This window comes from Thermus sp., assembly GCF_040290245.1.
Taxonomy (GTDB): Bacteria; Deinococcota; Deinococci; order Deinococcales; family Thermaceae; genus Thermus_A.
In genome coordinates, this window is record NZ_PSMQ01000003.1 from 1 (window position 1) to 51,045 (window position 51,045).

Annotated in this window: 48 protein-coding genes, 2 tRNA genes and 1 riboswitch; of the genes, 27 read left to right on the top strand and 23 right to left on the bottom strand. The window is 64.6% G+C overall.

Going from position 1 to position 51,045, the window contains the following annotated elements; translation table 11 throughout:
• Nucleotides 1-26: 26 nt before the first annotated feature.
• The 4 genes from C4301_RS00865 to C4301_RS00880 are packed head-to-tail and all read left to right on the top strand — an operon-like array spanning nt 27 to nt 4,167.
• Nucleotides 27-635 (top strand): riboflavin synthase, encoded by a 609-nt coding sequence (locus C4301_RS00865; RefSeq protein ID WP_352413278.1) that lies wholly within the window; start codon nt 27-29, stop codon nt 633-635.
• Entirely contained in the window at nt 628-1,827 is a 1,200-nt protein-coding gene (locus C4301_RS00870; RefSeq protein ID WP_352413233.1) for a bifunctional 3,4-dihydroxy-2-butanone-4-phosphate synthase/GTP cyclohydrolase II, read from the top strand. The genes C4301_RS00865 and C4301_RS00870 overlap by 8 nt, the downstream gene beginning before the upstream one ends.
• Nucleotides 1,775-3,868: a VWA domain-containing protein gene (locus C4301_RS00875; protein WP_352413234.1), complete on the top strand. Its 2,094-nt coding sequence runs from the start codon at nt 1,775-1,777 to the stop codon at nt 3,866-3,868. The genes C4301_RS00870 and C4301_RS00875 overlap by 53 nt, the downstream gene beginning before the upstream one ends.
• Nucleotides 3,865-4,167: a DCC1-like thiol-disulfide oxidoreductase family protein gene (locus C4301_RS00880; protein WP_352413235.1), complete on the top strand. Its 303-nt coding sequence runs from the start codon at nt 3,865-3,867 to the stop codon at nt 4,165-4,167. The genes C4301_RS00875 and C4301_RS00880 overlap by 4 nt, the downstream gene beginning before the upstream one ends.
• Before the next feature lie 11 nt (nt 4,168-4,178).
• Here C4301_RS00880 and C4301_RS00885 read toward each other — a convergent pair.
• Nucleotides 4,179-4,272: transfer RNA gene (locus C4301_RS00885), tRNA-Ser, on the bottom strand.
• A gap of 74 nt (nt 4,273-4,346) precedes the next feature.
• Between C4301_RS00885 and C4301_RS00890 the strand changes: the two genes are divergently transcribed.
• From C4301_RS00890 to C4301_RS00905, 4 genes are read left to right on the top strand one after another with little or no spacing between them, the layout of a single operon-like run.
• Entirely contained in the window at nt 4,347-6,821 is a 2,475-nt protein-coding gene (locus tag C4301_RS00890) for a CBS domain-containing protein (protein ID WP_352413236.1), read from the top strand.
• A complete protein-coding gene (locus C4301_RS00895; protein ID WP_352413237.1) occupies nt 6,796-7,401 on the top strand; it encodes a zinc metalloprotease in 606 nt (201 codons plus the stop codon). The genes C4301_RS00890 and C4301_RS00895 overlap by 26 nt, the downstream gene beginning before the upstream one ends.
• 2 nt (nt 7,402-7,403) lie before the next feature.
• Entirely contained in the window at nt 7,404-8,063 is a 660-nt protein-coding gene (locus tag C4301_RS00900) for a site-2 protease family protein (protein ID WP_352413238.1), read from the top strand.
• Nucleotides 8,064-8,088: 25 nt separating this feature from the next.
• Complete coding sequence (locus C4301_RS00905; protein WP_352413239.1) at nt 8,089-8,439, top strand: DUF4870 domain-containing protein; 351 nt, start codon at nt 8,089-8,091, stop codon at nt 8,437-8,439.
• Here the strand turns inward: C4301_RS00905 and C4301_RS00910 are convergent.
• From C4301_RS00910 to ileS, 4 genes are read right to left on the bottom strand one after another with little or no spacing between them, the layout of a single operon-like run.
• Nucleotides 8,436-9,248, bottom strand: coding sequence for a deoxyribonuclease IV (locus C4301_RS00910; RefSeq protein ID WP_352413240.1), 813 nt, complete (start codon nt 9,246-9,248; stop codon nt 8,436-8,438). The genes C4301_RS00905 and C4301_RS00910 overlap by 4 nt on opposite strands.
• Nucleotides 9,245-9,745 carry a septal ring lytic transglycosylase RlpA family protein gene (locus tag C4301_RS00915; protein WP_352413241.1) on the bottom strand — a complete coding sequence of 167 codons (501 nt, stop codon included), beginning with the start codon at nt 9,743-9,745 and terminating at the stop codon, nt 9,245-9,247. The genes C4301_RS00910 and C4301_RS00915 overlap by 4 nt, the downstream gene beginning before the upstream one ends.
• Nucleotides 9,742-10,782, bottom strand: coding sequence for a M24 family metallopeptidase (locus C4301_RS00920; RefSeq protein WP_352413242.1), 1,041 nt, complete (start codon nt 10,780-10,782; stop codon nt 9,742-9,744). Before C4301_RS00920 ends, C4301_RS00915 begins: the two co-directional genes overlap by 4 nt.
• Nucleotides 10,783-10,795: 13 nt before the next feature.
• Nucleotides 10,796-13,927, bottom strand: a complete 3,132-nt coding sequence (gene ileS, locus C4301_RS00925) for an isoleucine--tRNA ligase (RefSeq protein ID WP_352413243.1) — start codon at nt 13,925-13,927, stop codon at nt 10,796-10,798.
• A 409-nt stretch (nt 13,928-14,336) separates the two neighbouring features.
• Here ileS and fsa point away from each other — a divergent pair, with 409 nt between their 5' ends.
• The 7 genes from fsa (at nt 14,337) to pdxT (ending at nt 21,674) form a co-directional block, all read left to right on the top strand.
• Complete coding sequence (gene fsa, locus C4301_RS00930) at nt 14,337-14,981, top strand: fructose-6-phosphate aldolase (RefSeq protein ID WP_352413244.1); 645 nt, start codon at nt 14,337-14,339, stop codon at nt 14,979-14,981.
• Nucleotides 14,978-16,258 (top strand): transcription termination factor Rho, encoded by a 1,281-nt coding sequence (gene rho, locus C4301_RS00935; RefSeq protein WP_352413245.1) that lies wholly within the window; start codon nt 14,978-14,980, stop codon nt 16,256-16,258. Before fsa ends, rho begins: the two co-directional genes overlap by 4 nt.
• Nucleotides 16,259-16,522: 264 nt before the next feature.
• Nucleotides 16,523-17,659 carry a peptidoglycan DD-metalloendopeptidase family protein gene (locus C4301_RS00940; protein WP_503012371.1) on the top strand — a complete coding sequence of 379 codons (1,137 nt, stop codon included), beginning with the start codon at nt 16,523-16,525 and terminating at the stop codon, nt 17,657-17,659.
• 79 nt (nt 17,660-17,738) lie between these two features.
• Nucleotides 17,739-18,620, top strand: coding sequence for a pyridoxal 5'-phosphate synthase lyase subunit PdxS (pdxS, locus tag C4301_RS00945; protein WP_352413246.1), 882 nt, complete (start codon nt 17,739-17,741; stop codon nt 18,618-18,620).
• The gene (locus C4301_RS00950) at nt 18,621-18,980 is read left to right on the top strand and encodes an ArsR/SmtB family transcription factor (RefSeq protein ID WP_352413247.1); all 360 of its coding nucleotides are present in this window, start codon (nt 18,621-18,623) and stop codon (nt 18,978-18,980) included.
• Nucleotides 18,981-19,011: 31 nt separating this feature from the next.
• A complete protein-coding gene (locus tag C4301_RS00955; RefSeq protein WP_352413248.1) occupies nt 19,012-21,069 on the top strand; it encodes a heavy metal translocating P-type ATPase in 2,058 nt (685 codons plus the stop codon).
• A 23-nt stretch (nt 21,070-21,092) separates the two neighbouring features.
• Entirely contained in the window at nt 21,093-21,674 is a 582-nt protein-coding gene (gene pdxT / locus C4301_RS00960; protein ID WP_352413249.1) for a pyridoxal 5'-phosphate synthase glutaminase subunit PdxT, read from the top strand.
• Here the strand turns inward: pdxT and asnS are convergent.
• From asnS to hisS, 5 genes are read right to left on the bottom strand one after another with little or no spacing between them, the layout of a single operon-like run.
• On the bottom strand, nt 21,671-22,987 hold the full coding sequence (gene asnS, locus C4301_RS00965) for an asparagine--tRNA ligase (protein WP_352413250.1): 1,317 nt from the start codon (nt 22,985-22,987) through the stop codon (nt 21,671-21,673). The two genes, pdxT and asnS, sit on opposite strands and share 4 nt — an antisense overlap.
• 9 nt (nt 22,988-22,996) lie before the next feature.
• Complete coding sequence (locus tag C4301_RS00970) at nt 22,997-23,827, bottom strand: HAD family hydrolase (RefSeq protein ID WP_352413251.1); 831 nt, start codon at nt 23,825-23,827, stop codon at nt 22,997-22,999.
• Nucleotides 23,824-24,717 carry a PhzF family phenazine biosynthesis protein gene (locus C4301_RS00975; protein WP_352413252.1) on the bottom strand — a complete coding sequence of 298 codons (894 nt, stop codon included), beginning with the start codon at nt 24,715-24,717 and terminating at the stop codon, nt 23,824-23,826. Before C4301_RS00975 ends, C4301_RS00970 begins: the two co-directional genes overlap by 4 nt.
• A complete protein-coding gene (aspS, locus tag C4301_RS00980; protein WP_352413253.1) occupies nt 24,710-26,455 on the bottom strand; it encodes an aspartate--tRNA ligase in 1,746 nt (581 codons plus the stop codon). The genes C4301_RS00975 and aspS overlap by 8 nt, the downstream gene beginning before the upstream one ends.
• The gene (gene hisS, locus C4301_RS00985; protein ID WP_352413254.1) at nt 26,452-27,705 is read right to left on the bottom strand and encodes a histidine--tRNA ligase; all 1,254 of its coding nucleotides are present in this window, start codon (nt 27,703-27,705) and stop codon (nt 26,452-26,454) included. The genes aspS and hisS overlap by 4 nt, the downstream gene beginning before the upstream one ends.
• Nucleotides 27,706-27,790: 85 nt before the next feature.
• On the opposite strand from hisS, the gene C4301_RS00990 reads away from it, so the two are divergent.
• Genes C4301_RS00990 through C4301_RS01000 form a run of 3 tightly spaced genes read left to right on the top strand, consistent with a single transcriptional unit; the run spans nt 27,791 to nt 31,568 of the window.
• Nucleotides 27,791-29,497 carry an ABC transporter substrate-binding protein gene (locus tag C4301_RS00990; RefSeq protein ID WP_352413255.1) on the top strand — a complete coding sequence of 569 codons (1,707 nt, stop codon included), beginning with the start codon at nt 27,791-27,793 and terminating at the stop codon, nt 29,495-29,497.
• 53 nt (nt 29,498-29,550) lie between these two features.
• Nucleotides 29,551-30,579 carry an ABC transporter permease gene (locus tag C4301_RS00995; protein WP_352413256.1) on the top strand — a complete coding sequence of 343 codons (1,029 nt, stop codon included), beginning with the start codon at nt 29,551-29,553 and terminating at the stop codon, nt 30,577-30,579.
• Nucleotides 30,579-31,568, top strand: coding sequence for an ABC transporter permease (locus tag C4301_RS01000; protein WP_352413257.1), 990 nt, complete (start codon nt 30,579-30,581; stop codon nt 31,566-31,568). Before C4301_RS00995 ends, C4301_RS01000 begins: the two co-directional genes overlap by 1 nt.
• A gap of 210 nt (nt 31,569-31,778) precedes the next feature.
• Here the strand turns inward: C4301_RS01000 and C4301_RS01005 are convergent, their stop codons facing one another.
• The 5 genes from C4301_RS01005 to C4301_RS01025 all read right to left on the bottom strand — a co-directional run bounded on the left by C4301_RS01005 (nt 31,779) and on the right by C4301_RS01025 (nt 35,403).
• A complete protein-coding gene (locus C4301_RS01005; RefSeq protein ID WP_352413258.1) occupies nt 31,779-32,783 on the bottom strand; it encodes an ABC transporter ATP-binding protein in 1,005 nt (334 codons plus the stop codon).
• Nucleotides 32,759-33,424 (bottom strand): molybdate ABC transporter permease subunit, encoded by a 666-nt coding sequence (gene modB, locus C4301_RS01010; protein ID WP_352413259.1) that lies wholly within the window; start codon nt 33,422-33,424, stop codon nt 32,759-32,761. Before modB ends, C4301_RS01005 begins: the two co-directional genes overlap by 25 nt.
• The gene (gene modA / locus C4301_RS01015) at nt 33,421-34,086 is read right to left on the bottom strand and encodes a molybdate ABC transporter substrate-binding protein (RefSeq protein ID WP_352413260.1); all 666 of its coding nucleotides are present in this window, start codon (nt 34,084-34,086) and stop codon (nt 33,421-33,423) included. The genes modB and modA overlap by 4 nt, the downstream gene beginning before the upstream one ends.
• A 71-nt stretch (nt 34,087-34,157) precedes the next feature.
• Nucleotides 34,158-34,279: riboswitch (molybdenum cofactor riboswitch) on the bottom strand.
• Between the two features lie 141 nt (nt 34,280-34,420).
• The gene (locus C4301_RS01020; RefSeq protein ID WP_352413261.1) at nt 34,421-35,038 is read right to left on the bottom strand and encodes a uracil-DNA glycosylase; all 618 of its coding nucleotides are present in this window, start codon (nt 35,036-35,038) and stop codon (nt 34,421-34,423) included.
• Nucleotides 35,035-35,403, bottom strand: a complete 369-nt coding sequence (locus C4301_RS01025) for a hypothetical protein (protein ID WP_352413280.1) — start codon at nt 35,401-35,403, stop codon at nt 35,035-35,037. Before C4301_RS01025 ends, C4301_RS01020 begins: the two co-directional genes overlap by 4 nt.
• A 55-nt stretch (nt 35,404-35,458) precedes the next feature.
• Here C4301_RS01025 and C4301_RS01030 point away from each other — a divergent pair, with 55 nt between their 5' ends.
• The 7 genes from C4301_RS01030 to C4301_RS01060 all read left to right on the top strand — a co-directional run bounded on the left by C4301_RS01030 (nt 35,459) and on the right by C4301_RS01060 (nt 41,777).
• Nucleotides 35,459-36,451: a hypothetical protein gene (locus C4301_RS01030; RefSeq protein ID WP_352413262.1), complete on the top strand. Its 993-nt coding sequence runs from the start codon at nt 35,459-35,461 to the stop codon at nt 36,449-36,451.
• Between the two features lies 1 nt (nt 36,452).
• On the top strand, nt 36,453-37,037 hold the full coding sequence (locus C4301_RS01035; protein ID WP_352413263.1) for a DUF3108 domain-containing protein: 585 nt from the start codon (nt 36,453-36,455) through the stop codon (nt 37,035-37,037).
• Nucleotides 37,038-37,050: 13 nt separating this feature from the next.
• Nucleotides 37,051-38,289 (top strand): histidinol dehydrogenase, encoded by a 1,239-nt coding sequence (gene hisD, locus C4301_RS01040; RefSeq protein WP_352413264.1) that lies wholly within the window; start codon nt 37,051-37,053, stop codon nt 38,287-38,289.
• Entirely contained in the window at nt 38,286-39,083 is a 798-nt protein-coding gene (locus C4301_RS01045; protein WP_352413265.1) for a helical backbone metal receptor, read from the top strand. Before hisD ends, C4301_RS01045 begins: the two co-directional genes overlap by 4 nt.
• A gap of 35 nt (nt 39,084-39,118) precedes the next feature.
• Nucleotides 39,119-40,495, top strand: a complete 1,377-nt coding sequence (locus tag C4301_RS01050) for a S8 family serine peptidase (protein ID WP_352413266.1) — start codon at nt 39,119-39,121, stop codon at nt 40,493-40,495.
• 33 nt (nt 40,496-40,528) lie between these two features.
• Entirely contained in the window at nt 40,529-41,674 is a 1,146-nt protein-coding gene (locus C4301_RS01055; RefSeq protein WP_352413267.1) for an LCP family protein, read from the top strand.
• 14 nt (nt 41,675-41,688) lie between these two features.
• A tRNA-Leu gene (locus C4301_RS01060) sits at nt 41,689-41,777 on the top strand.
• 58 nt (nt 41,778-41,835) lie between these two features.
• On the opposite strand, the gene C4301_RS01065 is transcribed toward C4301_RS01060, so the two are convergent.
• A complete protein-coding gene (locus C4301_RS01065; RefSeq protein ID WP_352413268.1) occupies nt 41,836-43,347 on the bottom strand; it encodes a Ppx/GppA phosphatase family protein in 1,512 nt (503 codons plus the stop codon).
• Between C4301_RS01065 and C4301_RS01070 the strand changes: the two genes are divergently transcribed.
• Together C4301_RS01070 and C4301_RS01075 are read left to right on the top strand one after the other, a co-directional pair.
• Nucleotides 43,339-45,174, top strand: coding sequence for a polyphosphate kinase (locus C4301_RS01070; RefSeq protein ID WP_352413269.1), 1,836 nt, complete (start codon nt 43,339-43,341; stop codon nt 45,172-45,174). The genes C4301_RS01065 and C4301_RS01070 overlap by 9 nt on opposite strands.
• 13 nt (nt 45,175-45,187) lie before the next feature.
• Nucleotides 45,188-45,670 (top strand): SixA phosphatase family protein, encoded by a 483-nt coding sequence (locus C4301_RS01075; RefSeq protein ID WP_352413270.1) that lies wholly within the window; start codon nt 45,188-45,190, stop codon nt 45,668-45,670.
• Here C4301_RS01075 and C4301_RS01080 read toward each other — a convergent pair.
• The 7 genes from C4301_RS01080 to mglB all read right to left on the bottom strand — a co-directional run bounded on the left by C4301_RS01080 (nt 45,611) and on the right by mglB (nt 50,931).
• Nucleotides 45,611-46,756, bottom strand: coding sequence for an MFS transporter (locus tag C4301_RS01080; RefSeq protein ID WP_352413271.1), 1,146 nt, complete (start codon nt 46,754-46,756; stop codon nt 45,611-45,613). The genes C4301_RS01075 and C4301_RS01080 overlap by 60 nt on opposite strands.
• Entirely contained in the window at nt 46,753-47,238 is a 486-nt protein-coding gene (locus tag C4301_RS01085) for a hypothetical protein (RefSeq protein WP_352413272.1), read from the bottom strand. Before C4301_RS01085 ends, C4301_RS01080 begins: the two co-directional genes overlap by 4 nt.
• Before the next feature lie 55 nt (nt 47,239-47,293).
• Entirely contained in the window at nt 47,294-48,982 is a 1,689-nt protein-coding gene (locus C4301_RS01090; protein ID WP_352413273.1) for a b(o/a)3-type cytochrome-c oxidase subunit 1, read from the bottom strand.
• Nucleotides 48,983-48,986: 4 nt separating this feature from the next.
• Nucleotides 48,987-49,484: a cupredoxin domain-containing protein gene (locus C4301_RS01095; RefSeq protein ID WP_352413274.1), complete on the bottom strand. Its 498-nt coding sequence runs from the start codon at nt 49,482-49,484 to the stop codon at nt 48,987-48,989.
• 3 nt (nt 49,485-49,487) lie between these two features.
• Nucleotides 49,488-49,592, bottom strand: coding sequence for a cytochrome c oxidase subunit 2A (locus C4301_RS01100; protein WP_352413275.1), 105 nt, complete (start codon nt 49,590-49,592; stop codon nt 49,488-49,490).
• A gap of 253 nt (nt 49,593-49,845) precedes the next feature.
• Nucleotides 49,846-50,436, bottom strand: a complete 591-nt coding sequence (mglA, locus tag C4301_RS01105; protein WP_352413276.1) for a GTPase MglA — start codon at nt 50,434-50,436, stop codon at nt 49,846-49,848.
• Between the two features lie 3 nt (nt 50,437-50,439).
• Nucleotides 50,440-50,931, bottom strand: coding sequence for a GTPase-activating protein MglB (mglB, locus tag C4301_RS01110; protein ID WP_352413277.1), 492 nt, complete (start codon nt 50,929-50,931; stop codon nt 50,440-50,442).
• Nucleotides 50,932-51,045 lie beyond the last annotated feature (114 nt).

Below are 51,045 nucleotides of genomic sequence, written 5' to 3' on the forward strand. Positions count from 1 at the left end.
TGGCTCGAGGCCTATCCGGAGGGGTGATGTTCACAGGGCTGGTGGAGGAAACGGGGGTGATCCTGGGCCGCGAGGAGGGAAGCCTCCTCCGGCTTAAGATCGGGGCGAGGCGGGTTCTAGAGGGGACGCGGGTGGGCGATTCCATCGCGGTGAATGGCGCCTGCCTCACCGTGGTGGACCTGGATGGGGAGGGGTTTTTCGTGGAGCTCGCACAGGAGACCCTGAAGAAGACGGCGGGGCCCTGGCGGGTGGGGCAGCGGGTCAACCTGGAAAGGGCCTTAAGGCTGGGGGACCGGCTTGGGGGCCACTTCGTCACCGGGCATGTGGATGGGGTGGCCCGGGTGGTCTCGGTGCGGCGGGAGGTGGGGGCCTGGGACGTCTGGCTCGAGGCCCCACTACCCTTGGCCCGGTACATCGCCCCCAAGGGCTCGGTGGCCCTAGATGGGGTCTCCCTCACCGTGGCCGGCGTGGAGAGCTGCCGGTTTTTCGTCACCCTCATCCCCCATACCCTCGAGGCGACCACCCTGGCTGAGTGGACGGAAGGGCAAGGGGTGAACCTGGAGGTGGACCTCATCGCGCGCTACTTGGAAAGGCTGATGGCCTTTGGGTCGGTTCCGGAGGAGAGGCATGGCTGAGCTTGCCCGGACGGAGGAGCTTATTGGGGAACTTAGGATGGGCCGCCCCGTGGTTTTGGTGGACGACGAGGACCGGGAAAACGAGGGCGACCTCATCCTCGCGGCGGAGCATGTGAGCCCGGAATGGGTGAACTTCATGCTCAAGGAGTGCCGGGGGCTTCTGTGCGTGGCTTTGACGGAGGAGCGGGCCAGGGCGTTGGACCTCAGGCCCATGGTGGAGCAAAACCAGGACCCCCAGGGGACGCTGTTCACCGTGAGTGTGGACGCCAAGGGGGCCACCACGGGGATCTCCGCCTTTGAGCGGGCGGCGACCATCCGCCTCCTCGCCGACCCCGAGGCCACGGCCCAGGACTTCCGCCGCCCGGGGCATGTCTTCCCCCTCATCGCCCGAAAAGGCGGGGTGCTCCGCCGGGCGGGGCACACCGAGGCCACGGTGGACCTTTTGCGCCTGGCGGGGCTTGTCCCGGTGGGCAGCCTCATCGAGATCCTCAAGGAGGACGGGACCATGGCCCGCCTCCCGGACCTTTTGGCCTTTGCCGAGCGGTATGGGTTCAAGGTGGGTACGATTGCCGACCTCATCCGGTACCGCTTGGAAAAGGGAGACCTCTATGTCAAGCGGCTGGCGGAGGCGACGCTGCCCACCCGGTTTGGCGAGTTTCGCATCCTCGCCTACCGGGACACCCTCACCGGGGAGGAGCACGCGGCCTTGGTCATGGGGGAGTGGACTCCGGATGAGCCCGTGTTGGTGCGCATGCACTCCGAGTGCCTCACTGGGGACGCCCTTCACTCCTTAAGGTGCGACTGCGGCTTCCAGCGGGACCTGGCCATGCAGCGGATCGCAGGGGAGGGAAGAGGGGTTCTGGTCTACCTGCGCCAGGAGGGCCGTGGGATCGGCCTGGTGAACAAGATCCGGGCTTACGCCCTCCAGGACGAGGGCTTGGACACGGTGGAGGCGAACCTGGCCTTGGGCTTCCCCCCGGACCTCCGGGACTACGGGGTGGGGGCGCAGATCCTCTACGACCTCGGGGTCAGAAAGATGCGGCTTCTCACCAACAACCCCCGAAAGATCCGGGCCCTTTCCGGATACGGGATCGAGGTGGTGGAGCGAATCCCCCTGAGGGCGGGGGACAACCCGCACAATGAGCGATACTTGGCCGCCAAAAAGGAAAAGCTCGGCCACTGGATGGATTAGGGCGCTTCTCCTTTTGGTCCTCCTGGGGGCCCTGGTGGACCCCAAGCTTCCCTCTGGGGGCCGGACGGTCTACCTTTTGGACCTCTCCCCCTCCGCCCGGGAGGAGGCCTTGAGGCTTGCCTCGAGGCTCTCCGGGGTGGTCCTGGGCTTTGCCGAGGAGGTCCGGCGGCTTTCCCCTGGGGAGAGGCCCTTTTTGGGAGAGCGGACCCGGGTGGACCGGGCCTTCCAGGAAGCGCTCCCCTACCGCCCGGACCGGGTGGTTCTGATCTCCGATGGGCTTTTTGAACCGGTCGTTCCCCCGTTTCCCCTGTTTGCCCTTTACGTTCAGCCCAGGCCCTTCCTCGAGGTCCGCCTCGTCCCCCCGGCCTTCCCCCTTTTAGGGGAGACGGTGGGGGTGGGGGTGCGGCTCTTCGCACCGGTGGAGGTGGAAGGCCGGGTTCTTTTGGAAGGGCCCGCGGGGACCAGAGCCTACCGGCTGAGGGTGGAGGGGGAGAGGCGGCTTTTGTACACCTTTCCCCTCACCGAAGCCGCCCAGGTCAAGGCGGTGGCGGAAGGGGGGTGGGGTCGGAGCGAGGACCGGGTGGAACTCAGGCCCCAGGACCAGGTCCGGGCTCTGGTTCTAGGGGACGAGGCCTTGGCCGCCCTTTTGCGGGCCCAGGGGTTTTCGGTGGAGGAGGGGCCCTTCCGTCTTCCCTTGGAGGCCGATCTGGTGGTGGTGGGCTTGGGGGTCTTGGACCTCCCGGAGGGGGCGGCCCGGGCCCTGAAGGATTACCTCGAGGCCGGGGGCGGGGTGCTTTTCACCGCCCAGGCGGTTTTCGGGGGATGGGACCGGGCCTTGCCTGAGCATCTGCCCCTGAAGCCTAAAAAGGCCGAAGGGGCAGCCGTGGTCCTTATCTTGGACACCTCGGGGAGCATGCGTGGGGAAAAGCTGGCCTTGGCCGTGGAGGGAGCGCTCCGCCTGGTGGAGGCGGCCTCGGCGGAGGACCGCCTCGGGGTCATCGCCTTCAGCAGCGAGGCCCGCTGGGTCTTCCGCCCTCGGCCCATGACCCCACAGGGCAAAAAGGAGGCGGAAAGCCTTCTCCGCTCCTTGGGAGCGGGGGGCGGGACGGTTCTAGGCCCTGCCTACCGGGAGGCGGTCTTGGCCCTTTCGGAGCTTCCCGGCCGGCGGGCCATTCTCGTCCTTTCGGATGGGGAGGTCTCCGATCCCAAGGAGCCCATTTTGGAAGAGGCCCGGCGGGCGGGGTTCCCCACCAGCACCCTGGCTTTGGGCCAGGACGCGGACAAGGCCTTTCTCAAGGCCCTGGCGGAGGCGGGGGGTGGGGCCTACCTGGAGGTTCTCGAGGCCCGCCTCCTGCCCAGGCTTCTTCTGGCCGAGGGGGAACGGGTCTTCAGGGAGGAGGGTAAACGGGGCCGGTTTCCCGTCCGGCCCCTTTCCCATCCCTTGACGGAGGGGTTTTCCTTTCCCCCGGTGGGGGTGCGGTTTCCCGCCCGGGCCGAGCCCTGGGCGGAGGTCCTCCTCCTTTCCCAGGGCGATCCCCTTCTCGCCTTGGGGGAACGGGGGGAGGGGCGGGTGGCTGCGTTGGCCACGGAGCTCTCCCTTTGGAGGTTTGAGGAGGTCGGGGGGTTTGTGGGGGGGCTCGCCAGGTATCTTTCCGCCCGGAGGACCCTGCGGGTGGAGGTGCAAGGGAATCGGGTCCTGGTCCAGGGAAGGCTTGAGGCCCCCAGGCTCTTGGCAGCGGGGGTAGAGCAGCCCCTCCTTCCCGTAGGCCAGGACCGGTACGAGGGGGTCTTGGAAGGGGAAGGGGTGATTCTGGATGGGAAGCGCCGGATTCCCGTAAGGACCCTTGCCTCAGAGTATCCCCCCCTGGACGGCCGGAAGGTTCTGGCCCAGATGGCGGAAGAAAGCGGGGGGCGGCTTCTTGCGCCTTCAGAGCTCGGCGCTCTGCCCAAAGTCCAAAGCTCCCTTCGGGAACCCCTCCTTTGGCTTGCCCTTTTCCTCTTCCTCCTGGAGCGCTTCGTGCACTATAGACTAGGGGTGTGAGGGCCTACGTGGATGGGGACTGCCCCCTTTGTCGGGCTTTGGGCCGGCTGGTTCCTTCCGTGCCCTACCAGGTGGAACTTCCCCCCGGGGTGAGCCGAAAGGAGGCGGAGGAGGCGCTCCACCTCTGGGACGAAAACCGGCTGTACAAGGGCTTTGACGCCCTGGTCCGTCTAGGCTGGGCGTACCCCCTCTTCTGGCCCCTCTATCCTCTCCTCCGCCTTCTTGGCTGGATGGGGCTTGGGGAGAGGATTTACCGGGCCTTGGCCCTTAGGCGGCCCAAGCGGAAAGGCCGGGGTTAACCCCGGCCCCTTGGCGGAGAGGGCGGGATTCGAACCCGCGAGGGAGGTTTAAGCCCCCCTACACGCTCTCCAGGCGTGCCCCTTCAACCACTCGGGCACCTCTCCAGCGCCCTTGAGTTTAGCAAGGGGCTTTTCCGGCGTCAAGGTAGCCCTTCCGGCTGTCCCAGTAGACTGGATGCGTGCGGATTCTCGCCGCGCACGAGAACCTGGACTTTGATGCTTTGGGCGCCATTCTCCTTGCCCGGAGGCTCTTCCCGGGGGTGGCCGTGCTCCTGGGGGGCCTCGAGGGCCATATGAAGGAGGTGGTGGCCCTTTTCTCCGACCACCTGGACCTGGTGCCCGTGGGCGAGTTGGACCTAGCTCGGGTTTCAGAGGTCGTCCTTCTGGACAACGCCAGGCCCGAGCGGATCGGCCTCCTAAGAAGGCTCGTCGGCCGGGCGCCCTTCCACGTCTTTGACCACCACCCCCCTTCCCCGGGGGATGTGCCCGCGGTGGGCGGGGTGGTGCGGCCCGTGGGGGCCACGGTCAGCCTCCTCGTGCCCCTCCTCGAGGCCCGGGGGGTGCGCCTCACCCCCTTGGAGGCCACTTTGGCCTACGCGGGGCTCTGGGAGGATACCGGAGGCTTTAGCTTCCCCTCCACCAGGGAGGAAGACCTTAGGGCCGGGGCTTTCTTCCTCGCCCAGGGGGCGAACCCCGCCCAGGTCCGGGACTGGGTGCGGGAGCGCTACCCGCAGGAGGCCCGCGCCCTCTTGACCCAGCTTTTGAAGAAGGGGCGGGTGGTGGAGGTGGAGGGGTTCCGCCTTCTCGTGGCCCAGGCCCAGGAAGAAGGGTATGTCCCCGCCCTCGCCCCTCTGGCTCATACCCTGCTGGAGCTGTTTGATGCCCAAGGGGTTTTGATGGTCTTGAAGCTGGGCCGGGATACCCTCTTCATCGCCCGGAGCAAGGTGCGCCTGGACGTGGGCCGGTGGCTTTCCGAGGTGGGGGGCGGGGGGCATCCCCGGGCGGCCTTCGCCCGGGTCCGAGGGGTGAAAAACGCCTTGCGAAAGCTTTTGGATGCCCTTCCACGCCACCTGGAACGGGAGCCTACCCTGGCGGAGCGGATGACCAGGCGGGTGGAGACCCTTTCCCCGACCACGGTCCGGGAGGCCCTTAACCTCCTTCTCGAGCGAGGGTACGGGGGGATGCCGGTGGTGGAGCAGGGCCGCAGGGGGGTGCGGGTCTTGGGCATCGCCCGGCGGCGAGACCTGGAAAAAGCTGTCCGCCACGGCCTCGGCCACCTGAGCGTGACCGCCTTTTTGTCCCGGGCGGTGGTCCTTCCCCCCGGGGCACCCTTGAGCAAAGGGGAGGAGGCCCTGAAGATGGGGGTGGGCCGGGTTCTGGTGGGCGAGGAGGTGGGGGAGGGGGAGCACCGGCTTTTGGGGATCTTCACGCGCACCGATCTCTACCGGACCGAGCCCCCCCGGACCCCCTCTCCTGGGGAGGAGGTCCTGAACCGGCTTCCCGAAGGAGCCAGGCGGGTTTTAAAGGCCCTGAAGGAGGCGTTTCCCAAGGGGGTTTACCTGGTGGGGGGGGCGGTGCGGGATGCCCTGGGGGGGTTTGCCCCGGGACCGGATGTGGACCTGGTTCTGGAGGGGCTTAAGGTGGAGGAGGCGGCCCGGTTTCTCGTGGGCCGCTTCGGCGGGAGTTACGGTCTGCACGTGGCCTTTGGCACCGCGCAGGTGCGGCTTCCGTTCGGCTTGGCGGTGGACCTGGCGGAAGCCCGGGAGGAGTACTACCCCTACCCGGGGGCCCTCCCCAAGGTGCGGCCCAGCTCCATTGCCAAGGACCTGGAGAGGCGGGACTATACGGTCAACGCCATGGCCTTGGCCCTGGAGGACTTCCGCCTTTTGGACCCTTACGGGGGGCTTTCAGACTTAAAGGCCCGCCTTCTTAGGCCTTTACACCCCCTTTCGTTTGTGGAGGACCCCACCCGGATCGCCCGTGGGGCCCGGCTGGCCGCCCGGTTGGGCTTCCGTTTGGCAGAGGAGGCCTTCCCCCAGGTTAAGCCGGCCCTCTTGCCTGAGGTTTTGGACAAGGTCTCGGGAAGCCGCCTCCGAGACGAGCTATACCTCATCCTGAAGGAGCCCGAGCCCACGCGGGCTTTGGAGGTCCTCGAGGACTGGGGAGCCCTTCGTCCCCTTTTTGGTCTCACCCCCCCCCGCAAAGGGCTTCTGGAGCGGGTCCCGGAGCCGGCCGCGAGGCCTGCCGAAAAGCTACGTTCTAGCGAACCTCTAGAAGCCCGCCTTCTCCTTCTCCTTTACGAGCAGGAGGAGCCGGAAGAGGTGGCCAGGAGGCTGGCCCTTCCCAGACGGCTCCTCGAGGGGGTTCGGCTTCTCAGGAACCCCCCTGAGGACCCTGCTCCTTTAAAGGAGGAACCCCTCCGCTCTGCCTTCCTGGCCCTTTTCCCGGAGAAGGAGGCCTGGCTTTACCAGGAGCGGCGCAAGCTCAAAGGGCGAGACCTTCTGGCGCTCGGGCTCTCCCCAGGGCCTAAGGTGGGGGAGATTCTGCGGAAGGTCGAGGAGGCGCGCGCCCGGGGAGAGGTGGCGAGCTTTGAGGAGGAACTCGAGCTTGCCCGTAAACTGATAAGCGATGGGACTTCTTGCGTACCTCAATGACCCGGCGGTTTTCCTGGTCGCCCTTCTTCTTGCCGGTTTGGGCCTTATGGCCCATAACCTAGCCCAGGCCTGGCTTGCCGACCGCTACGGCGATTCCGGGCCTAGGCGGTACGGGTTTTTAACCTTGGACCTTAGGGTCCACCTCGAGCCCTTAGGCCTTCTGCTCCTTCTCCTTTTGGGCTTCGGTTGGCCAAGGCCCGTGCCCTATAGGCTTTTCGGAAGCAGGGAGGCTCGGGTGGCCTTGATGGGGCCTTTGGGCTTTCTTCTCGCCGCATTCCTCTATGGCCTTCTGGCCCGCCTTTTGCCCTATCCCTTTGCGGAAGGGGCTTTTGTGGCCCAGAACCTCATGCTCCTCCACGCGGCCATCTACCTCTTTCCGGTGCCGCCTTTGGATGGTGCCCGGGTGGTCTATGCCCTGGGGGGCCGGGAGGCACGGCTTTTCATGGACCGGCTCGCGGCCTACGGTCCCTTGGGGTTTATCGTGATCTTCTTGGTCCTCTCCTATACCGGGGTGACGGGTGCGGTGGTGCAGGGGCTTGCAGGGCTTTTGGGCTACCTCTACCGGGCCATGGGGCTCTGATTATGATAGACCTTCTTCAGACCCATCCCATGGCCTTTTTTCTGGCCTTTTCGGCCCTTGTTTTTTCCTTGGTCCTTCACGAACTCGGCCATGCCTATGCCGCCTATGCCTTTGGGGATGACACCGCCAAGCGCCAGGGCCGCCTGACCCTGAACCCCTTGGCCCACCTGGACCCCATCGGGACCCTTCTCCTTCTCCTGGTGGGGTTTGGCTGGGCCAGGCCCGTGCCCATCTACCCCCCTCATTTCCGGAACTACCGCCTGGGGCTTTTTGTGGTCTCCATCGCGGGCATTGTGGTCAACCTGGGCCTGGCCGTTTTCCTTGCCCTTTTGGTCAAGCTCCTCTACGCCCTAGACCCCGAGGGGGTGGTCCAGACCTTTCGGGGCCTTGGGGGCTCGACCTATGGCCTACTCGCCTTAGGCTTTTACCTCACCGCTAGCATCAACCTGGTCCTCGCCGCCTTCAACCTGCTGCCCATCCCCCCTTTGGATGGGTCCAAGATCCTCCAAAGCCTCCTGCCCCTTTCCTGGCACCCCTTTTTGTGGCGCCTCGAGCAGTACGCCTGGCTCTCCTTCCTCCTCATCCTCACCGTCTTGAGAGAGCCCATCCAGGCCGTTCTCTCCTGGACCAGAAGCGCATTTTTTCAGCTGATTTTGGGTTAGTATAGCGGTGAGGAGGTGATTGGGTTTGGAACCTGTTCCCGCCAAGGACTCGGAGAAAAACTGGGCCATTGCGGCCCACCTGGCACCCATTCTGGGCTACTTCATTCTGATCGGGCAGATTCTCCTGCCCCTGGGCATCCTTCTTTTTGGCCCCAAGAGCGCCTTTGTTCAGGCCCACGCCAAGGAGTCCTTGAACGCCCAGATCAGCTACACAATCTACGGGCTCGTCCTTATTCTTCTCGCGATGACCATCGTGGGGATTGTCTTCGTTATCCCTCTCTTCGTCTTGGTGCTTTGGAACATGGTGGCGGCGGCGTTGGCCGCAGGCCGGGGGGAGGTGTACGCTTACCGGTTTATCCTCCGGCTTATCCCTTAAGAGGCCTCGAGCCAGGCTTTAAGGATCTGCAGGTTGCGGGCGTCCTCCTCGGGCCCCCGGGGGGTTTCCAGGATGAAGACCTTTCCCTGAAGCCTCGCGTCCCGCACCACCGCCTTCAGGGCCTCCCCCATCTGGCCCTGGAGAAGGTGGGCGTGGTGGTCGATGTGGCTTCCGAATCCCCCCACCGAGTCATTCAGGTGGATCACCGGCACCCGCTCAAGCCCCACCACCCGGTCCAGCTCCCCGATGACCCCTTTTGGGTCGTGGTGCAATGGGTAGCCGGCGCTAAAGGCATGGCAGGTGTCAAAGCAGGCCCCGAAGGGGGTGTCCTCCAGGAGGAAGGCCAGCTCCTCCAGCCTCGAGCCCACCTTCTCCCCACCCCCTGCGGTGTTCTCCAGAAGGAGCCTGGGCTTTTTCCTAACCCCCGCCAGGCGGAAGGCCTTAAGCGCTCCCTCCTTCACCCGTTCCAAAGGGCCTGAGCCCGGATGGACGACCACGTACTCGAGGCCCAGGATCTGGGCCTTTTCCAGATCGTCGGCCAGGCTCATCACGCTTTTTTCCCAGAGCTCCCCCGCTGCCCCCAGGTTGACCAGGTACGAGGCGTGGACCACCCCGGGAAGCCCTCCGGCGTTCTCCCTCAGGGCGCGGAACTCCTCGACCTCCCGGGGGGAAAGGGGCCTTGTCCTCCAGCTTCTCGGGCTTTTGGCGAAGATCTGGAAGGCGGAAAGCTCCAAGCTCAGGGCCTCCTCCACCGCACCGGCCACCCCCTTTTTCCCGGCGATGGAAAGGTGGAATCCGTACCGAATCACTCGAGGACCTCCAGGCGAACCGGGGTGGCGGAAAGGGCCCCAATGGCCTTGGCCGCGGCGTAGGAGAGGTCTATGATGTACCGCCCTCCGAAGGGGCCCCGGTCGTTGATCCGGACCACCACGCTTTTCCCGGTTTTTAGGTTGGTGACCCGGACCCGGGTGCCGAAGGGGAGGCTGGGGTGGGCGGCGGTGAGGGCATGCATATCGTACACCTCCCCACTGGCCGTCTTTCGGCCGTGGAAGCCGGGGCCGTACCAGACGGCGAGGCCCTCCTCCGGGTGTTTTCCCCCAGAAGCCACCGGGGGGCGCCCTTGGCGAAGCCGAAGCACCTGGCCTGGCTGGATCAGGTCCGAGGTGAGGCCGTTTAGCCGTTTGAGTTCCTCCACGCTCAGGCTGTGGGCCCGGGCGATGCGGAAGAGGGTGTCTCCCTTTTGCACCGTATAGGTCTGGGCGAGGGCGGGAAGGGCCAGGAAGAGGGCGAGGAGGGGGGCCTTCATACCTCGAGCCACCCCCTATCCAAGCGGGAAAGGAGCTCAAAGCCCGTCTCCGTCACCAGGACCAGCTCCTCCACCCGCACCCCCGCAAAGCCCGGGAGGTAAACCCCGGGCTCCACCGTGACCACCATTCCAGGCTCCAGGACCTCCTCCGTATAAGCGTTCAGCCCCGGGGCCTCGTGCACGGCAAGCCCCACCCCGTGCCCCAAGGAGTGGGTGAAGTACGCCTTAAGCCCTTCCTTTTCCAGAACGCGCCGGGCCAGGGCGTCCAGCTCCTTCGCGGGCTTTCCCGGGGCGAGCTGGGCCAAGACCTCCTCCAAGACCAAAAGGACCGCGTCGAAAAGCCGCTTTTTTTCGGGGTCCACCCGGCCCACGCCAAAGGTGCGGGTCAGGTCGGAGTGGTACCCCTTATACCGAGCCCCGAAGTCCACCGTCACCATCTCCCCTTCCTGGATGGCTTTTTCCGAGGCCACACCGTGCGGCATCGCCCCTCGAGGCCCCGAGGCGACGATGATGGGGAAGGCGGTGGCCTCGGCCCCGTGGCGGCGCAGGTAGAACTCCAGCTCCAGGGCCAGCTCCACCTCCTTGACCCCGGGGCTGACCAGAGGGAGGATCCGCCGGAAGGCCTCGTCCGCCAGGGCCTGGGCCTTTTGGATCAGGCGGACCTCCTCAGGGGTCTTTTTGATCCGCAGGCGCTCCACAAGCCCACGGGTGGGTACCCACTCCACAGGGGCGAGCTCCCGAAGCTCCTCGAGCCGGGCGTAGGGGAGGTGTTCGGCCTCGAATCCGATGCGGCCCTCCAAGCCCTCGAAGAAGGCTTTTCGCTCCTCACGGGTGAGGATTTTGAAGGGGATGCGGCTTTCCTCCTCCGCCTGGACCGTGTACCGGCCGTCTGTGAGAAGCAAAGCCCCTTCCCGGCTCACGTAGACCTGGGCGTCTTCGGGCGAGGAAAAGCCCGAGAGGTAGCGGACGTTTTCCGGCCTGGTGAGGTATAGGCCGTCCAGGCCTTCCTGTTCCAGTAGGCGAATGAGTTCCTGCACGCCCTAGAGCTTATCACGCCTTCTTTAAGAAAAACCGCACCCGGCCTTCCTCGTCCTCCAGGGCGCTTTCGTATCCCGCCCCTTCCCCCTGGGTGAAGGCCACCGCCAGGACCTCCTCAGCGATGCGGTCCTTGAACCGGGCCAAGGCCTCCTGGTAGGCCCCTTCCGCCTGATAGGCCACCCGGATACGGTCAGCGACCCGAAGCCCCATCCGCTTCCGGGCCTCCTGGAGGTGGCGGATGAGGTCGCGGGCCAGGCCCTCCAGGCGGAGGTCCTCCGTTACCTCCACCTTAAGCGCGGCCACATACCCCTTCTCCTCCAAGGCCAGGTAGCCTTCTGGGCTTTGCGCTTCCAAAAGGATCTCCTCGGGAAGAAGGCGGATAGGGCCAGCTTCCGTGGCCACCTCCACCTCCTCGCCCCGGAGCACGGTTTGGGCCACCGCCTTGGGGTCCAGGTCCTCGAGGCCCTTCCGGATGGACGGAAGGAGTTTTCCATACTTCTTCCCAAGGAGTTTCAGGTTAGGCAAAACCCGGTAGGAGAGGATCCTTTCGCCGGGTTCCAAAACCCTTGCCTCCTTCACGTTGAGCTCGTCTTTGATCTCCTCCAGGAAGTGCCTGAGCCCCTGGCGTTCCTCTTCGCTGGGGGCGGTGAGGAGGAGGAGGGGAAGGGGGGTGCGGGTCTTGACCCCGCTTTTCGCCCGGGCCGAGCGGGCGAGCTCCACCCCTTTGAGCACCGCCCGCATCCAGAGGAGAAGCCGCTCGTCCTTGAGACGGTCTTCGGGCTTTGGCCAGTCCGCAAGGTGCACGGAAAGGGGGGCGGCCTCGTCCACGTTCCGCACAAGGTTTTGCCAAAGCACCTCCGCCAAAAAAGGGGTAAAGGGGGCGGAGAGGAGGGCCACCCGGACGAGCGCCTCCCAAAGCGTGGCGTAGGCCCCTTCCCGGTCTAGGGCGTCCTCGTTTTTCCAGAAGCGGCGGCGGTTCCTACGGATGTACCACTGGGAGAGGTCCTCCACCACAAAGTCCCGGATGGCGCGGGAACCGGTGGTGGGGTCGTAGGCCTCGAGGCTTTCCGTGACCCGTTCCGTGAGGTCCTGGAGCCGGGCGAGGAGCCAGCGGTCCACCTCCGGCCTTTCCTCCGGCCTCGGGCGGTTCTTGAGGTCAGGCCGGTCCAGGTTGGCGTAGGTTACGAAAAAGCTGTAAATGTTCCAAAGAGTTAGGAAGTAGTCCCGCACCACCTCCCGGACCAGGGTGGGCCCGAAACGCCGGTCCGCCTCCGGAGGGGCGGAAACGTAGATGTACCATCTTAGGGCGTCTGCCCCGAACTCCCGAAGGATGTCCCAGGGGTCCACCACGTTCCCCTTGGACTTGGACATCTTCTGCCCCTTCTCGTCCAGGATGAGGCCGTGGCAGATCACGTTCTTAAAGGCGATGGAGTCGAAGAGGAGGACCCCAAGCTGGTGAAGGGAGTTGAACCAGCCTCGAGTCTGGTCGATCCCCTCGGAGATGAAGTCGGCGGGGAAGCTTTTCTGGAAGACTTCCTGGTTCTCAAAGGGGTAGTGCAGGGAGGCGAAGGGCATGGCCCCGGAGTCGTACCAGACATCTATGACATAGGGCACCCGGCGCATCGTCCCGCCGCAGGTGCACTTTAGCTCCACCTGGTCCACGTAGGGGCGGTGGGGATCGAAGGGTTCGGGAAGGGGCGCCGTGGCCCTTTCCCTAAGCTCCTGGAAGCTTCCGATGGCCTCCTCCTTGCCGCAGGCCTCGCAGACCCAGATGGGCAGAGGGGTCCCCCAGTACCGGTTCCGACTTAGGGCCCAATCCACCAGGTTCCTGAGCCACTCCCCGTACCGCCCCTCTTTGATATGGGGGGGAACCCAGTCGATCTCCTGGTTTTTCTCCAGAAGCCTTTCCTTAAAGGCGGTGTTTCGGATGAACCAGGTCTCGGTGGCGTAGTACATGAGGGGGGTGGAGCAGCGCCAGCAGTGCGGGTAGCTGTGGAGAGTCTGCTCCTCCTTGAAGAGGAGGCCCCGGGTGCGGAGGTCCCTTAGGATAGCCCGGTTCGCCTCCCGGAAGAAGAGACCCTTAAAGGGCTCCACCAAAAGCTTCCCCTCCTCGTCCACCGTCTTCAGGAGGGGAAGGCGGTAGGAGCGGGCCGTCTCGAGGTCCTCGGCGCCGAAGGCGGGGGCCTGGTGAACGATGCCCGTGCCGTCTTCCCGGCTCACATACCCGGCCAGGACCACGAAGTAGCCCTTCTCTAAGGGCTGAGGGTAGGGGGGTTCATAGGGGAGGCCTTCCAGCTCCTTTCCAGAAAAAGTCTTTAAAACCCGGGCTTCCTCCCCTAGAAGCCTCCTTCCCAGGGATTCCTCCAGGATCAAGGCCTCATCCCCCACCTGGAAGGCGGCGTAGACGTACTCGGGGTGGACCGCTGCGGCCACGTTCCCGGGGAGGGTCCAGGGGGTGGTGGTCCAGATGAGGAGGCTTGCCCCCTTTAGGCCCAGCCTTTCCGGCTCCTTTAGGGGAAGGCGCACGTAGACCGAAGGGTCGTGGATCTCCTTGTAGCCCAAGGCGAGCTCATGGGAGGAGAGGGGCGTGCCACAGCGGGGGCAGTAGGGGACCACCTTGTGGTCCCGGTAGAGGAGGCCCCGGTCAAAAAGGGTTTTCAGGCTCCACCAGATGCTTTCGATGTAGGAGGGCTGGAGGGTGGCGTAGGCGTTTTCCAGATCCACCCAGTACCCGAGGCGCTCGGTGAAGACCTCCCACTCCTTTTCATAGACGAAGACCGATTCCCGACAGGCCTGGTTGAAGCGCTCGATGCCGTAAGCCTCGATCTCCTTTTTGTTTTTGAGGCCCAGCTTCTTCTCCACCTCGAGCTCCACGGGAAGCCCGTGGGTGTCCCAGCCCGCCCGCCTGGGAACATAGTAGCCCTGCATGGCCTTGAACCGGGGGAAAAGGTCCTTGTAGCTCCGGGCCTGGGCATGGCCCACATGGGGCAGGCCGTTGGCCGTGGGCGGACCCTCATAGATCGTGTACTGGGACCTACCCTCCCGGTTCTTAACGCTTTGCTCAAAGACCCGGTTCTCCTTCCAGAAGCGCAGGACCTCCTCTTCCAGCTCGGGAAAGTTCGGCTCGCCAACCTCCTTGAACATCCGCCACCTCCAATAAAAACGCCCGCGCAGGGCGCGCGGACGAGGCAAGACCCCGCGGTACCACCGCGCTTCGTGGGGGGTTCCCACGCCCTCATTTAGCGCTATCACGGGCGCACCCGGCGGGCATTACTCGGGGTTTTCCCTTTCCTCCCGCGGCTTCCGGGGCGATCTTCCGCCTCTCCGTTGCCGCCGGGCTCGCACCCTCCCCGGCTCGCTGCATGGGCGGACAGGCGTACTCCTCCCCGGTCAGGCGCCTTTACATCCCAAGGCCCCAGGGGGTATAATTCGCCCTTGGCGGCCCTGAGGGCATTTTACGCCGAAGGCGTTCTAGGCCGCAAGTGCGCTTGACACCCCTTAGGGTCCTCTTTTAAGCTGAAGAAAAATCTCCCTTGCGAAAAGGAGCCCAGGCATGGAGCTTTACCTCGATACCGCAAATCTGGCCGAAATCCAGGAGATTGCCTCCTGGGGCGTGCTTTCCGGAGTGACCACTAACCCCAGCCTGATCGCCAAAGAGGGGCGACCCTTTGAGGAGACGATCCGGGAGATATGCCGCCTGGTCCAAGCCCCGGTCTCCGCGGAGGTGACCGCCCTCGAGGCCGAAGGGATGATCGCCCAGGGCAGGCGGCTTGCCGCTTTGGACGGGCGGGTGGTGGTCAAGCTTCCCACCACTTCCGAAGGGCTTAAGGCCTGTAAGGCCCTTTCTTCCGAGGGCATCCCGGTGAACATGACCCTCATCTTTTCGGCCAACCAGGCCCTTTTGGCCGCTCGGGCGGGAGCCAGGTACCTTTCCCCCTTCCTCGGCCGGGTGGACGACATCTCCTGGGACGGTACGGAACTCCTGCGGGAGATTGTGGAGATCGTGGAAATCCACGATCTACCTGCCAAGGTCATCGCCGCCTCCATCCGCCACCCGCGGCACGTCACGGAGGCGGCCCTTTTAGGGGCGGACATCGCCACCATGCCCTACGGGGTCTTCAAACAGCTTCTGCAACACCCCCTTACGGAGATCGGCCTAAGGCGCTTCATGGAAGACTGGGAGAAGGCAAAGCTATGAGGAGAAAAGCAGAGACCCAAGAAACCCCCCTGTCCTACCAGGACCTGGCGGGCAAGATTCTGCCCGAACTCCACCTCCTGGCCCAGGAGGCGGGGATTGAGGGGTACCGGCGGATGAGGAAGGACCAGCTCATCATGGCCCTCCTGGAGCGGCAGACCCAGGGGGAGGGGCTGGTTTTGGTCAAGGGGTACTTGGAGATCAGCCCAGATGGGTACGGCTTCCTGAACGAAAGCCTGTACGACCTGGAAGGCCGCACCGCCATTGTCTCCGCCGGGCTCATCAAGCAGTACGCCCTAAGGAGCGGGGATTACATCATGGGCCGGGCCAGGCCTCCCCGGGAGAGCGAGCGGTACGCCACCTTGGTCAAGGTGGAGTCCGTGAACGACTTGGACCCGGAGGCGGCCAAGAACCGCCCCCGGTTTGACGAGCTCATCCCCCAGTTCCCCGACCGCCAGATCCGGCTCGAGACCACCCCGGATGAGCTTTCCACCCGGGTCATCGACCTCCTTGCCCCCATCGGCCGGGGGCAGAGGGGCCTTATCGTAGCCCCCCCCAAGGCGGGGAAGACCACGTTGCTTAAGAAAATTGCCAACGCCGTCTTGAAGAACGAGCCCGACATCAGGGTCATCGTCCTCCTAATCGATGAGCGCCCCGAGGAGGTCACGGACTTCCGGGAGAGCGTAGGGGGGGCGGAGGTCATCGCCAGCACCTTTGATGAACCGCCCCAGAACCATATCCGGGTGGCGGAGTTTGTCCACGAGCGGGCCAAGCGGATCGTGGAGGAGGGGGGGCATGTGATGATCCTCCTGGACTCCATCACCCGGCTGGCCCGGGCCAACAACCTGGTAACCCCGCCCACGGGAAGAACGCTCTCGGGCGGTTTGGACTCCGCGGCCCTTTACTTCCCCAAGCGCTTCTTGGGGGCGGCCCGCAACATCCGGGGGGGCGGGAGCCTGACCATTTTGGCCACCGCCTTGGTGGAGACGGGAAGCCGGATGGATGACGTCATCTTTGAGGAGTTCAAGGGGACGGGCAACATGGAGCTTCACCTCTCCCGCCGCCTCGAGGAGCGGCGCATCTTTCCCGCCATCGACATCCTCAAGTCGGGCACCCGCCGCGAGGAACTTCTCCTGGGTGAGGAGGTCATCCATAAGATGTGGCTTTTGCGCAAGGTCCTGGCGGACATGGACCCCGCGGAGGCCATGGAGATGCTCCTGGCCCGCCTGGGGCGCACCAAGAGCAACAAGGAGTTTCTCGCTTCCCTGGCGGCCCGATGAAAGGGTGGGCAGGCCTTCTTCGCCCTCTAGGGGCGGGGCTGGAGGCCTAGCCGGTGCACGCTCACCGGTGATGGGGGCCTTTCCTCCTTGGGCCAGGCGGCCCAAGGAGGGGGTTCCTGCGGGGTCTTAGAGGGTTGACTGACTACAACCCCTTGCCTTCTTCCGGGGTGAGGCTGGTATAATCCCCTCCGGGAATTTTACGAGGCCTTTTTGGAGGTGTACGCTTTGAAAAAGGACTGGATGGGGGTTTTATTGGCGGGGGCGATGGTGAACCTGCCCTTGGCTCCGCCCTTTTTATCCGGACTGACCCAGGAGGTTTTGGTGGAGCGGCCCCCCCAGAAGGGCTGGGTCCTTTACCGGGTCCAACCTGGGGACACCTTGGCCAGCATTGCCAACCGGTATGGGGTGGATCTCCGGGCCATCCTTTGGTCCAGCGGCCTTTCCTCCGACCGGCTTCAGGTGGGGCAGGAGATCAAGATTCCCCTGACCGCCTACGAGGAGCGTCCGCCCCGAATCCCCCCCGGGGTGGTGATCCACAAGGTGCGTCCGGGGGAGACCTTAGCCCTACTGGCCGACCGGTACGGGGTGAGCCTTTTGGACTTGGTCTCGGCTAACCCAGGCCTGGAGAGCCTGGACCGTTTGATGGAGGGAAGCCCCCTCTACGTTCCTAAGGGGCAAAAGGGGCTTTTGGTGGAGTTGGCCAAAGGCCAGACCCTGGTGGACCTGGCGGCCCGCTTTGGACTTTCCCCCCTGGAGGTAGTCCGGGCAAACGGCGTGAAGGACCCCTTGGCGATCAAGCCGGGGGATCTGGTTCTCCTTCCGGGGATTCAGGCCAAAACCACCTACCAGCGCCTTCTGGCCAAACAGGAGGAGGAACGAAGGGCCCGCCTCGAGGCCCTCAGGCGGCAGGAGGAGGAGCGTCGTCTGGCCCAAGCCCGGCTTCGCCGAGAGGCCCAGATGCGGGCCCAGGCCCGGCCTCCCCAGGTCCAAAAGCCGGTGGTCCGCCGGGTGAGCTACCAGGAGGGGGGGATGCGCTGGCCCCTTTCCGGGTTCCGCATCACCACTTATTTCGGGCAGCGGGGCGCTTTTCAGCGCTTTCATACAGGGGTCGACCTAGCCGCACCGTATGGGACCCCCGTTTACGCGGCCAGAGGCGGCCAGGTGGAGGTGGCGGGATGGAGTGGCCTCGGATATGGCCTCCACGTGATTCTGGACCACGGGGGTGGGGTGGAGACCCTTTACGCCCACCTGTCCCGCATCGCCGTTCGGCCTGGGGCCTGGGTGGAGGCTGGGGAGGTCATCGGGTATGTGGGCTCCACCGGATGGGCCACCGGTCCCCACCTGCACTTTGAGGTTCGGGTGGAGGGGAGCCCCCGGAATCCCCTGGCGTATCTACCCTAGGGTGTGGAAAACCCTTTGGGGGCCTGGCCCCCTTTTTTCTTTGCCCCCCAGGGCCTAAAGTGGTTAGGGAGGGTTTGGCATGGAGAAGGGCACGATTAGGGTAAAGACTGGGTTTGCGGAGATGTTCAAAGGGGGGGTCATCATGGATGTGACCACCCCCGAGCAGGCGGTGATCGCCGAGGAGGCGGGGGCGGTGGCGGTGATGGCCCTGGAGCGGGTGCCCGCGGATATCCGCGCCCAGGGTGGGGTGGCCCGGATGTCGGATCCCAAGATCATCAAGGAGATCATGGCCGCCGTCTCCATCCCCGTCATGGCCAAGGTCCGGATCGGCCACTTCGTGGAGGCCATGATCCTCGAGGCCCTCGGGGTGGACTTCATCGACGAGTCCGAGGTCCTGACGCCTGCGGACGAGGAGCACCACATCGACAAGTGGCGGTTCAAGGTCCCCTTTGTGAACGGGGCCCGGGACCTGGGGGAGGCCCTCAGGCGGATCGCGGAAGGGGCGGCCATGATCCGCACCAAGGGGGAGGCGGGGACCGGAAACGTGGTGGAGGCGGTGCGCCATGCCCGCACGATGTGGAAGCAGATCCGCTACGTTCAGTCCCTGCGGGAGGACGAGCTCATGGCCTACGCCAAGGAGATCCAGGCCCCCCTTGAACTCGTGAAGTGGGTCCATGAGCATGGCCGGCTTCCCGTGGTGAACTTCGCCGCCGGGGGCATCGCCACCCCTGCGGACGCCGCGCTGATGATGCACCTCGGCATGGATGGGGTCTTTGTGGGAAGCGGCATCTTCAAGTCTGGGGACCCTAAAAAGCGCGCCCGGGCCATTGTGCGGGCCGTGACCCACTACAACGATCCCGAGGTCCTGGCCGAGGTCAGCGAGGATCTGGGTGAGCCCATGGTGGGCCTTAACCTGGACCAGCTTAAGGAGGAGGAGCGCCTGGCCAGGCGGGGTTGGTAGATGGACCGGGCGGTCTGCGGGGTGTATGAGGTCCACCCGGAGCGGGTGGAGAAGGCCCGGGCTGCCCTTCCCAAGGAGGCGGCCCTTAAGGGGGCGGCCCTTTTCCTTAAGGCCCTTTCCGACCCCACCCGGATGCGCCTTCTTCTGGCTTTGAAGGCGGCGGGGGAGCTTTGCGTCTGCGACCTGGCCCTCCTTTCCGGGGTTTCCGTCTCGGCGGTGAGCCATCAGCTGAGGCTTCTTAGAGAGGCCCGTCTGGTGGAGTTTCGCCGGGAGGGCAAGCAGGTCTACTACCGCCTGAAGGATGGCCATGTCTTCACCCTCCTGGAGGAGGCCTTAGCCCACGCGGAAGAAAACACTTGAATAATCGCTCAAGTGATGCTACACTGGGGTCATGGAGGCCCCCAGGATGTACGTCTACCATCTGGAGGGCATGGACTGTGCAGACTGTGCCCGAAAGGTGGAGGATGCTTTAAAGAGGCTGCCCGGGGTGGCCCGTGCGGAGGTGAGCTTCCAGACGGGTAAGCTTTACCTTTACCTCGAGGCGCCGGAGGCTGAGCTCGAGGCCCGCCGGAGGGTGGAAACCATGGGTTACCGCCTGCGAAGCTCATTACCGAAGCGGCTTCCTGGCCCATGGGCCTGGGCCATGGCCTCGGGAGGGCTTTTGCTTCTGGCCTTTCTATTTGGACGCCTTTGGCCTTTCCTCAGTCCCCACGCCTATAGCTTGGCCGCGTTGGTGGGGGTCCTTCCCCTTTTGGCTAGGGCGTTTCGCCAGTTTCACCAGAATCCTTTCGGTATCCAGACCCTGGTCAGCCTGGCCACCTTGGGGGCCCTGGCCATCGGGGCCTGGGCTGAGGCGGCGGTGGTGGTCTTCCTTTTCTTGGTGGGGGAGGGGTTGGAAGCCCTGAGCGTGGCCAAGGCCCGGCAGGCCCTTCTTGGCCTTGGGGGGCTTATGCCTAAAAGGGCCTACCGCCTGGGGCCTGCTGGGGTGGAGGAGGTGGCCCTAGAGGTCCTTGGACCAGGCGACCTGGTGCGGGTTCCCCCGGGGGAGCGGGTGCCCGCAGATGGGGTGGTGCTCGAGGGGGAAGCCTGGGTGGAGGAGGCCGCCTTCACTGGGGAGCCCCTTCCCCGGGCCAAGGCGCCGGGGGAGAGGGTCTATGGGGGAAGCCTCGTGGTGGAGGGAAGCCTCCTAGTCCGGGTGGAACGCCTTCCCAAGGAGAGCTTCCTATGGGAGATGGAACGGCTTGCGGAGGAGGCCCTCCTTGGGAAAACCCGGATGGAGAGGCTGGTGGACGCTTTCAGCCGCCGCTACACCCCGGCGGTCCTGCTTTTCGCCGCGTTTTGGGCCTTGATTCCATCCCTTCTTCGAGGGGATTTTAGCGGTCATCTCTACCAGGCCCTGGCCCTCCTCCTCATCGCCTGTCCTTGTGCTTTGGTGATCTCTGTACCCGCGGCCATGGCCGCGGGTGTGGCCAGAGGGGCCCGGCTGGGGGTGCTTTTCCGAACCGCGGCGGCCTTGGAAAGGCTGGCCCGGGTTCGGTGCCTCGCCCTGGACAAGACGGGCACATTGACCTTGGGACGGCCTAGGCTTCTCCGGGTGGAGGCCCTGGTGGGAACGGAGGAGGAGGCCCTGGCCCTGGCTAAAGCGGTGGCGGAAGCCTCGGCCCACCCCCTGGCCCGGGCGGTGCGGGCCGCTTCTGGGGGGCTTCCTGGGGTACGGGCCCAGGACCACCGGGCGGAGCCGGGGTTTGGGGCCTTCGCCAAGGTGGAGGGAAAGGAGATAGGGCTTGTCCGTCCAGAAAGGGTCCCACTCCCCCCTTCTCTCCAGGCCCGGGTGCGGGCGTTGGAAGAGGAGGGCCTGAGCCTCTCCCTTTTGGTGAGGGAGAAGGAGGTGGTGGCCCTTCTGGCCTTCCAGGATGAGCCCAGGCCTGAGGTTCGGGAGGTCTTGGGCCAGGTCCGAGCCCTGGGGATTAGGCCCGTTCTCCTCACTGGGGACCGGGAGGCCGCCGCCTTGGCCCTCGGCCAGGCCTTGGGGTTTTCCCCGGCGGAGGTGTGGGGGGGTCTTTCCCCCTTGGACAAGTTGAAGCGCGTGGAGGCGTTGACGGAGGAGGGGGGCGTGGCCATGGTGGGGGATGGGGTGAACGACGCCCCGGCCCTGGCCCGGGCCACGGTGGGCTTGGCGCTTTTGGAGGGCACAGAGGCCGCCCTCAGGGCCAGCGACGTGGGCCTCTTTTCCCTTTCCGCCCTCCCCAAGGCCTTCTGGCTCAGCCGGAGGACCCTGGCGGTGGTCCGGCAGAACATCGCCTTGGCTTTGGGTCTGAAAGGGGTCTTCCTCCTCACCACCCTTGTGGGCCTCACGGGGCTTTGGCCCGCCGTCCTTTCGGATACAGGGGCCACCGTCTTGGTGACGCTCAACGCCCTTCGCCTTCTTTGGGAACAAGGCCGACCTTGACAGGACCTTTTTCCAGGCCCAGGATGGGGAACGTGATCGGTGTTTTGGCGCTACAGGGGGATTTTCGCGAGCACAAAAAGGCCCTCCAGGCCCTGGGGGTGGAGGCGGTGGAGGTGCGCAGGCCCGAGCACCTAAAGGGCCTAAAGGGCCTCATCGTCCCCGGCGGAGAGTCCACCACCATCGGGAAGCTGGCCCGGGAGTACGGCCTCGAGGAGGCGGTGCGCAAAAGGGTGGAGGAGGGAAGCCTGGCCCTCTTCGGCACCTGCGCGGGGGCCATCTGGCTTTCCAAGGAGGTTTTGGGCTATCCCGACCAGCCCCGGCTTGGGGTTCTGGATGTGGCCGTGGAGCGGAACGCCTTCGGCCGCCAGGTGGAAAGCTTTGAGGAGGATATCCCGGTCCGGGGCCTCGAGTCCCCCTTCCATGCGGTCTTCATCCGGGCCCCCCTTTTCGCCCGGCTGGGGGAGGAGGTGGAGGTTTTGGCCGAGTATGCGGGCCGGCCGGTTTTCGTCCAAGAGGGGCGGGTCCTTGCCGCCAGCTTCCACCCCGAGCTCACGCCAGACCTTCGGCTTCACCGGAGGTTTGTAGAACTGGCCCAGGAAATTTAGGGCCGCATCCGGGTGTACATCCGGGGGAAGGGAATGGCCTCGCGCACGTGGCTTAGGCCGCAGACCCAGGCCACCGTCCGCTCGAGGCCCAGTCCAAACCCCGAGTGGGGCACGCTGCCAAAGCGCCTCAGGTCCAGATACCAGTCGTAGACCTCCTCGGGCAGGCCAAAGGCCCGGATCCTTTGCCTTAAGAGCTCGAGGTCGTGGATCCTCTGGCTTCCCCCGATGATCTCCCCGTACCCCTCAGGGGCTAGAAGGTCGTCGTTCAATACGAGCTCAGCGTCCTCGGGGTCCGGCTCCATGTAAAAGGCCTTGATCCGGGCGGGGTAGCGCTCGATGAAGACGGGTCGGTCGAACTGGCGGCTGATGGCCGCCTCCTGCGGGGCTCCGAAGTCATCCCCATAGGGGATGGGGGGCAGCTCGGGGTCCTGCTCGGCCAGCCGGTTCACCAGGGCCACCGCCTCCTTGTAGGTGAGCCGGGGGTAGGGCCCCTCCAGGGCGGGCTCCAGGGCCTTCGGATCCCGTTCCAAGACCTCCAGCTCCTTGGCCCGCCTCTCCAGCACCCGGGCCACCAGGTGGCGCACCAGCTCCTCTTGAAGGGCCATGTTCTCCTCGTGGGTCATGAAGGCCACCTCGGGTTCCACCATCCAGAACTCCAGAAGGTGTCTCCGGGTCTTGGACCGCTCCGCCCGGAAGGTGGGGCCAAAGGTGTAGACCTTGCCAAAGGCCAAGGCTCCCGCCTCCGCATAGAGCTGCCCCGACTGGGAAAGGTAGGCCTTCTCCCCATCAAAAAGGTCCACTTCAAAAAGGTCCGTGGTCCCTTCCACCGCGCTCGGGGTGAGGATCGGGGCGTCAAAGCGGAGAAAGCCCCGCTCGGCGAAGAACTCGTGGATGGCCCGCTCCAGCTCGTCCCGGATCCGCAAAACCGCCCAGGGGCGGCGGTGGCGGAGCCAGAGGTGGCGGTGGTCCATGAGGAAGTCGATCCCGTGCTCCTTGGGGCCGATGGGATACTCCTCCTGGGGTTTGTGGAGCACCCTTAGCCCCCGCACCGAAAGCTCGTACCCGCCGGGGGCCCGCTCGTCCTTTTTCACCAGGCCAACCACCTCCAAGGCCGTCTCCTGGGGAAGGTGGTCCGCTTCCAAAAACGTCTCCTCCGGCACCTCTCCCCTGGCCACCGTGGCCTGGAGGAAGCCCGTCCCGTCCCGCAGGATGAGGAAGTGGATCTTCCCCTTGCTCCGGCGGTTCATGAGCCAGCCCCTGAGCAGGACCTCCTGGTCCAAATAGCGGTGGACTTCCTCGATAAAGACGCGCACCCTTTTAGTTTAAGCGATGCCGGATCGGGGGAGGGTTCGGATCTGCGCCAGGGCCTCGGCCAGGCCGCAGGCCTCCACCGGGGCCACCACCTTGTGGGCGGCTTTTTTCACCGGCTCGGGGGCGTTGCCCATGGCGATGCCCAGGCCCACCGCCTGGAGGAGCTCGAGGTCGTTCTCCCCGTCCCCCACCATGGCCGCCTCCTTCAGGGTTAGGCCATAGGCCTCGGCCACGAACCGGGCAGCGGAGCGCTTGGAAACCCCCCACCGGGTGAAGGAGGCGAAGAGAACCCCGGGCATTTTGGGGCTGGTGGCGGTGTGGAGAGCGGCGGAGGTGGAGAAGGCCTTGACCTCCTCCCACCGCCCGGGCTCGGCCAGGATCTGGAGCCGCACCAGGGGCTCCTCGATCTCCTCTAAAGGACGGATCTCTGCCTTAAGGCCCAGGAGCCGCTGGTGCAGGCGGAGGAGGGGGTGGTCCTCGGGGATGTAAAACCCGCCGGAGGCGGTGTAGGCCTCGAGGGGGAGGCCCCTCTTTTGGGCCAGGGCCTGGATCTCCAAGGCCGCCTCTGGGGGGAGGGGTTCCACCAGGAGGGGCCTTTTGGGTGGGGCATGCGGGTCTTGGGTGAGGGCGAGGACGACCGCCCCGGACTCGAAGATGTGAAGCCCTTCGGGGGCGAGCCTTTTCGCGTATTCCAGGGCCAGCCCCCGGCCCGGTCGGCCGGTGGTCAGGACGAGGTGGACCCCCCGTGCCTTTAAGGCCTCGACCTCCTCCCAGACGCACTCTGGAACCCCGTTCTCCCCCACCAGGGTCCCGTCCACGTCTATGAAGACGATCCCGATCATTCCAGAAAACCGCTTTCTAAAAGCACCGCCTCCCCTCCTAGAAGGACCTTGTAAGGCTCCCCGGAGGGGCTGTACTCCACCCGGACCTCCACCATGCCCGGGCTGCCCATCCGGTGGCCCTGGAGAAGGGTGAGCTGGACCTCCCCCGCCCGCCTGGGCACCACCCCGCTTCTGGCCAGGAGGGCGGCCAGCGCCGCATTGGCCGAACCGGTCACCGGGTCTTCCGGGATGCCCAAAAGGGGAGCGAAGTCCCGGGCGTAGAAGGTGCGGGGTCCCACCGGGGCGTAGGCGTGGACGGTGGCGACGTCCAGCCGGCGGCAGAGGGCCTGGAGCTTTTCCATCTCGGGCTCGAGCTCGTCCACCAGCCCTGGGGTGATGAAAGGAAGAAAGAGGCTCCAAAGCCCGGTGTAGGCGATGCCTGTAGGAAGGCCGCGGTGGAGGTAGCGCTCGTTGGCCCCCAGGGCCTCGGTGAACTCGCGCACCGCCTTCCAGGGAGGGATGTCCCGGAACCTTGGGGTGGGGCCTCGGACCCAGGCCTTCCGGGGCTCCCCCCCTTCATAGACGATCTCCACCGGTAGGACCTCGGCCAAGGTCCGGAGGTAGATCCGATCCGTCCCCTCCGACAGAAGCCCCATCTGGACAAGGCCAAGCCCCAGCGCCACCGCCGCGTGGCCAGAAAACTCCACCTCCGTGCTTGGGGTGTAGAAGCGCACCTCCACCGAGTTCTCCAGCCTTTCCAAAACAAAGGCCGTCTCCTGGCCCAGGCGGCGGGCGGTCTTTTGCATCTCCTCTGAGCTCAGGCCCCGGGCATCCAGAACCAGAACCACCCGGTTCCCTCCGCCCGGGGCCTGAGTGAAGGCTTCCATCAGGGCATACGGCAGTCTAAGCATGGCGGATCACCTGGAGGCCGAGCTCCCGGAGCTGTTCCTCGGATACGGGGCTGGGAGCCCCGGTCAAGGGGTCCTTCCCCTCCTTGTTCTTGGGGAAGGCGATGACCTCGCGGATGGAGGGGCTACCGGTCATGAGGGCCAGGAGGCGGTCCAGCCCCCAGGCGATCCCCCCGTGGGGGGGGGCTCCGTAGGTGAGGGCCTCGAGAAAGAAGCCGAACTTCTCCTTCTGCTCCTCCTCGCCGATGCCCAGGATCCGGAAGATCCGGGCCTGGAGGGTGGGGTCGTGGATGCGGATGGACCCTCCGCCCACCTCCACCCCGTTCAGGACCAGGTCATAGGCCAGGGCCCGAACCCGGCCGGGGTCGGTCTCCAGGAAGGGGAGGTCCAGGGGGTTGGGGCTGGTGAAGGGGTGGTGCATATAGGTCCAGGCCTGCCGCTTTTCATCCCACTCCAGGAGGGGAAACTCCACCACCCAGAGGAAGGCCCACCCCTTTCGTTCTAGCCCTAGACGCTCCGCCAGGGCCAGACGCACCTGCCCTAGGGCCGTGGCCGCCACCTTCCAGGGCCCGGCCACCAGGAGGAGGGTTTCCCCAGGCCTGGCCCCTGTGGCCTTTAGGAGAGCCTCCCGCACCGGTTCCAGGAATTTGGCCACCCCCCCTGAAAACCCCTCTTCCCCCACCCGGGCCCAGGCGAGGCCCTTCGCCCCTTGGCGCTTGGCCGCCTCCTCCAGGCCCTCGATCTCCTTGCGAGAAAGGGGGGCTGGGGCCACCAGGGCCTTGACGCTTTCCGCCTCCCGGAAGGGGGGGAAGTCGCTTTCCTGGAGGAGGGGGCCCACCTCCTTCAGCTCGAGGCCAAACCGGAGGTCCGGCTTGTCCGAACCGTACCGGTCCATGGCCTCCTGGTAGGAAAGCCGAAGAAAGGGAAGGGAAAGCCCGACCCCCAAGGCCTCGCGGAAGACGTGGGCCAGAAGGCGCTCGTTTAGGCTTAAGACCTCCTCCACCCCCACGAAGCTCATCTCCAGGTCCAGCTGGGTGAAGTCGGACTGGCGGTCGGCCCTTAGGTCCTCGTCCCGGAAGCAGCGGGCGATCTGGAAGTACCGGTCAAACCCCGCCACCATGAGCATCTGCTTGAACAGCTGGGGGGACTGGGGAAGGGCGTAGAAGAGGCCGGGCTCCTGCCGGTAGGGGACCAGGAAGTCCCGCGCCCCTTCCGGGGTGCTTTTGGTGAGGAAGGGGGTCTCCACCTGGATGAACCCCTCTTGGTCCAGGAAGTCCCAGACCGCCTTGATGACCCGGTGGCGGAGGAGGAGGTTCTCCTGCATCCGCTTCCTCCGGAGGTCCAGGTACCGGTACTTGAGGCGGAGCTCCTCGTTGACCTCTTTTTCCTCTTCCCCCCGCCAGCCGGCGTCCAAAGGGAAGGGGGGGGGTTTGGCCTCGGCCAGGACCCTAAGCTCTAGAAGCTCCACCTCCACCTCTCCGGTCTTGAGCCTGGGGTTGGGCTTTTCCCGCCTTTGCACCTTTCCCCGGACCCAGACCACCCATTCGCTCCTGAGCCTTTCCGCCTCCTGGAAAAAGGGGCTTTCCGGCCGGACGACCACCTGGACCAGGCCCGTCCGGTCCCTGAGGTCCAAAAAGATGAGCCCCCCCAGGTCCCGCCTTCGGTTGACCCAGCCCGCCAGGTGCACCTCCTGGCCTTCGTCCTTAAGGGAGAGTTCGCCGCAGTAGTGGGTGCGCATCATCCTTCCCGAAGCATATACCCCAGAGCCTCCTCGTAAGGAAGCCGGACCTGCTCGCCCGTTCGGAGCTTTTTCAGGGTGACTTCCCGCGCCTTCAGCTCCTCCTCGCCCAGAAAGCCTGCGAAGATGGCGTTCCTTTTCAAGGCCTCCTCGAGGCCCTTCTGGGGCTTTTTTGGGATTAGGGCGTACTCGGCCCGGATCCTTGGCCTAAGCCGCTCCGCCAGGTAAAAGGCCTCCTCCACCGCCCCCTCGAGGAGGGGGATGAGGTAAAGGGTAGGGCCCCTTTCCTCGAGCGGAGAAAGCCCCTCTTCCTCCAAGGCCAAGGCCACCCGCTCCACCCCGAGGGCGAACCCCACCCCCGGGACCCGGGGGCCGCCTAAAAGCTCGGAAAGCCCGTCGTACCGCCCCCCACCCCCCAGGGCGGACTGGGCCCCAATCCGGGAATGGTGGATCTCAAAGGCGGTCTTCACGTAGTAGTCCAGCCCCCGAACCAGGCCGGGGTCCAGCTCATAGGGAACCCCTAGTCGGTCCAGATGCCGTTCCACCTTGGCCAGATGGGCCCGGGCCTCCTCCCCGAGGAAGTCCAGCATGGGCCGGATGGCCAGGGCCTGGAGGAGGGCCTGATCCTTCTCGCTTTTAGAGTCCAGGATGCGCATGGGGTTAAGCCTTAGCCTTTCCCTCGAGTCCTCGGAAAGCTCCGCCTCGTGGGGCGTGAGGACCTCGCGCAGGTAGGCGTTGTACCGCGCCCGGTCCTCCTTTGTCCCCACCGAGGAAAGCTTAAGGGAGAGGTTCCGAAGGCCTAGCTCCTTCAGGATCTCCCAGAGGAGGACGATGGCCTCCGCGTCCAGAATGGGGTTTTCCGAGCCCAAGGCCTCGTAGTCCACCTGGTGGAACTGGCGGTGCCTCCCTTTTTGGGGCCTTTCCGCCCGGAACATGGGCCCCGCCGTCCAAAGCCGCACGGGCTGGGGCCAGACCTTCATCCCATGCTCGAGGTAGGCCCGGACCATCGCCGCCGTTCCCTCCGGCCGTAAGGTGAGGGACCTCCCCCCCCGGTCTTGGAAGGTGAACATCTCCTTCCGCACGATGTCCGTGGCCGCCCCCACCCCCTTTTCGAAGACCGAGGTCTCCTCGAAGAGGGGGGTGAGGATCTCCAGCGCCCCCGCGGCCTCGAGGAGGCGCCGGGCCGTCTCCACGATGTGGCGGTGGAGCCCTAGCTCCCGGCCGAAGAGGTCCTTTGTGCCCTTAACCGGCATACTGGACCACTTTACCAAAAAGCCTCCCCTGCTGTAACCTGGGGGCGTCCGGCCTTAAAGAGGCGGCTGGATTAGGAGGTGATCTATGCGGAGGTTCGTTGGCGCGCTGGCCATGGGCCTTGGGTTCGCGCTCGCCGCGGTGCCCAGCAACACGTTGCTCTACATGGAGTCGGCGGACATCCCCACGCTTGACCCTGGGGCCACCTACGACACGGCATCCGGGGCCATAGTGGAGAACATCTATGAAACCCTGGTAACTTACAAGGGGAAGCGGGTGGATCAGTTTGAAGGCCTCCTCGCCACCAGCTGGACGATCGACGGCTCCGGCAAGGTGTACACCTTCACCTTGCGCAAAGGGGTCAAGTTCCACTCGGGCAACCCTTTCACCTGTGAGGATGCGGAGTACACCTTCCGCAGGAACCTTGTCACCAACAGCCCGGAGTCGGGCAACTGGTTCTTGGCCGAAAGCCTTCTGGGCACTTCGGCCAATGCCCAGGATGACCCCAGCATCACCTTTGATCGGATTGCCAAAGCGGTCCGGTGTGACAAGGATGGGCGTTTGGTCTTTACGCTGCCCAAGCCTGACCCTGCGTTTTTAGCAAAACTTGCCTTTATGGGCCAGTCCATCGTGGATAAGAAGTGGGCCATCGGTTTGGGCGAGTGGGATGGGACGGAAAAGACCTGGAGGCAGTGGGTGGGTAAGGACCTTACCGACTCCGAGCTCTCAAGGAAACCGAGCGGTACGGGGGCCTACAAGCTGGCCCGCCGGGATGCAAACACGGTCGTCCTGACGGCCTTTGATGGGTACTGGGGCGGCAAACCCAGGATCGAAAACGTGATTTTCCAGATCGTCAAGGAACAGGCCACCCGCATCGAGGCCTTGAAGAAGGGGGATGCCGACGCGGTGGAAACCGGTCCTAGGCCGGTGCTGGCCCAGCTTAAAGGGGTGCCTGGTCTTAAGATCATGGATGACATTCCCAACAATACCGCGACCGCCATTTTCATGAACCAGAAGATCGCCAACCCCGAGTATCTGAGCTCAGGCCAGCTGGATGGCAAGGGCATTCCCGCGAACTTCTTCTCGGACATAGATGTGCGTAAAGCGTTCAACTACTCTTTTGATTACGATCTTTACATCAAAGAAGTTCTTCAGGGGAAGGGCATCAAACGCACCATGCTTCTTCCCGAGACTTTCTTCGGATACGATCCAAAGGTGCCCACCTATACCTACGACCCCCAGAAAGCCATTTCGTACTTTAAGAAGGCCTGGGGAGGGAGGCTCTGGACCAACGGTTTTGTGCTGAAGGCCACCTACCGTGCGGGCAGCCAGGCAGCCCAGACGGCGATGGAGATCCTTAAGACCAACATCGAAAAGCTCAACCCTAAATTTAAGGTGGAGCTTTTGGCCAAGCCGTGGTCAGATCTCCTTAAGGAAAGCCGTTCGGGAGGGGTGCCGATGATTATCATCGGTTGGGCCCCGGACTACGCGGACCCGGACAACTTCCTGTACACCTTCTACCATTCGGAGGGGTATTACCACCCCCGGTCTAACTTCTCCGACCCGGTGATGGACAAGCTTCTTGACCAGGCCCGCAAGACCACGGATCCGGCCAAGCGGAAGGCCCTTTACAGCCAGGTGGGGTACCGGGCGTATGAGCTTGCCCCCTACATCAACGTCCCGGCGGGCCTGGGTTTTATCGTGTACAACGAAAAGCTTAAGGGAGTCGAGGAGAACTTCAACCCCATGTTCTCCAACTACTTCGGCACATTCTTCAGAAACTTGTCCAAGTAAATTGCCTGGCCCCCGGCCCCGCTTGAGCGGGGCCGGGGTCTTGGGAGTCAGAAATGCTGGCGTTTGTTGTTCGCCGCCTTTTGGCCCTTCCTGCGGTCCTTTTTGCCCTTAGCCTGGTCATCGTAGGGCTTTTACAGCTCCTTTCCCCTGAGCAAAGAGCGGTGGCCTTTGTGCAGAACGAGCAGCAAATGCGCAACCTGGAGCAAATCATCCGTGAGAAAGGTTTGGACCGCCCCTTTTATGTCCAGTACTGGAGCTGGCTTAAGGATGCCCTGCAAGGAAACCTAGGTTTTTCAAAGGCATCCAATAAACCTGTTTTGGATACCATTAAAGAAAGATTCCCCGCCACGGTGGAGTTGGCGCTCTTTGCTTCCCTGCCCATCATCGCTTTTGGGATATGGCTGGGCACCCTGGCGGGGCTGAATAAAGATGGCCCTATAGACCAGCTGGCGCGGATCTTTGCGGTAATTGCATACAATGTTCCGACCTTCGTCATGGGGATCCTTCTATTGGTGGTTTTCTATGGCTTCCTAGGATGGGCGCCCGGGCCGGGACAGCTTTCCCCAGAGAGCCAGATTGCGTTCTTGCTCAACCCAATCCCGCGTCGCACGGGCATGCTGTCCATTGATGCGCTTTTGGCAGGGAACTTCACCATCTTTTGGGATGTGCTTAGACATCTTATTCTTCCTGTAATCACTCTAACCACCGTCTCCAGTGCCACGCTTTTAAAGGTCACGCGCTCCTCCATGCTAGAAGCGCTTTCCCAAGACTACGTCCGGACCGCCCGGGCCAAGGGGCTTCCGGATCGGGTGGTCAACCTCAAGCACGCCCGCAAGAACGCCCTTCTTCCGGTGATTACGCTCTCCGGTTTCACGGTCATGGGACTCCTTTCAGGGGCGGTGATCACCGAGACGATCTATGCCTATCCGGGTATAGGCTCCTGGGGCGCGGCCGCTGCCGTGATGTTTGACGTGCCGGGCATCATGGGGTTCGCCCTCCTGACGGCGGTCATCACGGTTTTGGTGAATCTGGTGACGGATATCCTTTACGCCTGGATAGATCCCCGCGTGAGGTTTGATTGATGCGCAGCCGTGTTGTTCTCAAGCTGAGACGGAATCCGTTGTTCTGGCTTGGGGCGGTCCTGGTTTGCTTGTTCTTGCTCACGGCCCTGTTCGCTCCCTTGATCGCCCCGCCCAGGGTTGTGGGCAACAACTGCCTGCGAGACTTAGGGGCCAGAGCAACGGAGGAGGTCTATAACCCGGTGAGCCCGGTGTTTTGGAAGGCGATTTTTGCTGCCCCGCCAAGCTGTTACCAGATTGCCCGCATCAACTTCCGGCCAGAGCCTTCCCCACCCCTGAGCCCCATTGCCACGGAGGCTGGGGTGGTCCGTCCCTTGATGGGTACCTCGAGCGGCTATGACGTGTTTTATGGCCTGGTCTGGGGAACGCGCACGGCTTTCAAGCTCGCCTTGGTGGTGGTGGGTCTGCAGTTCCTCCTGGGGGTGGTAATCGGGGGGGTCAGCGGATACTTTGGAGGAATAGTGGACGACCTTATCCAGCGCTTCATCGAGGTCATCCTTGCCTTTCCCGGTTTTGTCCTTCTGATGGTCATCACCACCCTTTTGGGGCCAAGCCTGGAGCACATCATGCTGGCTTTTGTGTTGGTGGGTTGGGCGGGGTATGCGCGGGTGGTCCGGGGGGAGGTGCTCCGGGTCCGGGCGCTGGATTTTGTGGATGGGGCCAGGGCCCTGGGGGCCTCGGATCTCCGCATCCTCTTTAAACACGTTTTGCCCAACGCGCTTACGGCGGTTACGGTGATCGCCGTCTTGGACCTCGGATCCATCCCCCTTTCCGCGGCAGCCCTTTCTTTCCTGGGCATTGGACTGCCCGTTGGGTATGCGGATTGGGGACAATTGGTGGCTTTTGCCCGCACCTGGATCCAAGGACCGCCGGGCAACCCCTTTGGGTACTGGTACGTCAGCTTTTTTCCGGCCATCACCATCATCCTGTTCGGACTGGGTTGGAACCTCCTTGGGGATGCCCTCCGGGATGCCTTGGACCCCCGGGGATAGGCTACGGATACCCGAGGCGGCCCCCTGGTCTCAGCCCGGTGGCGGTTCTTTCATGGCAGTGCGCTTTGGCCCTTTATGGGGCCCAAGGCCCCTCTGTTCAGGTGAAGCATGGCTTTCTGCGTGCGCTCTCCAGCGGGCCCCTGGCCATCCTTAGGCAAAAGGCGGCCAAGGCAGAGGGGACCGGTTTTCCTGAAATTAGAGGAGAGGCCCTCAGGCGTCTGGGGGCATCGGGATCAGGTGGAGATACCGCCTTTTTAGAACGACGGAAAGCCTTTGGCCAGGAGCCAGCCGCAGCCGCTCTTGGACGTGCCGGGGTAGGAGGAGGCTAAGCCGAATGGGGCCCTGAAAGATCCCGCGGAAGGAGAGGCCCTCGGGGTAAAAGGCCTCAAGGACACCCTCTATCTGGTTTTCCGTGGGGGGAGGAAGATGGGGGCGGACCACCAGGACCTCTTCTGCCCGCACCGCCACCACCACCCTCATCCCTGGTCTTCCCCAGGGGGGCAGGTCCACCTTCAGCCGCACCCCCCCCAGTTCCACCTCTCCCTCCAGGAGGCGGCCGGTCAGAAGGTTGGCATACCCCAAAAGCCGGGCGGCGCCTACGCTGGCTGGCCGGCTCATGACCTCTTGGGCAGTCCCCTCCTGGAGGATCCGGCCCCCTTCCAAGATGGCGATTCTGTCCGCCATTTGGGCCAGAAGGGGGTCGTGGCTTACCGCCAAGGTGGGTAGGCGAAACGCCCGGATGAGCTCGACCAGCTCGGCCAGAATCTGGCCTCGAGTGCCGAGATCCAGAGCGGATGTGGGTTCGTCTAAAAGGAGAAGCTCGGCGTTCCGGGCCAGGGCGCGGGCCAGGGCAACCCGTTGTTTCTGGCCTCCGGAGAGCTGTCTGGGATACCTTTGTGCAAATTCAAGAAGCCCCACCTGCTCCAAAAGTTCCAAGGCTCGAGCCCTTCTGTCCCTCCCCTCCATGGGGAAGGCCACGTTCTCCCAAGCGGTGAGGTGGGGAAAGAGGCCCAGGTCCTGTGGGAGGTACCCCACGGGCCGCCTTTCCGCGGGAAGCCCGCCGAACGGGCGGCCGTGGCCCGGGAGGAGGCCTGCGATGGCCCGAAGGAGGGTGGTCTTTCCGGCCCCGCTCTCCCCCAAAAGGACCGTAAACCCCTCCACCGTAAGCCGGGCCTCGAGGAGGATGGGCTTTAGGACCCGGTAGGAGACCTCCATGCCGCTTTTCTTCCCTCCAGGAGCCTAAGCCCTAGGGCGAAGCCGAATCCAAGGAGGACAAGCAAAAGGGCGAGCCGTTGGGCTTCCGCAAACCGAAAGGCCTCGGTGAGTTCAAAAAGGTGGATGCTGGCCACCTTGGTCTTTCCGGGGATGCTTCCCCCCACCATAAGGGCCACTCCAAACTCCCCCAGGGTGTGGGCGAAGACCAGGAGCGTTCCTGAGAGAAGGCCGGGCCAGGTGAGGGGGAGGATCACGGTCCGCCAAATCTTCAAGGGCCGAGCCCCCAGGGTTCGGGCGGTTTCCAAGAGGGTAGGGTCTAGGGCGCGGAAGGCTTCCCTGTAGGTATTGAAGGCCAAGGGAAGGTTGAAAAGGACGCTCGCCACCACCAGCCCAGGGAAGGTGAAGGGGAGGTGAAGGCCGGCAAAGGGGCCCTGGCTTCCAAACAGAAGGAGAAAGTAAAACCCGATCACCGTGGGGGGAAGGGTGAGGGGAAGGAGGGGTAAGGCCTCCCAGAGCACCCGGCCCCGGACCGGGTAGCGCACCACCGCCCAAGCCCACCCCCCGGCCAGGGGCAGGAGGAGAAGGCTGGTCCAAAAGGCAAGCCTAAGCGAAAGGAGAAGGGCTTCCCAGGCCTCGCTCATGGGGTTTCGTAGCCGTAGGCCTTGAGGATGATTCGAGCTTTTTCCCCAAAAAGGTACGCGTACAGGCCCCGGCCCCGTTCGCTTAGGAGGAGGGCCGCCTGGTCCAAGGGGGTGTAGAGCCTTTGGGGCACCACCAGGGCCTCGCCTTGGTTCCTAAGGCCGGGGGCAAAAAGGGCGGAGAAGTTGATAAAGCCCGCATCGGCCGCCGCAAGGGTCAGCTGGACGGCCTGGCCTATATCCTGTCCAAAAACCAGCTTGGGTTGAACCTTTTCCCAGAGCCCGGCTTTCGTTAAGGCCTCCTTGGCCGCACGGCCATAGGGGGCGGTTTCCGGATTGGCCAGGGCCACCTTGCGCACGCTGGGCTCGAGGACCGCTTGGAGGCTTTGGGGCTTGATCCCCACCCGATGGGGGACGAAGAGGACCAGCTTGCCTCTCCCGTACACCCTAGGGGGCTCGAGCCCTTTCCCCCTTTCAAACACGCTTTTAGGGAATCCGGTATCCGCCGCGATGAACAGGTCAAAGGGAGCCCCTTGGAGGATCTGCTGCGCAAAGGCCCCTGAGCTGCCGAAGCTGACGAGGAGCCTTAAACCCTCCCTCTGCTCCTTCTGGTAGGCACGGGCCATCTCGTTAAAGGCATCCCGTAGGTTGGCCGCGACCGCCACCCGTACTTCCTGTGCCCACGCAGGGGCAAACAGCCCAACCGGCAGGAGCAGAATGAACTTTGCCCAACGGAACTTTAGCATGAACCCCTCCTTTGCGCCTGGCAGGCCTGGGGATTGCTCCCCAGACCCCGGGGCTTTACGCCCGGCCCGGCGAACCCAGGGGGCCCCTCCGGGCTCGGAGGTGCAGTGAGTATATTCAAGGGCAAAGGCGGGGTCAAGGCGGGCGGGGGAGACCCCATGCGAGAAAGAACCATTGGCCCGCTGGGTTCCGGTCTGGCCTTGGGGCGGGGGGGCGCTTTTAGCAGGGTGTTCAGGCCCGTCCCTTGCCTGGGCCTCAGAAAAGGGGGTCCTGGCTTACGGGCCGCACCGCCTTCCCCTCCTTGGGGGGCAAGGCTTCCAGAGCCCGCTTGACCTCTTGGATGTCCAGCCAGGTGAGGTGCTTGGGGCTTCCGGGGGCGCGGCTCGGGTTCCTGAGGAGGTAGGCGGGGTGGAACATGGGGAAGACCTTGATCCCATGCCAGTCGTACCAGTTGCCCCGCACCTTGGTGATGGAGACCTTCTCCCCCAGGAAGAACTCTGCCGCCACCGCCCCCAAAGGGACGATGACCTGGGGGCTGACCATCTCAATTTCCTTAACAAGCCAGCGGCTGGTGCAGGCCTTGGCCTCGTCGGGCAGGGGGGTGCGGTTGCCAGGTGGACGGCACTTGACGATGTTGGTGATGTAGACCGTTTCCCGGGGGATGCCCGCCGCCTCGAGGATCCGGTCCAAAAGTTGCCCCGCCTTGCCCACGAAGGGCCGCCCCTGCTTGTCCTCCTCCTCCCCGGGGCCCTCCCCTACGAACATCAGCCGGGCATCCGGCCTTCCCTCCCCGAAGACCACCTGGGTCCGCCCCTCGGCCAGGCGGCAGGCGGTGCAGGTCTGAGCCTGGGCCCTTAAAAGCTCGAGGTTCATTCGAGGGGCTTCCTGGCCTTGCGGGCTTCCCGGCGGAGCTTGGGGTCCAGGCCAATCATCAAAAAGAAGTTCTCCAAGGCGTTCTCCTGGCCTTTGATCTCCGGGTAGGCATCCTCTGGGGTTCCGGTGACGAAGGGCAAGGAACGGTAAAGCTCCAGGGCATACTGGACCACGGCCTCCGGCCCCTCCTTCTCCGCCACCTCCGCCAGCCTGGCGTAAACCTCCCGCCGGGCCTCCGCATGGCGACGGAAGACCTCGGGGTTGGGAGTCTCTGGCGCGCGGAGCACGTCCTGCTTGGCGATGCGGCGGTAGTGCTTGAGCCCCCTGACGATCTCCTCGGTGGTGAGCGTAACCCTAAACTCCATGCCCTCTCCTTTCCGGCCGAAGGGCCCCTCCATGGCCAAGATTATACTTGGAGAGATGGAGACGCTGGGACCGTATTGGCTTCGCCGCATTCTCTTCCAGTCCGATGCCCTTACCCTCTACGAGGCGCAGGACACCCGGACGGGCCTGCCCGTTCTCTTTTTGAGGAACGCTCATGGAACCCCTTTGGAGTCCGATGGGGTGGTGCCCCTTCTGGAGCGGGTGCCTGAGGGGTGGGTTCTGGAGTGGCCCCGGGGGGCGGTCCCCCTCGTGTCCTACCTAGGGGTGGCGGACCCCGACAGGATCCTGGCCTGGGGGGAGGAGATGCTCCGTCTTTTGGCCCTTTTGAAAGCGCAAGGCGTGGACTATGCCCCCCGGCCCGAGCTCGTCTTGGTCAAAGGGCGGAGGGTCTGGCTTCTGGGGGTGGGGGCGGAGGCGTTCAAAGGGGATGGGGCGGAGGCGCTTAAGGCCCTTCTCAGGGCGCTTGCGGGGCCTCGGGAGGAGGTGCTAAAGCAGGTGGAGGCCCTCTTCGCCCGTCCCTGGGAGGCTTCGGAGGCGCCAAAGGAGCCCCAGAGGCTCCCGGAAAAACCCCAGGTGGAGGTGGTGGAGGAGCCGTCCTTGCCTCCCCCGCCTCCGGAGCCCGACCTGCCTGCGAGCCGTCCCCGGGTCATCCGGATTGAGGAGCGGGAGGAACCGCCCTTTGAACCCCTCTCCCCCCCACCCAGGGGGCGGGGCAGGCTCTGGCTTCTGGGGGGGCTCCTTGCGCTTTTGCTTCTCGGGGCCGTTCTCCTTTGGCCTAAGGGCAAGGCGGAGGGGCCCTACCGTGTGGAGTTTCGCCTAGACCCCCCGGGCGCTACGGCGGAGCTCTTCCTCCTCGAGGCCCCTAAGGGTTCTAAGATGGCGAAGGGAAGCGCCTTAGGCCGAGCCCCAGGGTGGGTGGAGTTCGACCGGAAGGGGGTTTACCGCATCCGCATCCGGGTGGCGGGCCGGGACCCGGTGGACTACCTCCTCGAGGTCCCTTCGCCCCCAGTGACGATTAAGCTGAAGTAGGATGAGCCCAGGCGCCTACTTCTACCGGTTGAGCTATGGGGGGAGCCCCGCGGGGGAGGAGACCCTCGAGGTGGTGGAGAAGGGAGGGGGCTTGCGCATCCTCCTTACGGCGGACGTCTGGCTGCCCCTGCCCAGAACCCGGCAGCGCTGGCAGTCCGACCTGGACGAAAGGGGCTTCCCGGTGTTTTTCGCCGAGCGGGTGGAGGGCCGGGAGCAGCGGGTCTTCCGGGTGGAGTTTCTACGGGAGGAGGGGCTGGTGGTGGTGAGCCAGGGGGGGGAGAGCCTGGGCCTGCCCTATGTGGTGGACTACCACGACCCCCTTTCCCTTCTTCATGCCTTAAGCGAGCTGGACGTGGAGGTGGGCCAGGCGGTCCGCTTCCACCTGGTGGGGGGGCGGGCCTATGCGGAGCGCCTGCCCGATCAGGGGGAGTTTAGGGTTTTCCGCCTCAGGCCAGGCCTTTCTTATATCTATTTCCAGGTCAATCTGCCCGTGCGGTTTTTACAACAAGTGGGAGAGCACGTTTTTGAGGCCCGATTGGAAAGGGTGGAAAAACGCATGGAAAAGGGGCGGCGGCGCTGGGTCTAGGTATATTGAGGGCATGATTCTGAGCGCGGAGGAGGCCCGGGCTCGGTTTTTGGCCCGGGGGCTGGAGTTTGATCTCGAGGTGGAGGAGAGGGTGCGCGGGATCCTGGAGGCGGTGCGCCGGGAAGGCGATGCGGCTTTAGACCGGATCAGCCTCGAGCTGGACGGGCACAGGGTGGAGGAGATTCCCCGCAGGGCCTGGCGGGAGGCCTATGAGGGCCTCGAGGCGGAGCTTCGGGACGCCCTGGAGACCGCTAAGGAGCGGATAGAGGCCTTTTACCAGGAGGAGCTCAGGGGCGGTTTTCTCAAGGCCGACCGGGACGGAATCCTGGGCCAGGTGGTCCGGCCCCTCCTTCGGGTGGGGGTGTACGTCCCGGGGGGGACGGCCCCGCTCCTTTCCAGCCTCCTCATGAGCGCCCTGCCCGCCCGGGTGGCGGGGGTGGAGGAGGTGCTGGTGGCGAGCCCTCCGCCCATCCACCCCGGGATTCTGGCCGCCGCCTGGGTGGCGGGGGTGGACCGGGTCTTTGCCGTGGGGGGGGCGCAGGCCATCGCGGCCTTTGCTTACGGTACAGAGCGCATCCCCCGGGTGGACAAGGTGGTGGGCCCGGGGAACAAGTACGTGGTGGCGGCCAAGCGCCTGGTCTATGGCACCGTGGGCATCGACGGGCTTTTCGGCCCCACGGAGACCCTGATCGTGGCCGACGGTTCCGCAAGCCCGAAGCTTTTGGCCGCGGACCTTCTCGCCCAGGCGGAGCACGGGCCGGATGCAAAGCCCTGGCTCCTTTCCCCCGACCGGCCGCTTCTTGAGAGGGTGGAGGCGGAGCTCCTCCGGCAGCTCTCCCATCTGCCTCGAGGGGAGATCGCGAGGAAGGCCCTGGAAAATGGGGGCCTGGTCCATACCAAGGACCTTTTGGAGGCCCTCGAGCTCGCCAACCTCTACGCCCCGGAGCACCTCTGCCTGGCGGTGGCCGATCCTCTACCCTATCTGGGCCTTATCCAAAACGCCGGGGGGGTCTTCCTGGGGGAGGGAAGCCCTGAGGCCCTTGGGGACTACATCGCTGGGCCAAGCCACGTCATGCCCACCTCGGGCACGGCCCGCTTCCAGGGGGGGCTTTCCGTGCGGGACTTCCTCAAGGTCATCCCCGTGGTGGGCCTGAGGCCGGAAAGGGTGGCGGAGCTTGCCCGTAAAGGCGCCCTCCTCGCCCGGGCGGAGGCCCTCGAGGCCCACGCCCGGGCCCTGGACCTGAGGTCATGAGGATCCACCACGACCTCCTGGGGGAGGTGGTCTTAAAGGACGAGCCCCGCCGGGTGGTGAGCCTCGCCCCTCACGCCACGGACAGCCTTTTCGCCCTGGGGCTTGGGGAGCTTCTCGTGGGCCGGAGCGCCTTTTGCCACCGCCCAGCCCGGGTTCTTTCCCTTCCCGTTTTGGGCTCCTACACCCGGGCCCGGGAAGAGCTCCTGGCCGACCTTGCCCCCGACCTCGTCCTCCTGGGGACCGGGGTGCAGCGGGGCCTGGCCCTTTCCCTGAAGGAGAAGGGCTTTCCCGTCTTCCTCCTTCCCCTGCCCATAAGCCCCTTTGGGATTCTAGAGAACCTCGAGCTCCTCGCCGCCCTCCTGGGGGTGCCCGAGCGGGCCACACCCCTGGTCCAGACGCTTTCCGAAGGTTACCTGGCCCTTAAGAACCGCTTCAACCTGAGGGTCTACCTGGAGATCGACCTGGGCGGGCCCATCACCGTGGGCCGGGGAAGCTACATCGCGGCCGCTTTACGCCACCTGGGCCTTTTCCCCATCTTCGGCGAGGTGCCCCAGGCCTACTTCGCCCCCGACCTGGCGGAGGTGCCAAGGCGCGCGCCCGACCTTCTGATCTACGAGCCCAAGCCCTGGAGAAGCCGCCCCGAGGACCTGGCCAAAGGGCTGATGGAGAAGAGGGGGTGGCGGCTTCCCTTGGTGGTGACGGATGGGGACGAGCTGGCCCACTTTGGGCCCATGTTCTTTGGCTTCCTGGAGAAGCTTGCGGAGCGGGTGGCCCAAACCTTAGGGAAAGGTTAAGAGGGCGGTTCCCGGCCGGGGGTAAGCTTTAGGGCATGAGGCGGTCTGCCCTTCTTTTATTGCTTCCCCTGCTTTACGCCTGTAACCAGACGCAAAGCCCGCCCCCAACCCTCCAGGCCTGCCGCCCCACCCAGAGCCCTTCGATCCAGGGCCTCCCCCCCTCTTTCCAGGGCCTGGGGGATTTTGACGCTCCCCACGTGCCGGGCGAGCTTCTGGTGCTTGGAGGAGGCTTCACTCCCCAGGGCCTTTTGGACCGGGCGGGGCTTCTTGGGGAGGCGGAGGTCCTTTCCACCCTTCCCGGAGGGGCCCTTCACCTAAGGGTCCCCCCGGGCCAGGAGAGGGCCAGGGCCGAGGCCCTCCTGCGGGCCGGGGCGCGGTATGTCCAGCCCAACTACCTCTACCGCCTTCTGGCCCGGCCGAACGATCCGCTTTATCCGGAGTCCCTTTTAGATCCCTCGCGTCAGCAGCCCTTTTTCCGCCTTATCCAGATGGAACAGGCCTGGGATCGCTTTGCCCCAGGATGCACCCCCACCGTGGCCGTTTTGGACACCGCCTTTGACCCGAAGGACCCAGAGCTTGCCCCCAACCTGCTTCCCGGATACAACGCCACGCCGGATGGGCTTAGCGGGCCTAAGGCCTTGGACCCTTCCCCACCCCCAAGCGGCGCATCCTATGAAGCCGACCACGGTCAGGGCGTGGCCGGTTTGATCGCCGCGGTGACGAACAACGGTTCATATGTCGCCGGGGTGGGCTGGAACCGGATCAAAGTTTTGCCGATTAAGGTCTTCTACTTTGTGGGTTCCCGGTACACCAGCACTACGGCAGTCCTGGATGGGGCCATCCGGTATGCGGCGGACCAGGGGGCCAATGTCATCAACCTGAGCCTGGGTGGTCCACAGGATCTCTATCTACGGGATTCGATTTCCTATGCCTTGCGTAAGGGAACTGTGGTGGTGGCTGCGGCGGGCAATGACGGAACCGATGGCCTCGTATATCCGGCCCGGTATCCCGGCGTGATCGCTGCGGGCTCGGTGCGTTTGGACGGAAGGCGCTCTGACTTTTCCAACTACTCCTCTACACCGGCCGACCTGGTTATGGCCGCTGGGGGCAATCATTTTCCTCTTGAAGCGCTCTGGTCTCTTGCCCTAAACCGGGACTACGGGTATTACCGGGGTTTGGGGCGCGTCGTCAAGTGGAAAGGCACCTCGTTTTCCGCCCCCCAGGTGGCCGGGGTGGCCGCCATGTACATCGCCCAATACCAGCCCCGCTACGGCCAAGCCCCCACCCCCGACCAGGTGCGCACCTGCCTCACCATGACCGCTTCCAATGGCGGGCGGTATGACCCCCAGACCGGGTACGGGATCGTCCAGGCGGACCGCGTCCTCACGGACACCACCTACTGCTTCCCCTAGTTTCTCATCCGGCTGGGGGTAGACTGGGCTTTTGTGAGGCGGGTGCTCGGGATTTTGTTCCTTGCGGCCTTCTCTGCGCTTGCGATCTGGCTTTACCCCCTGGTAAGGCCCGTGGCCAAGTACGGGGCCTTGCCCAAGACCTTGGACGAGCCTTTGAACCTCCTGGTCCTTGGGGTAACCCCGGAGTATGTGGGGTATCACAAAAAGGCCCCTGAGCGCTTCCAGGGGCTTACGGACACCCTTTTGCTGGTGCGGCTGGACCCTAGGGCGAACCGGGTGGTGGTCCTTTCTATACCCCGGGATGTCTGGGTGGACCTGCCCGGCCACGGATGGCACAAGATTAACGCTGCGAACCCCCTAGGGGGGCCAGAGCTGGCCATGCGGGCGGTGGAAGACCTTCTCGGGGTACCTGTAGATGCCTACGTGAGTGTAAGCTTAACAGCCCTGAGAGAGGCGGTGGACGCCCTGGGCGGGGTGAGGGTCTGTGTGGAAAAACCCATGCATTATACCGACCAAGCGGCGGGCCTCCGGATCGACCTCGAGGCCGGCTGCCAAACCCTGAATGGGGCCCAGGCCGAGGCGTACCTCCGCTTCCGTAAGGACGCCCTAGGGGACATCGGCCGTATCCAGCGCCAGCAGGCCTTTCTTCAGGCCTTGAAGGAACAGCTCTTGACCCCTATGGGGCTTCTGCGCCTTCCTCAGGCGGTGGCCCGGGCCGAGGCCTATCTGCGGACCGACCTCAGCCGGGAGGAGATTGGCCGGATCCTGGGCTTTGCCATGAACCGGCCCACCTTGGTGAGCCTTCTTCTGCCGGGTCGGTTTGGCAACGGGTGGGTGGTGGACCAGGCCGCCTGGGCAGAGATGCGCCGGGTGTACTTTGAAGACCAGGCCGAGGCCAGCCCTCCCGCGCTTTCCGGCCGGCTGGTGGCCGTGGTCTATGGTCCAAAGGAGGAGGAGCGGGCCCAGAGGGTGGCGCAGAGGCTACGGGGTATGGGGCTAAGGGTCCTTCTCAGGGAGACGGAGCTTCCCCCAAATAGGACGGAGGTGCTTGAAAACGGCCCCGGGCTTCTGGCCAAGGCCTTGGCGGAGTCGCTGGGCCTGCCCTACCGGGTCTCGGGGGAGGCGGCCTTGGGCGCGGACCTGACCCTCCGGCTTGGCAGGGACGGCCAGGCCCTGTAGCATGAATACTGGCCGCCGGGATGGCGGAACGGTAGACGCTGCGGACTTAAAATCCGCTGGGGGAATATCCCCCGTACGGGTTCGAGTCCCGTTCCCGGCACCATGGCCCCCCCTGAGGGAGGGGGGGGTTATTTTTAGAAAAATTCATTGAGGGGAGGAGATCACGGCCAGACCACCTCGAGGCCCAGGCCGAAGGCTTTGGCGAAGAGGTCGGCTTGCTTTTGCGTCTCCAGAATCTCCACCCAGGGCTCCTCGGAGGCTTCTAACCGGAGCCGCACCCGTTCACCGATCTCCACCCGCACCCCCCGTACCCGGCCCGTGCGGGGGCGTTCCAGGTGCTCCGCCAGGCGTAAAAGGGCGGAAAGCCTCAGCAGGAGGGCTTTTTCCCCTTTGGCGAAAAGGGGCTTTAGGTCTTTGAGCTCCGGCTTGCCCCGGCGGTGGTACCGGACGAGGAGGGCGAGGAAGGCCTGCTCCTGGTGGGAGAGGCCGGGAAGGGGCTCGGAAAGGACGAGGTAAGCCCCGTGCTTATGGTGGTCGCGGTAGCCCACGTGCATCCCGATGTCGTGGAGGAAGGCGGCCTCCTGAAGGAGTCTTCGCTCCCAAGGCCCCAGCGGGTAAAGAGGAGCCAAAGCATCGAACAGGGCCAGGGCCAGGCCGGCCACCCGGTCGCGGTGGGCGGGGTCAAAGGGGTAGCGGTGGAAAAGGGCCTGGACGAAGAAGGAGCGGACCTCGGGCAGGAGGTGGGGTGAGGGGAGGAAGCGCTCGTACAACACCCCTTCCCGGATGCCCTGGCCGCTGATGAAAAGGCCGGGAAGGCCCAGGGCCTCGAGGAGGGTCTCGTAGAACACCGCCCCCACGGGGACGGTCTCGGCCCGGTCGGGCTGGAGGCCTTCCAGCTCCTTCCGCTTCTCTGAAGGCAGGTTCAAGAGGAGGTCTTTGAGCGCCTTCAGGGCCTCGAGGGGGAGGAAGTAGCCGTGGAGGAGGTCCAAGGGGTAACGGGTTCGTTTCTGGTGGAGCCGGGCCAAAGCCCGGACCGTTCCCCCCATGGCCACCAAGGGGAGGGGGGGGTCAGAAGGGAGGCCTTGGAAAAAGGTCTTGAGGTGACGTTTCAAGGCCGAAACCTCCCGGGCGGTGGGGGGGTCCTTGTGGAAGAAGGCCTCCTTCAGCCTCAGGACCCCTAGGGGAAAGGCCCTTCCCTCTTTGAACCGGCGCCCTTCCATCCGGGAGATCTGAGCGCTCCCACCCCCCTGGTCCACCACCCAGGCCTCGAGGAAGGAAAAGCTGTTGGCCACGGCCAAAACCCCGTACCGGGCCTCCTCCTCCCCGGGGATGACCCTAAGGGGGAGGCCCAACCGGGCCGCTTCCTCTAAGAGCGCCTCCCCGCCTTGGCCGTCCCGGAGGGGGGAGGTGGCGAGGGCCACCAGGGCTTCTTTCTCCAGGCCCACCGCCCTTGCGAAGTCGGCGAAGAGGCGAAGTGCCTGGACCCCCCGCTTTAGCGCCCCCTGGCTCAGAACGCCTTTCGCCAGGCCTTCTCCCAGCCGGACGGGTTCCCGGAGTTCGTCCACCTGGTGGAAGTAGAGGCCGGGAAGGTACTCGTAGACCACAAGCCGGGCGGTGCCGCTTCCCAGGTCCAGCACCCCCAGCCGGCGTGTATCCTGAGGGGAATGAAGCATGCCGAGACCATCCTACCCGAGCTGGCCTGGCTTCGCTTTAACCGTCGGGTTCTCCTCCAGACGGAACGGCCTGACTTCCCCCTTTTGGAGCGGCTCCGCTTCGTGGCGATATGGGCGAGGAACATGGACGAGTTTTTTACGGCCCGGATCGCCAAGCCCTTTCTCAGGGGCAGAGGGGGGGCCGAGTACCGGGCTCTTCTCCAGGAAGCAAGGCTTCAGAAGGGCCTGGCCTGGGCCAGGTACGGGCTCCTTCTGGGCGAGCTGAGGCCGAAGGGCCTGGAGGTGCTGCCCGTGGAAGCCCTGGACGAGGAGGAGGAGGCCTATTTCGGGGTCTATCTGGCCGAGGTGGCTGTTCCCCGGACGGACCTTTTGGACTGGTCCCAGGCGCAGGACCTCACGAGCGGGGCCCTGTACTTCGCCTCCGAGCGTCACCTGGTCCGGCTTCCCCAGGACCTGCCCCGGCTCCTTCCGATCCCGGGCCGGGAGGGGGCCTTTGTGCGGCTGGGGGAGCTTTTCCGCCTCCGATCCGACCTCGTCCTTCCCGAGCCCGGGCCCCTGTACGAGTTCCGCGCCTTGAGGCTTATGGAAAGCGAGCAGGACCGGGTGGACTGGGATGACCTCACCCAGGTTCTGGAGGAGCGGATGGAGGGGGTTTTCACCCACCTCGAGGCGGAGGAAGGCTTCCCCTCCGTCTGGCTTTCCCGGCTTAGGGAAGCCCTGGGGCTTAAGGAGGAGGAGGTTTACCTCCAAGCCCCGCCCCTGGACCTTAGGCTGGCCGAAGCCCTGGTGGAGGCCGGGCCCGAGGGCCTTCGCTTTATTCCCCTCTCTCCAAATCGGCCCAAAGCCTTTTTGAAGGCGCCCTTGGACCACCTGCGCCGGCAGGACCTCCTCCTTTACCACCCCTTCCAGGACTACCGCGCGGTGGAGCGGTTCGCCGAGACCGCCTTGGCACCGGAGGTGGAGGAGGTCTGGGCCACCCTCTACCGGATCGGGCCGGAGAACCCCCTGGCTCTGGCTTTGATCCGGGCGGCCCAGATGGGCAAGCGGGTGCACGTCCTCCTCGAGGCCCGCGCCCGGTTTGATGAGCTTTTAAACCTTGCCTGGTATCTCCGCTTCCGGCGCGCGGGGGTGGAGGTGGTCCCCCTGCCCGAGCGGAAGGTCCACGCCAAGGCCCTTCTCCTCTTGGGCAAGGAGGGGGGGTTCGCCCACCTGGGCACCGGCAATTACAACCCCCAAAACGGCGCCCAGTACACGGATTTCTCCTATTTCACCGCCCGCAAGGGGGTGGTGGAGGACCTGCGCCGCTTCTTCCTGGCCTTGAGGGATGGCCAGGAACCCGCCCTTTCCCACCTGTACACGGGTCCTCGCATCCGGGAGCTTTTACTGGAGCGCATCCGGTCCGAGGCCCATCCCGAAGGCCGGATCATCCTCAAGTTCAACCACCTGACCGACCCCGGGGTCTTAAAGGCCCTCCTCGAGGCCGCTCAGAAGGGGGCGAGGGTCCAGCTCATCGTGCGGAGCACCCTGACGCTTCTCGCTCCCGGGTTTGAGGCCCGGAGCCTGGTGGGGAGGTTTTTGGAACACGCCCGGGTGGCGGCCTTCCGCGGCGGGGGGCGGTGGCTTGTGTACATGGGGAGCGCGGACGCCATGCCCCGGAATTTTGATCGCCGGTATGAGCTTTTCTTCCCGGTTTTGGACGAGGAGGCCCGGAAGGCGGTGTTAAGGGTTCTGAAGCGCCAGCTCAAGGATGACCGAAACACCTTCCTCCTTACCCCTGAGGGGGAGGTCAGGCTCTGGGGTGGCCGCCACGATGCCCAGGCCTGGTGATTTAAAGTGGGGCATGGAGCTCTATCTGATCCGCCATGCGCATGCCCTTCCCGGCGAGCCGGATGAGAAGCGGCCCTTAAGCGAGGAGGGAAGACGGGCCTTCGCCCAGGTGGTCAGGGGGCTTGAGGCCCTGGGCGTGCGCTTTGACCGCGTGTACACCAGCCCCTTGGACAGGGCCAAGGAGACCGCGGCCTTCCTCCTCCCCCTGGCCGGGCATCTGGAGGAGACCCCCCTTCTGGCCACCTTTCCCTCGCCGGACCTGCTTAAGGCCATAAAGGGTAGGCGCGTGGCCCTGGTGGGGCATGAGCCCTGGCTCTCCAGCCTGGCGGCCTGGCTGGTCCTCGGGATCCCCCTCGAGGGACGGATCCAGATTAAAAAAGGCGGGGTGGCCCTTCTCAAAGGCCGGCTTCGGCCCGGGGGAATGGTGCTCATCAGCCTATCCCCGCCCCGGTTCTTTCGGGCGCTGCAGGAAGAGGAGAAAGGCCAGAAGGCTTAGCCCCGCCCCTGCGGTGAAGGCCGTTCTCGAGCCCAGAGCCTGCCACAGGCCTCCGAAAAGGAGGCTTGCCGGAAGGAGCAAGACCCCCACCAGCGTGTGATAAAACCCGATGGCGCTGGCCTTTTCCCCTTCTGGGATCAAGGTGGCCAGATAGGCCCGGCTTCCCCCTTCAAACGCGGCGGAGTAAAGGGCATAGAGGAGCATCAGCCCCACCCCCTGCCCGGGGGCCTGGGCCCAGGCGAACCCCAGGTAGACCAGGGCGTAGACCAGAAACCCTCCCCCCACCAGGGTGGTCAGCCCCAGCCGGTCGCCGACCCCCCCTAGAGGGTAGGAGAGGAGGGCATAGGCAAGGTTGTAGAGCGTGTACACCAGGGTCACCCCCTCCTCGGAAAGCCCGAGCTCGTGAAGCCTCAAAAGGAGAAAGGCGTTGGAGGAAAGGGCCAGGGTAAAGATCCCAGAAACCAGGAGAAAGTGCCGGTACCCCGGGGAGAACCGCTGAAGCCGTAAAGGGGCCAAGGGCCTAGGGGGGCTTGGCTTTTCCTTGACCCAAAGAAGGATGACCGAAACGGCTAGGAGGGCGGGCAGCGCAGAAAGCCAGAAAACCCCCCGCACCCCCACGAGGGGAAGGAGCAAGGTGGCTAGGAGGGGCCCCAGGGTGGCCCCCAGGGTGTCCATGGCCCGGTGGAGGCCGTAGGCCCGGCCCAGGGCCTCCTTAGGGGCGAGCTCGGCCACCAAAGCGTCCCGGGGGGCGGTGCGAAGCCCCTTACCCATCCGGTCCAAAAACCGGTAAAGGAGGACGTGCCAGGGCTGAGTAGCCAGGGCCAAAAGGGGCCGGAAGAGGCCGGGAAGCCCGTAGCCCAGAAGGAGAAAGGGCCGTCTGGCCCCGATTCGGTCAGAGGCCCGCCCCCCCACCACTTTGAAGAGGCTGGCCGTGGCTTCCGCCACCCCCTCCACCAGGCCCACTGCAGCCGCCCCAGCCCCCAGGCCCACCAGGAAGAGGGGGAGGAGGGGGTAGACCATCTCGCTCGCCACGTCCATGAAGAAACTGACTAAGCCTAGGGCGTAAATCCCTTTGGGAAGCCTCACGGCTTGAGTATATAGAATATATAGAAAAGGTAAAGGAGCGGAAGCTCAGGGAGGACCATGAGGAGGGAAAGGGGGTCCAGCGGAGCGGGGGAAAGCCAGGCCAGGCCTACTGGGGTAAGGAAGGGCAAAGGCAGGGTACGGGTGAGGAGAAAGGCCAGGAGGAAGGTCCAGGAAAGCCCTACTCCCAGCTTCCAGACCAGGGGTTCAAACCCAGGAGGGTCGCCTTTCGCATACATGAAGCGTAAAACGCTGAGGCCGAGGGCGTACGTCGCCTTTAAAGAGAGGAGGGCCAAAAAGGCCTGGCCATAGAAGTAGTACTCGCTCACCAGGCCGTACCTGACCGCCTCCTTTTCCCCAAGTCCAAAGGCCGAGCCGCAAAGCCCTTGGCCGAGCCTTTCAGAAAGCCCCAGGCCTAGAAACTGAAAAAAGAAGGGGAGGACTTCCAAAAGAGCCGCGTAGGGCAAAAGGGGGTGCCGCAGCATGGGAGCGGGCGAAGGATACCCCTGGGAAGGTTCTCCCCCCAGGGGCCAGGGGCTTTTACCAGACCCGAACCCCAGGGACGGGGTTCAGGTTGCTAAAGAGCTGGACCACGGTGGGCCCGTAGGCGAGGAGGACCAATGTCACCGCCACCGCGAACCAGAACCCGATCCGGTCCATGGCGGCCACACTTTTCCGATCCTCGGGGCCGGACAGGACCTCGGCAAAGGGGACCTCCGCTTCCGCTAAGGCCACCTCCCGCCTGGGCTGCAGGAGCATGCTGAAGAAGCCATAGATAAAGAGGAGGAGGGCTGCCAGGAGGACGATGCCTGCCAGGACGTTGAAGACCATGGGCACCGCCGCATGGGTGTAGGCCTCTGGAACCTGGCTGATATGGGCCCGGCGCGGAACGCCGAGAAGCCCTGCCCAGTGAAGGCCTAAGGCCATGAGCATCATCCCGATAAACCAGAGCCAGACCACCGCCAGGCCCAGACGCCTTTGGCCGTCGGAGATGGGTTTGCCCGTGAGGTTGGGGAGGAGCCAGTAAAGGCTTCCCATGGCGGTCAGGGTGACCAGGCTGGCCACCTGGAGGTGGAAGTGGCCGGGGACCCAGGCGGTGTTGTGGACCACGTAGTCGAGGGTAAAGCTGGCGTTGACTATCCCGCCCGCTCCCCCGGGAATGAAGCCGATCAGGCCCAGAACAGGGGCCACGAAAGCGGGGTTATCCCAGGGAAGGGCCTTGATCCAACCGAAGAGCCCCTTTCCGCCCCGCATTCTGCCCGCCAGCTCCAGGCTGGCTGCTAGGGTAAAGGCGGTCATAAGGCTCGGCACGGCTACGAACAGCGTGAGAACAGAGTGGATCATCTTCCAAAGGGGGTCAATCCCCGGGTCGGCGAACTGGTGATGGAAGCCCACCGGGGTGGAAAGAAGAAGGAAGAGCAAGAAGGCGAGCCGGGCCATGGGGTCGGAGAGGAGCTTCCCCCCCGCCTGTCTGGGCAAGATGGTGTAAAGGATTGCGTAGGCGGGCAAAAGCCAGAAGTAGACGATGGGGTGGCCGGTCCACCAGAAGAGGGTCCGGGCCACCAAGGGGTCTACTCCCTGAATGAGGCCGAAGGACCAGGGGAGGAGGAAAAGCACCGCCTCGAGGACCAGCCCAAGGGAGGCGATGAACCACATCAGCCAGAAGGTCACCGCCAAGTAGGTGGCCAGGGGGGTCACCTGTTCTGGGTTTTGGGCTTTCCACCGCCGCCACATGTCCAGGACCAGGTAGAGGCTCACCCAGGTGGAAAGCACAAAGACGCTGGCCCCCAGGTAGAAGGCCCAGTGGCCCTTAAGGGGGGGGTAGAAGGTGTAAAGAACGGTGGCCTCGTTGGAAAGAAGGGGCAAGGCGGCCAGGACAAGCCCTAAAAAGGCCATCCACCAGGAGACCCACCCGAGGGTCATGTTGGGCTTAAGCCCGAGCTCCCGGGCGGGAAGGTAGACCATAACCGCTTGAGCGAAGAGCTGGGTAAAGACGATGGCGTTCAGAACGCCATGGAGGGTAAGCCCCTGGTAGTAGGACTGGACAAAGGGCAGAAGGCGTTTGAGGAGGGGGTACGCGTCCACATTCCCGTAGTTGAGCGCCTGGAAGGGGCCGAAAAGGCTCCCCACGATGACCGCGATAAAGCCCAGTACCAGGAAGTAGAGGGTGAGCTTCTTCTCCGGGTGGGCCGCGTAAACCTGGCTCATGGAGAAACTCCGCACCGCCATGCTCTCACTCCTTTACCACGATCTTCCCAAACATGTTCTGGTGGCCGATTCCGCAGTACTGGTTGCAGACGATCCGGTACTCGCCGGCTCTTTTGAAGGTGTACTTCACCGTGGAGACCTCCCCCGGGATCACCTCCACGTTGAGGTTCGTCCCCTCCACGTAAAAGCCGTGGATCACGTCGGGGCTGGTGATCTTGAAGGTGATCTCCGCCCCCTTGGGCACCTCGATGGGGTTGGGGAGGTAGCCAAAGGTGAAGGCCTGGACGTAGGCGGTGTACTGGTTGGGGCCTGTCTGGATCACCCCGGGCTGGGCAAAGGGGCCCTCTGTGCGGACCGTGGTCGGATCCACGTGCTCCAGTGCCCCCGCAGGGATGACCCCCCGGGTGTGGGTCACCAGGGTGTAGGCGATGAGGGCGATGAAGACGAAGAGCATGAGCATGGAGAAGGCCAGCCAACCCCGTTCGTAGGCGAGGAGAAGCTTATGGGCCCTCTGCTCGTCCATACCCTACCCCCTTGCGAAGAGGATGGCGTAGACGCCCAGCCAGAAGACCAGGATGGTTAAGACCAAAACCACGACCACGCCTAGGGCACCAATGGGTTTTCCTTCCATACCCTCCTCCTGTGTGCGGCGAGTTCACCGTACACGTAACTTAGAATAGAAAGGTAAAAGCCTCTTGGGCAAGTACATTTGTCCCGAATAAAAGCCAAAAGATGGGACAAATGTCCCTTCCATAAAAGATACTCAGGCTGGCTGAAGTAAAGCCCAGGTTACCTATACGGGGTACTATGGCTTGCCAAAAGGGCTTGACTCAGCTCGAGGGGAAACCCCCCCGTGAGGGGGGGTAGGAGACCGCGGCGGCCCCTTAGGCCTCTGAGCCTACCCGGGCCAGGACCAGGCGGCTGATCTCCTTTAGGGTCTCCATCACCCCCTTGCCCTCCGTGGCCACTGCTTCAAAGACCGGGTACCTCTTTTCCGGGTCCACCACCGCCTGGACCATCTCCACGGGCAGGGCATCGGGCAGGTCCCGCTTGTTCACCTGGATGACCAAGGGAACGTCGTCCAGGCTCAGCCCGTATTCCGACAGGTTTTCCCGCATGTTGCGCATACTCTCCGCGTTGGCCCGAAGCCGGTTGGGGGCAGAGTCCGCCACGAAGACGATCCCGTCCACCCCCCGGAGGATGAGCTTCCGGCTTGCGTTGTAGAAGACCTGGCCCGGGACGGTGTAGAGGTGAAACCGGGTCTTGAACCCCTTGACTTCGCCCAGGTCCAGGGGCAGGAAGTCGAAGAACAGGGTCCGTTCGTCCTCCGTGGCCAAGGAGACCATCTCCCCCTTGCGGCCTTCGGGGATACGGCCATAGACCCACTTGAGGTTGGTGGTCTTTCCAGAAAGCCCGGGGCCGTAGTAGACGATCTTGAAGTTGATCTCGCGGTTGGCGAAGTTGATGGTGCTCATCGTTCAGTTCCCGAAGAGTTCGTCCAAAAGGGCGCTTGCCCCCTCCCGGTACTCCGTGTCCAGGCCCAGCTTGCTGGGGCTGACCAAAGCGTCCTTGGTCAGCTCGGCCAGGGTCTGGGCGGCCCGCTTGCCGTAGAGCTTTACCCGGCCCAGGGGTGCGGTGGGGTCGAAGACCAAGACGAGGAGGGCGTACTCCCCTACCTCGTCCACGTAAAGCCCTATCTGCTCCCCTTGGTGGAGGAGTTCATTGAACCGGGCTTCTCCCAGGAGCCTGGCCAGGGCCTGGGTGGCCGCGGCGTTGCCCGCCACCAGGGTGGCCAGGGAGTCCAAGGCGGGCGGCTTGGGGGCCCAAAGGGCCTCCTTGTGGGCCAGAACAAAGCCTTTCTTGTCCACCAAGAGGGCGTAGCGGGCCCCGCTTTCCCGCAGGAGCTCGTCCAGGGCCTCGAGGGCCTTCTCATAGGTGGCGCCGTAAAGGACCAGGGCAGGTTCCACCATAGTAGACTCAGTGTACCATGAGACCCTTTTTAGACCGGGCGAGAGACCTCCTTGCCCGCTTGGTGGCCATTCCCACCGTCTCGGCGGAGGGGAGGGGATTGGAGGAGGGGGCCC

Excerpts from the sequence above, each read along its gene's own strand:
- C4301_RS00865 (WP_352413278.1), top strand. The coding sequence starts at position 27 with ATGTTCACAGGGCTGGTGGAGGAAACGGGGGTGATCCTGGGCCGCGAG.
- C4301_RS00870 (WP_352413233.1), top strand. The coding sequence starts at position 628 with ATGGCTGAGCTTGCCCGGACGGAGGAGCTTATTGGGGAACTTAGGATG.
- C4301_RS00875 (WP_352413234.1), top strand. The coding sequence starts at position 1,775 with ATGAGCGATACTTGGCCGCCAAAAAGGAAAAGCTCGGCCACTGGATGG.
- C4301_RS00895 (WP_352413237.1), top strand. The coding sequence starts at position 6,796 with ATGGGACTTCTTGCGTACCTCAATGACCCGGCGGTTTTCCTGGTCGCC.
- C4301_RS00900 (WP_352413238.1), top strand. The coding sequence starts at position 7,404 with ATGATAGACCTTCTTCAGACCCATCCCATGGCCTTTTTTCTGGCCTTT.
- C4301_RS00915 (WP_352413241.1), bottom strand. The coding sequence starts at position 9,745 with ATGAAGGCCCCCCTCCTCGCCCTCTTCCTGGCCCTTCCCGCCCTCGCC.
- ileS (WP_352413243.1), bottom strand. The coding sequence starts at position 13,927 with ATGTTCAAGGAGGTTGGCGAGCCGAACTTTCCCGAGCTGGAAGAGGAG.
- fsa (WP_352413244.1), top strand. The coding sequence starts at position 14,337 with ATGGAGCTTTACCTCGATACCGCAAATCTGGCCGAAATCCAGGAGATT.
- rho (WP_352413245.1), top strand. The coding sequence starts at position 14,978 with ATGAGGAGAAAAGCAGAGACCCAAGAAACCCCCCTGTCCTACCAGGAC.
- C4301_RS00940 (WP_503012371.1), top strand. The coding sequence starts at position 16,523 with ATGGTGAACCTGCCCTTGGCTCCGCCCTTTTTATCCGGACTGACCCAG.
- pdxS (WP_352413246.1), top strand. The coding sequence starts at position 17,739 with ATGGAGAAGGGCACGATTAGGGTAAAGACTGGGTTTGCGGAGATGTTC.
- C4301_RS00950 (WP_352413247.1), top strand. The coding sequence starts at position 18,621 with ATGGACCGGGCGGTCTGCGGGGTGTATGAGGTCCACCCGGAGCGGGTG.
- C4301_RS00955 (WP_352413248.1), top strand. The coding sequence starts at position 19,012 with ATGGAGGCCCCCAGGATGTACGTCTACCATCTGGAGGGCATGGACTGT.
- pdxT (WP_352413249.1), top strand. The coding sequence starts at position 21,093 with ATGGGGAACGTGATCGGTGTTTTGGCGCTACAGGGGGATTTTCGCGAG.
- C4301_RS00970 (WP_352413251.1), bottom strand. The coding sequence starts at position 23,827 with ATGATCGGGATCGTCTTCATAGACGTGGACGGGACCCTGGTGGGGGAG.
- C4301_RS00975 (WP_352413252.1), bottom strand. The coding sequence starts at position 24,717 with ATGCTTAGACTGCCGTATGCCCTGATGGAAGCCTTCACTCAGGCCCCG.
- aspS (WP_352413253.1), bottom strand. The coding sequence starts at position 26,455 with ATGATGCGCACCCACTACTGCGGCGAACTCTCCCTTAAGGACGAAGGC.
- hisS (WP_352413254.1), bottom strand. The coding sequence starts at position 27,705 with ATGCCGGTTAAGGGCACAAAGGACCTCTTCGGCCGGGAGCTAGGGCTC.
- C4301_RS00990 (WP_352413255.1), top strand. The coding sequence starts at position 27,791 with ATGCGGAGGTTCGTTGGCGCGCTGGCCATGGGCCTTGGGTTCGCGCTC.
- C4301_RS00995 (WP_352413256.1), top strand. The coding sequence starts at position 29,551 with ATGCTGGCGTTTGTTGTTCGCCGCCTTTTGGCCCTTCCTGCGGTCCTT.
- C4301_RS01000 (WP_352413257.1), top strand. The coding sequence starts at position 30,579 with ATGCGCAGCCGTGTTGTTCTCAAGCTGAGACGGAATCCGTTGTTCTGG.
- C4301_RS01005 (WP_352413258.1), bottom strand. The coding sequence starts at position 32,783 with ATGGAGGTCTCCTACCGGGTCCTAAAGCCCATCCTCCTCGAGGCCCGG.
- modB (WP_352413259.1), bottom strand. The coding sequence starts at position 33,424 with ATGAGCGAGGCCTGGGAAGCCCTTCTCCTTTCGCTTAGGCTTGCCTTT.
- C4301_RS01020 (WP_352413261.1), bottom strand. The coding sequence starts at position 35,038 with ATGAACCTCGAGCTTTTAAGGGCCCAGGCTCAGACCTGCACCGCCTGC.
- C4301_RS01025 (WP_352413280.1), bottom strand. The coding sequence starts at position 35,403 with ATGGAGTTTAGGGTTACGCTCACCACCGAGGAGATCGTCAGGGGGCTC.
- C4301_RS01030 (WP_352413262.1), top strand. The coding sequence starts at position 35,459 with ATGGAGACGCTGGGACCGTATTGGCTTCGCCGCATTCTCTTCCAGTCC.
- C4301_RS01035 (WP_352413263.1), top strand. The coding sequence starts at position 36,453 with ATGAGCCCAGGCGCCTACTTCTACCGGTTGAGCTATGGGGGGAGCCCC.
- hisD (WP_352413264.1), top strand. The coding sequence starts at position 37,051 with ATGATTCTGAGCGCGGAGGAGGCCCGGGCTCGGTTTTTGGCCCGGGGG.
- C4301_RS01045 (WP_352413265.1), top strand. The coding sequence starts at position 38,286 with ATGAGGATCCACCACGACCTCCTGGGGGAGGTGGTCTTAAAGGACGAG.
- C4301_RS01050 (WP_352413266.1), top strand. The coding sequence starts at position 39,119 with ATGAGGCGGTCTGCCCTTCTTTTATTGCTTCCCCTGCTTTACGCCTGT.
- C4301_RS01070 (WP_352413269.1), top strand. The coding sequence starts at position 43,339 with ATGAAGCATGCCGAGACCATCCTACCCGAGCTGGCCTGGCTTCGCTTT.
- C4301_RS01065 (WP_352413268.1), bottom strand. The coding sequence starts at position 43,347 with ATGCTTCATTCCCCTCAGGATACACGCCGGCTGGGGGTGCTGGACCTG.
- C4301_RS01075 (WP_352413270.1), top strand. The coding sequence starts at position 45,188 with ATGGAGCTCTATCTGATCCGCCATGCGCATGCCCTTCCCGGCGAGCCG.
- C4301_RS01085 (WP_352413272.1), bottom strand. The coding sequence starts at position 47,238 with ATGCTGCGGCACCCCCTTTTGCCCTACGCGGCTCTTTTGGAAGTCCTC.
- C4301_RS01090 (WP_352413273.1), bottom strand. The coding sequence starts at position 48,982 with ATGGCGGTGCGGAGTTTCTCCATGAGCCAGGTTTACGCGGCCCACCCG.
- C4301_RS01095 (WP_352413274.1), bottom strand. The coding sequence starts at position 49,484 with ATGGACGAGCAGAGGGCCCATAAGCTTCTCCTCGCCTACGAACGGGGT.
- C4301_RS01100 (WP_352413275.1), bottom strand. The coding sequence starts at position 49,592 with ATGGAAGGAAAACCCATTGGTGCCCTAGGCGTGGTCGTGGTTTTGGTC.
- mglA (WP_352413276.1), bottom strand. The coding sequence starts at position 50,436 with ATGAGCACCATCAACTTCGCCAACCGCGAGATCAACTTCAAGATCGTC.
- mglB (WP_352413277.1), bottom strand. The coding sequence starts at position 50,931 with ATGGTGGAACCTGCCCTGGTCCTTTACGGCGCCACCTATGAGAAGGCC.